At 64.3% G+C, this 56,580-nt stretch carries 51 protein-coding genes, 1 tRNA gene and 1 pseudogene (1 of these 53 only partly in view); 33 read left to right on the plus strand and 20 right to left on the minus strand.

Going from position 1 to position 56,580, the window contains the following annotated elements:
* Positions 1 to 263 precede the first annotated feature (263 nt).
* A complete protein-coding gene (gene argE, locus B6S44_RS21365) occupies positions 264 to 1,394 on the minus strand; it encodes an acetylornithine deacetylase (protein WP_129159087.1) in 1,131 nt (376 codons plus the stop codon).
* Between the two features lie 41 nt (positions 1,395 to 1,435).
* Positions 1,436 to 1,828 (minus strand): Co2+/Mg2+ efflux protein ApaG, encoded by a 393-nt coding sequence (gene apaG, locus B6S44_RS21370; RefSeq protein ID WP_129158915.1) that lies wholly within the window; start codon positions 1,826 to 1,828, stop codon positions 1,436 to 1,438.
* 229 nt (positions 1,829 to 2,057) lie between these two features.
* Here apaG and B6S44_RS21375 point away from each other — a divergent pair, with 229 nt between their 5' ends.
* From B6S44_RS21375 to B6S44_RS21405, 9 genes are all read left to right on the plus strand, one after another.
* Complete coding sequence (locus B6S44_RS21375) at positions 2,058 to 3,221, plus strand: 2'-deoxycytidine 5'-triphosphate deaminase (protein WP_282568198.1); 1,164 nt, start codon at positions 2,058 to 2,060, stop codon at positions 3,219 to 3,221.
* Between the two features lie 263 nt (positions 3,222 to 3,484).
* On the plus strand, positions 3,485 to 3,790 hold the full coding sequence (locus tag B6S44_RS21380; RefSeq protein ID WP_057189429.1) for a hypothetical protein: 306 nt from the start codon (positions 3,485 to 3,487) through the stop codon (positions 3,788 to 3,790).
* A 128-nt stretch (positions 3,791 to 3,918) separates the two neighbouring features.
* Positions 3,919 to 3,993 (plus strand) — tRNA-Gly (locus tag B6S44_RS21385).
* A gap of 479 nt (positions 3,994 to 4,472) precedes the next feature.
* On the plus strand, positions 4,473 to 4,664 hold the full coding sequence (locus B6S44_RS21390; RefSeq protein ID WP_129158916.1) for a phage head completion protein: 192 nt from the start codon (positions 4,473 to 4,475) through the stop codon (positions 4,662 to 4,664).
* 275 nt (positions 4,665 to 4,939) lie between these two features.
* The gene (locus B6S44_RS21395; protein WP_129158917.1) at positions 4,940 to 5,743 is read left to right on the plus strand and encodes a hypothetical protein; all 804 of its coding nucleotides are present in this window, start codon (positions 4,940 to 4,942) and stop codon (positions 5,741 to 5,743) included.
* 6 nt (positions 5,744 to 5,749) lie between these two features.
* Complete coding sequence (locus B6S44_RS21400) at positions 5,750 to 6,820, plus strand: M48 family metalloprotease (RefSeq protein ID WP_129158918.1); 1,071 nt, start codon at positions 5,750 to 5,752, stop codon at positions 6,818 to 6,820.
* A gap of 243 nt (positions 6,821 to 7,063) precedes the next feature.
* The gene (locus tag B6S44_RS29450; RefSeq protein WP_164985911.1) at positions 7,064 to 7,216 is read left to right on the plus strand and encodes a gp17 family tail completion protein; all 153 of its coding nucleotides are present in this window, start codon (positions 7,064 to 7,066) and stop codon (positions 7,214 to 7,216) included.
* Between the two features lie 106 nt (positions 7,217 to 7,322).
* Positions 7,323 to 7,499, plus strand: coding sequence for a hypothetical protein (locus B6S44_RS29455; protein WP_164985912.1), 177 nt, complete (start codon positions 7,323 to 7,325; stop codon positions 7,497 to 7,499).
* Between the two features lie 24 nt (positions 7,500 to 7,523).
* Positions 7,524 to 8,126, plus strand: a complete 603-nt coding sequence (locus B6S44_RS21405; protein WP_129158919.1) for an SCO family protein — start codon at positions 7,524 to 7,526, stop codon at positions 8,124 to 8,126.
* Positions 8,127 to 8,138: 12 nt separating this feature from the next.
* Here the strand turns inward: B6S44_RS21405 and B6S44_RS21410 are convergent, their stop codons facing one another.
* Positions 8,139 to 10,058 carry a glycosyltransferase gene (locus tag B6S44_RS21410; protein ID WP_164985913.1) on the minus strand — a complete coding sequence of 640 codons (1,920 nt, stop codon included), beginning with the start codon at positions 10,056 to 10,058 and terminating at the stop codon, positions 8,139 to 8,141.
* 550 nt (positions 10,059 to 10,608) lie between these two features.
* On the opposite strand from B6S44_RS21410, the gene B6S44_RS21415 reads away from it, so the two are divergent.
* From B6S44_RS21415 to B6S44_RS21435, 5 genes are all read left to right on the plus strand, one after another.
* On the plus strand, positions 10,609 to 11,598 hold the full coding sequence (locus B6S44_RS21415) for an ABC transporter substrate-binding protein (RefSeq protein WP_206735214.1): 990 nt from the start codon (positions 10,609 to 10,611) through the stop codon (positions 11,596 to 11,598).
* The gene (locus B6S44_RS21420) at positions 11,595 to 12,437 is read left to right on the plus strand and encodes an ABC transporter ATP-binding protein (RefSeq protein ID WP_129158921.1); all 843 of its coding nucleotides are present in this window, start codon (positions 11,595 to 11,597) and stop codon (positions 12,435 to 12,437) included. Before B6S44_RS21415 ends, B6S44_RS21420 begins: the two co-directional genes overlap by 4 nt.
* 3 nt (positions 12,438 to 12,440) lie before the next feature.
* A complete protein-coding gene (locus B6S44_RS21425) occupies positions 12,441 to 13,187 on the plus strand; it encodes an ABC transporter permease (protein WP_129158922.1) in 747 nt (248 codons plus the stop codon).
* 4 nt (positions 13,188 to 13,191) lie between these two features.
* A complete protein-coding gene (locus tag B6S44_RS21430) occupies positions 13,192 to 13,935 on the plus strand; it encodes an ABC transporter permease (RefSeq protein WP_206735215.1) in 744 nt (247 codons plus the stop codon).
* 96 nt (positions 13,936 to 14,031) lie between these two features.
* A complete protein-coding gene (locus B6S44_RS21435; RefSeq protein WP_129158924.1) occupies positions 14,032 to 14,298 on the plus strand; it encodes a hypothetical protein in 267 nt (88 codons plus the stop codon).
* A 304-nt stretch (positions 14,299 to 14,602) separates the two neighbouring features.
* Here B6S44_RS21435 and B6S44_RS21440 read toward each other — a convergent pair whose 3' ends face one another.
* Positions 14,603 to 15,622 carry a glycosyltransferase family 2 protein gene (locus tag B6S44_RS21440; protein WP_129158925.1) on the minus strand — a complete coding sequence of 340 codons (1,020 nt, stop codon included), beginning with the start codon at positions 15,620 to 15,622 and terminating at the stop codon, positions 14,603 to 14,605.
* 137 nt (positions 15,623 to 15,759) lie between these two features.
* Between B6S44_RS21440 and B6S44_RS21445 the strand changes: the two genes are divergently transcribed.
* Entirely contained in the window at positions 15,760 to 16,932 is a 1,173-nt protein-coding gene (locus B6S44_RS21445) for a glycosyltransferase (protein WP_129158926.1), read from the plus strand.
* An 18-nt stretch (positions 16,933 to 16,950) separates the two neighbouring features.
* On the opposite strand, the gene B6S44_RS21450 is transcribed toward B6S44_RS21445, so the two are convergent.
* The 3 genes from B6S44_RS21450 to B6S44_RS21455 all read right to left on the minus strand — a co-directional run bounded on the left by B6S44_RS21450 (position 16,951) and on the right by B6S44_RS21455 (position 19,522).
* A complete protein-coding gene (locus B6S44_RS21450) occupies positions 16,951 to 18,420 on the minus strand; it encodes a mannose-1-phosphate guanylyltransferase/mannose-6-phosphate isomerase (RefSeq protein ID WP_349236382.1) in 1,470 nt (489 codons plus the stop codon).
* Entirely contained in the window at positions 18,417 to 19,181 is a 765-nt protein-coding gene (locus B6S44_RS29935) for a hypothetical protein (protein ID WP_248309694.1), read from the minus strand. Before B6S44_RS29935 ends, B6S44_RS21450 begins: the two co-directional genes overlap by 4 nt.
* A gap of 110 nt (positions 19,182 to 19,291) precedes the next feature.
* Positions 19,292 to 19,522 (minus strand): hypothetical protein, encoded by a 231-nt coding sequence (locus B6S44_RS21455; RefSeq protein ID WP_129158928.1) that lies wholly within the window; start codon positions 19,520 to 19,522, stop codon positions 19,292 to 19,294.
* 187 nt (positions 19,523 to 19,709) lie between these two features.
* Here B6S44_RS21455 and B6S44_RS21460 point away from each other — a divergent pair, with 187 nt between their 5' ends.
* The 8 genes from B6S44_RS21460 to B6S44_RS21495 all read left to right on the plus strand — a co-directional run bounded on the left by B6S44_RS21460 (position 19,710) and on the right by B6S44_RS21495 (position 29,839).
* Positions 19,710 to 21,050, plus strand: coding sequence for a polysaccharide biosynthesis/export family protein (locus B6S44_RS21460; RefSeq protein WP_129158929.1), 1,341 nt, complete (start codon positions 19,710 to 19,712; stop codon positions 21,048 to 21,050).
* A gap of 71 nt (positions 21,051 to 21,121) precedes the next feature.
* A complete protein-coding gene (locus B6S44_RS21465) occupies positions 21,122 to 21,745 on the plus strand; it encodes a LuxR C-terminal-related transcriptional regulator (protein ID WP_129158930.1) in 624 nt (207 codons plus the stop codon).
* A gap of 295 nt (positions 21,746 to 22,040) precedes the next feature.
* Entirely contained in the window at positions 22,041 to 22,733 is a 693-nt protein-coding gene (locus B6S44_RS21470; RefSeq protein ID WP_248309695.1) for a sugar transferase, read from the plus strand.
* A gap of 74 nt (positions 22,734 to 22,807) precedes the next feature.
* Positions 22,808 to 23,965 carry a glycosyltransferase gene (locus B6S44_RS21475; RefSeq protein WP_129158931.1) on the plus strand — a complete coding sequence of 386 codons (1,158 nt, stop codon included), beginning with the start codon at positions 22,808 to 22,810 and terminating at the stop codon, positions 23,963 to 23,965.
* Between the two features lie 37 nt (positions 23,966 to 24,002).
* The gene (locus B6S44_RS21480; RefSeq protein ID WP_129158932.1) at positions 24,003 to 24,695 is read left to right on the plus strand and encodes a class I SAM-dependent methyltransferase; all 693 of its coding nucleotides are present in this window, start codon (positions 24,003 to 24,005) and stop codon (positions 24,693 to 24,695) included.
* A gap of 67 nt (positions 24,696 to 24,762) precedes the next feature.
* On the plus strand, positions 24,763 to 26,166 hold the full coding sequence (locus tag B6S44_RS21485) for a hypothetical protein (RefSeq protein WP_129158933.1): 1,404 nt from the start codon (positions 24,763 to 24,765) through the stop codon (positions 26,164 to 26,166).
* Positions 26,163 to 28,166: a glycosyltransferase gene (locus B6S44_RS21490; protein ID WP_129158934.1), complete on the plus strand. Its 2,004-nt coding sequence runs from the start codon at positions 26,163 to 26,165 to the stop codon at positions 28,164 to 28,166. The genes B6S44_RS21485 and B6S44_RS21490 overlap by 4 nt, the downstream gene beginning before the upstream one ends.
* Positions 28,163 to 29,839 (plus strand): Wzz/FepE/Etk N-terminal domain-containing protein, encoded by a 1,677-nt coding sequence (locus B6S44_RS21495; protein WP_129158935.1) that lies wholly within the window; start codon positions 28,163 to 28,165, stop codon positions 29,837 to 29,839. The genes B6S44_RS21490 and B6S44_RS21495 overlap by 4 nt, the downstream gene beginning before the upstream one ends.
* Before the next feature lie 84 nt (positions 29,840 to 29,923).
* On the opposite strand, the gene B6S44_RS21500 is transcribed toward B6S44_RS21495, so the two are convergent.
* The 3 genes from B6S44_RS21500 to B6S44_RS21510 form a co-directional block, all read right to left on the minus strand.
* Positions 29,924 to 31,066 carry an acyltransferase family protein gene (locus B6S44_RS21500; RefSeq protein WP_164985914.1) on the minus strand — a complete coding sequence of 381 codons (1,143 nt, stop codon included), beginning with the start codon at positions 31,064 to 31,066 and terminating at the stop codon, positions 29,924 to 29,926.
* The gene (locus B6S44_RS21505; protein ID WP_129158937.1) at positions 31,050 to 32,543 is read right to left on the minus strand and encodes a lipopolysaccharide biosynthesis protein; all 1,494 of its coding nucleotides are present in this window, start codon (positions 32,541 to 32,543) and stop codon (positions 31,050 to 31,052) included. The genes B6S44_RS21500 and B6S44_RS21505 overlap by 17 nt, the downstream gene beginning before the upstream one ends.
* 94 nt (positions 32,544 to 32,637) lie before the next feature.
* Positions 32,638 to 34,614 carry an HAD family hydrolase gene (locus tag B6S44_RS21510; RefSeq protein ID WP_129158938.1) on the minus strand — a complete coding sequence of 659 codons (1,977 nt, stop codon included), beginning with the start codon at positions 34,612 to 34,614 and terminating at the stop codon, positions 32,638 to 32,640.
* Between the two features lie 265 nt (positions 34,615 to 34,879).
* Between B6S44_RS21510 and B6S44_RS21515 the strand changes: the two genes are divergently transcribed.
* From B6S44_RS21515 to B6S44_RS21540, 5 genes are all read left to right on the plus strand, one after another.
* A complete protein-coding gene (locus B6S44_RS21515; RefSeq protein ID WP_129158939.1) occupies positions 34,880 to 36,229 on the plus strand; it encodes an FAD-dependent oxidoreductase in 1,350 nt (449 codons plus the stop codon).
* A gap of 76 nt (positions 36,230 to 36,305) precedes the next feature.
* On the plus strand, positions 36,306 to 37,400 hold the full coding sequence (locus B6S44_RS21520) for a glycosyltransferase family 4 protein (protein ID WP_129158940.1): 1,095 nt from the start codon (positions 36,306 to 36,308) through the stop codon (positions 37,398 to 37,400).
* Between the two features lie 51 nt (positions 37,401 to 37,451).
* A complete protein-coding gene (locus tag B6S44_RS21525) occupies positions 37,452 to 38,384 on the plus strand; it encodes a LamG domain-containing protein (RefSeq protein ID WP_129158941.1) in 933 nt (310 codons plus the stop codon).
* Positions 38,385 to 39,851: 1,467 nt separating this feature from the next.
* Positions 39,852 to 40,226, plus strand: a complete 375-nt coding sequence (locus B6S44_RS21535) for a VOC family protein (RefSeq protein ID WP_129158943.1) — start codon at positions 39,852 to 39,854, stop codon at positions 40,224 to 40,226.
* 62 nt (positions 40,227 to 40,288) lie between these two features.
* Complete coding sequence (locus B6S44_RS21540) at positions 40,289 to 41,278, plus strand: 3'-5' exonuclease (RefSeq protein WP_206735216.1); 990 nt, start codon at positions 40,289 to 40,291, stop codon at positions 41,276 to 41,278.
* Positions 41,279 to 41,542: 264 nt separating this feature from the next.
* Here B6S44_RS21540 and B6S44_RS21545 read toward each other — a convergent pair.
* From B6S44_RS21545 to B6S44_RS21580, 8 genes and pseudogenes are all read right to left on the minus strand, one after another.
* A pseudogene (locus B6S44_RS21545) lies at positions 41,543 to 42,168 on the minus strand (tyrosine-type recombinase/integrase).
* A gap of 174 nt (positions 42,169 to 42,342) precedes the next feature.
* Complete coding sequence (locus B6S44_RS21550; protein ID WP_129158944.1) at positions 42,343 to 42,849, minus strand: GNAT family N-acetyltransferase; 507 nt, start codon at positions 42,847 to 42,849, stop codon at positions 42,343 to 42,345.
* 31 nt (positions 42,850 to 42,880) lie between these two features.
* Entirely contained in the window at positions 42,881 to 44,302 is a 1,422-nt protein-coding gene (locus B6S44_RS21555; protein ID WP_129158945.1) for an ABC transporter ATP-binding protein, read from the minus strand.
* On the minus strand, positions 44,299 to 45,126 hold the full coding sequence (locus B6S44_RS21560) for an ABC transporter permease (RefSeq protein ID WP_129158946.1): 828 nt from the start codon (positions 45,124 to 45,126) through the stop codon (positions 44,299 to 44,301). Before B6S44_RS21560 ends, B6S44_RS21555 begins: the two co-directional genes overlap by 4 nt.
* Positions 45,123 to 46,058: an ABC transporter permease gene (locus tag B6S44_RS21565; RefSeq protein WP_129158947.1), complete on the minus strand. Its 936-nt coding sequence runs from the start codon at positions 46,056 to 46,058 to the stop codon at positions 45,123 to 45,125. Before B6S44_RS21565 ends, B6S44_RS21560 begins: the two co-directional genes overlap by 4 nt.
* 2 nt (positions 46,059 to 46,060) lie before the next feature.
* Positions 46,061 to 47,572, minus strand: coding sequence for an ABC transporter substrate-binding protein (locus B6S44_RS21570; RefSeq protein ID WP_248309696.1), 1,512 nt, complete (start codon positions 47,570 to 47,572; stop codon positions 46,061 to 46,063).
* Positions 47,573 to 48,140: 568 nt separating this feature from the next.
* Positions 48,141 to 48,824, minus strand: a complete 684-nt coding sequence (locus tag B6S44_RS21575) for an FMN-binding negative transcriptional regulator (protein WP_129158948.1) — start codon at positions 48,822 to 48,824, stop codon at positions 48,141 to 48,143.
* Between the two features lie 68 nt (positions 48,825 to 48,892).
* The gene (locus tag B6S44_RS21580; protein WP_129158949.1) at positions 48,893 to 50,113 is read right to left on the minus strand and encodes a bifunctional alpha/beta hydrolase/OsmC family protein; all 1,221 of its coding nucleotides are present in this window, start codon (positions 50,111 to 50,113) and stop codon (positions 48,893 to 48,895) included.
* 12 nt (positions 50,114 to 50,125) lie between these two features.
* On the opposite strand from B6S44_RS21580, the gene B6S44_RS21585 reads away from it, so the two are divergent.
* The 5 genes from B6S44_RS21585 to B6S44_RS21605 all read left to right on the plus strand — a co-directional run bounded on the left by B6S44_RS21585 (position 50,126) and on the right by B6S44_RS21605 (position 54,519).
* Complete coding sequence (locus tag B6S44_RS21585) at positions 50,126 to 50,767, plus strand: MarR family winged helix-turn-helix transcriptional regulator (RefSeq protein WP_248309697.1); 642 nt, start codon at positions 50,126 to 50,128, stop codon at positions 50,765 to 50,767.
* 228 nt (positions 50,768 to 50,995) lie between these two features.
* On the plus strand, positions 50,996 to 51,511 hold the full coding sequence (locus tag B6S44_RS21590; RefSeq protein WP_248309698.1) for a DUF417 family protein: 516 nt from the start codon (positions 50,996 to 50,998) through the stop codon (positions 51,509 to 51,511).
* Between the two features lie 212 nt (positions 51,512 to 51,723).
* On the plus strand, positions 51,724 to 52,599 hold the full coding sequence (locus B6S44_RS21595) for a LysR family transcriptional regulator (RefSeq protein WP_129158950.1): 876 nt from the start codon (positions 51,724 to 51,726) through the stop codon (positions 52,597 to 52,599).
* Between the two features lie 101 nt (positions 52,600 to 52,700).
* Entirely contained in the window at positions 52,701 to 53,384 is a 684-nt protein-coding gene (locus B6S44_RS21600) for a cytochrome P460 family protein (RefSeq protein WP_129158951.1), read from the plus strand.
* A gap of 169 nt (positions 53,385 to 53,553) precedes the next feature.
* Positions 53,554 to 54,519 (plus strand): MBL fold metallo-hydrolase, encoded by a 966-nt coding sequence (locus B6S44_RS21605; protein WP_129158952.1) that lies wholly within the window; start codon positions 53,554 to 53,556, stop codon positions 54,517 to 54,519.
* Positions 54,520 to 54,786: 267 nt separating this feature from the next.
* On the opposite strand, the gene B6S44_RS21610 is transcribed toward B6S44_RS21605, so the two are convergent.
* Both B6S44_RS21610 and B6S44_RS21615 read right to left on the minus strand, forming a co-directional pair.
* Positions 54,787 to 55,974: a reverse transcriptase family protein gene (locus B6S44_RS21610; RefSeq protein ID WP_129158953.1), complete on the minus strand. Its 1,188-nt coding sequence runs from the start codon at positions 55,972 to 55,974 to the stop codon at positions 54,787 to 54,789.
* 173 nt (positions 55,975 to 56,147) lie between these two features.
* Positions 56,148 to 56,580 carry the 3' portion of a phosphoribosyltransferase-like protein gene (locus B6S44_RS21615; protein WP_129158954.1) on the minus strand. The gene runs 788 nt beyond the window's last position, so only the last 433 of its 1,221 coding nucleotides appear in the window; its start codon lies off the right edge, out of view; it ends in the stop codon at positions 56,148 to 56,150.

The raw sequence follows: 56,580 nt of genomic DNA on the forward strand, positions 1-56,580 counted from the left end.
GGGTCGATGGATCGGCAGGCGAAGACCCTGGCTCACCCACGGGCTTGCTGTCCCTGAGGGTCGTCGGTCTTCCGCCTGCCACCGCACCCGCCAGTGTAGCAGATGAGGCAAAATCAGAGTTACAAGGTGTTCGGACTGCAAACGTTGGCTTGAACCGCCACCGCGCGGTCGGGCCTCGCGGAACTGGTCAAACGGCCTAGACCTCACCCTGCCCTCTCCTTACAGGAGAGGGTTCCCCGCGCTCTTTTCGGTGAAGGTGCGATCTACGCCCGGCACTCCTCCAGCAGCCGCCGCATGAACGCCTCACCCGCAGCGAACTGCTCCAGCGTGATGTACTCGTCCGGCTGGTGCGCCTGGTCGATCGAGCCCGGGCCGCAGACGATGGTCGGCAGTCCCGCGCGCTGGAAATGCCCGGCCTCGGTCGCGTAGGCGACGGCTATCGTGCTGTTGCGCCCAGCGAGACGCATCACCAGCGTCTCGGCCTCGGAGCCGGGATCGGGCGCGAGGCCCGGCACGTCCGAGCTCATCACCGTCTCGATCGCCGCCGATGGCGCGGTCCTGCGCATGCGCGCCAGCACCTCCTGCGACAGCGCTGTGAAGCGAGCCGGCACCGCCTCGGGGTCCGAGCCCGGCAGCGTGCGCACCTCCCAGGCGAGATCGCAGCGATCGGCCAGGATGTTGCGGGCGATGCCGCCATGGAACTTGCCGATATGGACGGTGTCGTAGGGCGGATCGAAACGACCGCTCTCGTCGAGGCGGCCTTCATGCTCATCGGCTATGGCGACGAGGCCGGCGGCGAGCCGCGTCCCGGCATGGACGGCGCTGGCGCCGAGATGCGGCTTCGAGGAGTGCGCCGCAAAGCCGGTGATCGTGGTGAAGAAGGTGCGGATGCCCTTATGCGCGTCGGCGAGTTCGAGCGAGGTCGGCTCGCCGACGATGACGGCGCGCGGTCGCGGCAGGCTCTTGCCCATCGCAGCAATGCCATCGACCACGCCGAGGCAGGTCACCTCCTCGTCATAGGAGAAGAACAGGTGGATCGGCGTCCTGAGGTCTGCCGCGAGGAAATCCGGCACCAGCGCCAGCGCCAGCGCGACGAAGCCCTTCATGTCGACCGAACCGCGACCATAGGCGCGGCCGTTCTCGACATGCAGCGTGAACGGATCGCGCGACCAGGCCTGACCCTCGACCGGCACGACATCGGTATGGCCGGAAAGGACGATGCCACCCTTGTCCTGCGGGCCGATCGTCGCGAAGAGCGCGGCCTTGTCGCCGGTCTCGTTCGGAAAACGTGCCGACGGCACGCCCCAGCCCGTGAGGTAGTCCTCGACGAAGGCGATCAGCTCGAGATTGGATTTGTGGCTCACCGTGTCGAAGGCGACGAGGCGGGCGAGCATGTCGAGCGGCTGATAGCGCTGCCCGGTCGGGGTCGTGGTGTTCAATGCAGGACCTTCTTCACATAGGGCGAGTCGAGCGGAAAGAGCGGGACCTCGACATCGAAGATCACGCCGTCCTCGCCGAGCATGGCGTAGAAGCCGCGCATGCTGCCGTCCGGAGTCATCAGCGGGCAGCCCGAGGTATAGCTGAAGCGTTCGCCCGGTTGCAGCACCGGCTGCTGGCCGATCACGCCATCGCCGCGGACCTCGTGCACTTCGCCGCGGCCGTCGGTGATGAACCAGTGGCGCGTCATCAACTGGACGGTACGCGGCGAGCGGTTCTCGATCTCGATCGTGTAGGCCCAGAAATAGCGGCTCTGGTCGGGCGTGGACTCAGCGTCCATGAACTTGGGCGATGCGGTGACGCGCACGCCATGCGTTTCGGCCTGGTACATGATCGCGGTTCCGTGCCGGCGCGACGGGGGAGGCCTTGTTATGACTCGGCGCGGCGCAGCGTCAATGCCGCCCAGCGGTTGTAGTTGCGCGCCAGTCCAGGGGGCGAGCGGGCATGTGGACAACCCGCTGCCGGACTCGCCAGCAGCGTGCCGCCGCGGCAAGAAGGACGATCAATCTCGCGGCGGACTTCGCTTTGCGCCGCATTGTACAAGGTGGTCTGATAGCGCCATGGCGACATCGCCCGACATGCTGGCCGAGATCGCGACCGCGCCGGCTTCGCTCGCCGGACCATCCGGCGTGCTGCCGCGCCAGGACATCCGCAAGCTCGTCCATCGCGGCATGGTCCGCTCGACCTCGGGCGCCTTCGCCGAGAGCCAATACCAACCGGCGAGCCTAGACCTGCGGCTCGGCCACAAGGCTTATCGTGTCCGCGCCAGCTTCCTGCCGGGGCCGAACAAGAGCGTCGCGCAGATGCTTGCCGATCTGACCCAGGACGAGGTCTCGCTCGAGGAGGGCGCGATCCTCGAGAAGAACTGCGTCTATGTCGTCGAGTTGATGGAGTCGCTGCACGAATTGCCGGCGACCATCTCCGCCTTCGCCAACCCGAAGAGCTCGACCGGCCGGCTCGATGTCTTCACCCGCCTGATCGCCGATCGCAGCGAGGCCTTCGACAGTGTCGCCGGCGGCTATTCCGGCAAGCTCTACGCCGAGATCTCGCCGTCGAGCTTCTCGATCAAGGTCCGCAAGGGCAGCCGCCTCAACCAGTTGCGTTTTCGCCGTCGCAGCTCCGGCCAGGAGGAGGCGGAGGGTTTTCGCGTCTCCGATCGCGAGCTGCGCGAGGTCCATCGCCGCACAGCGCTCGTCGATGGGCCGGCCGCGATCCGCAACGGCCTCTTGTTCAGCATCCATCTCGGCGATGCCGAGGGTGAGATCATCGGCTATCAGGCCCAGCGCTTCACCGACGTCATCGATGTCGACCGGATCGCCGCCTACGAGATCGACGATTTCTGGACGCCGATCCCGGCCAAGCGCAAGCGGCTCATCCTCGATCCCCATCAGTTCTACATCCTCGCCTCCAAGGAGCGGCTGCATATCCCGCCGGCCTTCGCCGCCGAGATGGCGCCGATCGACCCTGCCATGGGCGAGTTCCGCGTGCATTATGCCGGCTTCTTCGACCCAGGCTTCGGCGTCGGCACGGACGGCATGCCAGGCAGTCGTGGCGTACTCGAGGTCAGGAGCCACGAAGTGCCTTTCCTCCTCGAGGACGGGCAAGTGGTCGGGCGCCTCGCTTTCGAGCGCATGGCGGCCGAGCCGGACGCCCTCTACGGGGCGATCGGCACCTCGAATTATCAGGGCCAGGCGCTGAAGCTCTCCAAGCATTTCCGCAGCTAGCCCGGCTGCAAGATCCGCTCGCTCTGCGCGGTCGGCTCAAGTCTTCGTTAGCCGCAGATTCCTGTTTTGCCAGCGAATGTTACCCGAGCGGCAACCTTCGAGGCGACATGGTGGCGATTCCGTGTCAGATGGCAGCAAGCGCGGAGGACGCCGCCGGCCCCAGGGCTGCGGCGTGTTCATGCTCGTGTCACCGGCGGGGCGCAGTTGACGGCCTCCCGCTCCAAGGCTTTTCTAGCCAAACGTCTACAGGGAAAGGATTTCTCATGCGCGCCCTCATCATTGCCGGCGTTCTTGCCGCCGGCCTCGCCGGCTGCCAGTCCGTCGAGCAATCGGCGGCCGAGTCCGACCAGGTCTGCATCGATGCCGGCCATCGCCCCGGCACCCGCGCCTTCGAGCGCTGCCGCAGCGAGGTCTTCCAGAGCTTCCGTCGCTCCAACGCCCAGGCCAGCAACGCGGTCGCGGCCGGCGTCGTCGCCGGTGCCGTCGGCGGCGCGGTCATCGCGGCGTCCTCCCGGCGCAGCTACGGCTACTACGGCTACGGCGGCTGTGGCTATTACGGCTGCTGGTAAGGCGTTCCGCGTCTGAACCAAGCCGCGCCGGGCGACAGGGGCCCGGCGCGGTTTTCTGTTCCACGGTCGGAAATCTCGGGTCGGCCGGCTTGCGGCCGGCAGCCCGGCCCGGCTATACGGGCAGGAACGCGGGTGTAGTTCAGTGGTAGAACGTCAGCTTCCCAAGCTGAATGTCGTCGGTTCGATCCCGATCGCCCGCTCCAAATTTCCTTTGAAGCTCAGCTAGTTGTGGCGGCTTACCGCTAGACTCGCATTCCCTATGCCTGTTCAGTGGCTGTTCTCGCCGCTTAGCAGCGCGACTCGCGCCTTGGCGACCGCCCGACTGTTTCCAATGGCACCGCGAGAGGCGTTCGGGCCTGTCATCTCAGTCGATTCCGTACATTACATCGGGCCGGATGGTAGCGAGCAGACGGCCGCAGCCGAGGATTATGCCTTGTACGGGGACGAGGGGGCGCCGCGCGGCGGGGTTGCGTGGCCTTCGGTCGGGTCGGGCCCAGTCCGGTGCGGTGACCTATACGGCTGGGCATGAAGCCGGGCCGGCGCCTGTCACTGCCGCGATGAGACTGATGATCGGCGACCTTTTCGAGAACCGGGCAAACGTCGCACACGGTGCTCGGCCCCCGGTCAACATGAGCGTGACCGTCGAGCGCCTGCTCAGCCTCTACAAGGTTTGGCCGGTCTGATGCTAGCCGCAGGCCAGCGTAGCCATCGCGTGCGCTTCGAACGCCGCGTGCCTGGCGATGACGATGGCTACAGCAATTCGTTGCCGGAGAACTGGACGGTTCAGGTCATGGTCTGGGCCGTGTTCCGGCCGAAGTTCGGGCACGAGCAGCTTGAGGCCGGCCGGCTGGAGAGCTCGATGCAGGGACGATAACCGAGCTGCGTTCGGCTGGCATGGCGGCGATCGGGGCTGATAGCCGGGTAGTCTTCGTGCGCGGTCCATACAAGGACAAAGCCTGCCAAATCCGGTCGATCATCCGGACGCCGGACAATGCAGAGATCGAGATGCTGATCGAGGAAGGGGTAGCTCTATAACCATTTCGCCTTACTTTTCGTAATATATCACCATTTTGAAGTATCAATCTAGACTCTGATGCAACCGCAGATATAAGATTTGTAAATCGAAAGCCAAAACATCCGGTGATTGTCATGCTGATCCGCGTTTCGTTGGCATTTTTCCTCATGATTCAAGTGCATGCCGCAACGGCAAGTCCGCTCGAAGAGGAAAGTGAGCAGCTGCAAACCGAACGACTTTCATCTTCAGAGGCCCGCGAAGCTTTGAACCTTCCGGTCGTTTCTGAGCTACGAACCGCGACGGTCCTGAGTTTTTCCGATAGTGACGTTCAGTTTTGGGCCAATCGCGCCAAAGCGGCTCATTCTGCTGCGCCTGTGGAGCAAGGTGATCTCGCCAAGACATACGACATCATCATTCAGCTCGGCCACTATCCGCGCAAACAGGGGCGCACCGGAGGGCAAGGAAAGTTCGTCAACGAGCAACAAATGGCCGCGCTTGTCGGCGTCGGACTCTATCGTAAGCTTCAAGAGCTTAAATTCCAGGGCAAGACGATCTCGACATTGCTTGTTAGCGCCGATGATTATACGAAGGGTTTGAAGTCAAAGATATTCCTAAGCCTTCACACCGACGCAAGCGTTACACCTTGTTCCCTTGGGCCAAGCGTTGGATACCAGGGTGACAAGGACGAAAAGGGTATGCACGGGATAGCGTTGGCGCTCGCCATCACCCTGGGCAAGGATGCTGAGCGCTTTATGCGCGACAGCTATACGCGCGCCCTGCAGGAATATTATGCCTACCGGCGGTTCAACGTATCCCTATTCAAGGGGGTGCTGGAGATGTCAGAGCTTACCTGCCCTGACGATGAGAAGAATTTGCTCCTGAAAGCCTCGCAGCTTTCGACGAATATCGCCTACGCGGTCCAATGGGCCTTGAGGTGAAATCCAATGAAATACGCCCTACTTATCGCCGCGGGAGTATTGGCGGTCCCACAGAGCGCACCCGCCCAGACAGCCGTCAAACTGGATAATCCGTGCATCAATGTGTTCCAACCGGATGTCCCATTTCCTTTGGAATTCAAGATCGTGGCATCGCCGTTTGCGTCAGCTGAGTTGCGAGCGCAATCAGAGGAGCTGCAAAAGATTGCCCGGTCGATTCTCGACATTGTCGGGATCACCCGCGACATCAACGTGCATCATACATCCGAAGTGCCGAATGCTTGCGCTACCATCGACGCCCAGCGCCGTCGCGTCGTCTATATCAGCGCTGTCTGGCTTGATGAGTATGTCGACAAGCAGCATTGGAGCAAAATCGGGGTCATTTCACATGAAATCGGTCACCACCTAAACAATCACACGATTGAGGATGAGCTGGGCCACTGGCTTCGCGAGTACGAAGCTGACAAGTTTGCGGGGCGAGTGATCAAACTTCTCGGTGGGTCGGCGGAAGATGCCAAGAAGACTGTTGCGCGGCAGCCAGTGAATGGTTCGTCAACACATCCACCGAGATCACTTCGTATCGCTGCGATATTGGAAGGATACGGCCAGGCATCGGCTACACCAGAAATTCCGTCAGCTTTGAAAACGCGTCCTGAGGCGACTGTCCCGGTTAATCAAATCAGCGTCACGTCTGCCTCTCCCGCTAGGGACGACGCAACAATTGTCCAAAAGCAAAAATTATCTCCAACTGCGAATGCAGTTCGAGGCGATGTTATCGAATCCCAGATCGGTTACCTATTCAGCGAGAGCAAAGACGAGCGCTCGTTTGCATATAGCAATCTTCTCGCGTCTTCGCGATCTGATGTTGCGGCAGTGTCAAAGATGCTCGACTATGCCGGCAGGGAAGCCGACAATGCTCGCGGCGTGATAAATGTCCTCTCATTCCTGAAACTGGCGGATAAAGAGGTGCTGAAGTCGCTGCGGCCAAAGATTGTTGGGCTGCTCGACAACCCCAAAGTCAGCGATAACGGGCCGCAGACCCGCGACGTCATCGAGGATGTCCGTCGATTGCTGAGATGATCCAACGCCTAGCACCTCTAGGCTTGGCACAATACCCAACATGCCTCGCGTAATTTTCGCCCGCGACTTCGACTGCCCGTTCCCAGGTGGCTTCGTCGCCTACAAGCCGGGCAGCCCCAAGCTGATCCTGACCGCCTACGCGAAGCTTGCCCGCGCTGCTGGAGTTCTTGCCGATGGCGAAGGGAGCGAAGGCGCTGCAGCGCCGGTTCGACAAAAATCCCGCTGGAGATCCGGGCGGCGGCCGTGAGCGAGGTGCTGTTGCAGGCGCTCGGTCCACTTCGACCCAAGATCTTAGCCGTCGCCGGCCGCGTCTTCGACCGTGTCCCGGACGATGTCGCCTTCCCCTATATCGAGTGGCACTTCGAGCAGCGAATATCCACGCTACGCCGGCTATGAGACGGTCTCGGGTGGCCTTAATAAGATGGCGGCTGTTCATCGCATGCTTACCCCTGCGGCACGAACGCCGCTTCCGGACGAACCCAGCCGGCGCTAGATTGTCCCGATGAGCGCACCTCAACAGGTCGAGACGCAGGATGCGGCGCCAAGCCCCCGCTTCGGGCTCTGGCTGCTCGGCGGCGGCTTCGGCCTCTTGCTGCTGGCAGGCTTGTTGCTGTGGTGGCGCGAGGGCGATCGTCTGTTCACAGACGGGCTGATCGCCGCGCTCCTCGCCTGCTTCTGAGCGGCGCTTCGTCCGCATTCGAGGATGTCCCCCGTGAACCGCCGCCTGCTCCTGCCTTTGCTGGTCTTCGTGCTGGGCGCCGCCGCGCTCGCCGCCGCCGCCTTCATCACCTTCGCGCCCGGCTCCCGTCAGGGTGGGCAGAGTCTCGCTTCGAGCGTCGGCGGGCCGTTCACCCTGACCACCGCCGAGGGCAGGACGCTGACCGACAAGGATCTGCGCGGCGCGCCCTTCCTGGTCTTCTTCGGCTTCACCCATTGCCCCGACATCTGCCCGACCAAGCTGTTCGAGATTTCGGAGGTGCTGCGGGCGGCCGGAGCCAAGGGCGAAAAGCTCAAGGCGCTCTTCGTCACGGTCGATCCGGAGCGCGACACGGCCGAGACGATGAAGAGCTATCTCGGCTCCTTCGACCCGCGCATCGTCGGGCTGACCGGCGAGCGCGCCGCCATCGACGCGGCGATCAAGGCCTACCGTGCCTATTCCCGCAAGGTGCCGCTGAAAGACGGCGACTACACCATGGACCATACCGCCCTGGTCTATCTGATGGATAAGAACGGCGGCTTCGTCGGCGCTTTTAATATCGAACGCCCGCCAGCAGAGGCGGCGCAGGAATGGCTGCGCCATCTGTAGAGCCGGATCCGATCAGATCGAATCCATCGGATCGGCGAAACGGTCTCCAGGCGTGGCGGGCTGCGCCCGATTGCGATAGCGCGAGGAACGCGCGAGGCCGTGCGCCGTCTTGTGCCAGCCGAAGCGGTCGTGGACATAGTCGTAGAGCGCGAGCCAGCCTGCCAGCGAGGCGAGCAGATAGTAGATCGGCAGGGCCGGAAGCCAGCGCCATAGATCGGCCGCGCCGCGTCGCCAGGCGCCGAGCGCGGGCACGAGGAAAGCTGCACAGATTCCGCTTCCGGCCAGTCCCAGCGCGAGCGCGGAAAGCATGAGTTCCAGTGAACTGCCCGGCGAGAGCAGCGAGCCGTCGAAAACCGCTACCACCGTTGTCGCGATGAACACCGGGTAGAGGAGCGTTCCGATCAGGGTCCCCAGCACCAGCGCCAAAAAGGTCAGGGCGGCAGCAAAGCCGGCCTCGCGCAGGAGGCGGCCCGGCTGCAACAGATGGCTGATCAGAGTCTGCAGGTGGCCCTTGAGCCAGCGCCGGCGCTGCTTCAGCCAGGCGGGTAGAGCATGCGGGGCCTCTTCGAGCGTGCGGCAGGGCAGGTCGGCGATGTAGCCGCCGGCGCGGACAAGGCGAAAGCCGATATCGGCATCCTCCGTGACATTCCAGGGGTCCCAGCCGCCGATCCGTCGCAGCGCTTCGGTCCGGAAATGGTTCGAGGTGCCGCCGAGCATGATCGGCAGGCCGGATTGCAGCAGGCCGGGATTGAGCACGTCGAACAACCCGGCATATTCGAGCGCGAAGCAGCCGCTGAGCCAGCTGTCATCGGGGTTATCGATCACGAGACGGGCCTGCAGGCAGACCAACTCGGCTTCCGAGCGCAGGAAGCGGGCTGCGGCCAGGCGTAGTTGCCGCGGATCGGGAACATCCTCGGCGTCGAAAATCGTGAACAGCTGGCCGCGTGCCTCGGCGAGCGCCAGGTTGAGGGCGCGCGGCTTGGTTTGCGGAAGCCCACGCGGCACGACCACGACCTGCATGAATGGCGCAAGCTCGCGCGCCGCGAGGGTGCGGCGCAGGCTCCAGTCGACCTCCTCGACGAGGATTCGGATGTCGAGCTTGGCGGCGGGATAGTCGATGGCCGACAGTGCCTCGATCAACTGATCGAGCACGGCCTCCTCGCCGAAGATCGGGACGGCGACGGTGTAGACCGGCAATCGGCCGTCGTCGATCTGCCAGCGAGGCTCGTGCCAGAGGTCTGCGGCCGGCTTCTCGATCAGGGCCGCGAGCCGCAGGACCACGGTGGCGAAGAAGAGCGGCCCCAGCGTCAGGGCCGTGCCGATCAGTGTCGCGACCGGTGCGAGCAAGCCGATCGCGGCAAGGAAGCCGACGAGGCCGAAGGCCAGAACCTTCTGGACCCAGCTCATGCCGGTTCTGGCACTGAAGCGCTGAAGCCCCGCCTCGTCCACCCAGGCTGCCTCGCGTGCCAACGTTCCGGCATTGGCGCGCCGCAACTCGGCCGCCAGCGTTGTCGGCGTCAGAACCACGATATCCTGACGAGCATAGGGCTTCGCTGCGAGGAAGTGGCGCAACGCAGGCCCAGGTGGAGGCGCGACCGCAAATCGCACCGGGTTTTCAGGGCGAGCGATCGTCGCGGCCATACCTTCGCGCAGGATTGCCGAAACGTCGCCGCCGGACTGCAAGGGCGGTGGGCGGGATTGGAAACGCAGCCCGAGATCGGCGGCCAGCGCCCGGTAGAACAGCTCTTCGCTGACGAGACCAGATGCGATCACCTGCCGGCTTGGAGAGACGCCGATGCGCTCCGACAGCCGCGCGGCCTCCCGCAGCTGTGCGGGCGGCACGCCGTGATCAGCCAGAAACGCGATCTCAGCGGGCAGGCCGAGCGCGGGCGCCTGGCCTGTATCGGCTTGCGGCCAAGCTTGAGCCCCCATCCCCGTCCCCCAGCCGCGGCTGACGGCTCCTGCAACCGGCGGCAACTTATGGTTGCTTATCGTAACGTCCGAGTCGAGTCGGGAGCGGTCGGATCGGAACGAGGCTTGCCCCTGAAATCCGCAACGGATGGTGAGGGTAACTGGCGGCGGAAAGCGCTCGGCAATTATTTGCATACAAATGAAGTGAGGCTGCCAATCCAGAAGGCGGTGGTCGACAGTCCGCAGGTGTCGCCAATCGGCGTTGGGGCGCCTTGTACTTTATGCTTCGGCGCGGGTGGGCCAACATTTGCTCCAAGCCTTTCATTTTACGCTCAATCTGCGCCGCATGCGGCGATTTGAGCCCGGCCTCACTTCGCAGTTGCGAACGGGTTTGTGCGCGATAGTCTCGCTTCCCTGCTGCCGCCGGCAGTTTGCAAGTCGTCGATCTCAAATCGCTTGACAAGCTTCAGATCCGCTGAGATCGTTGTTTGTATACAAATGAAATTTGGACGCGAACGTCCGGCCAGCTGCAACGATAACGATCGGCGGCGTGCCTCAATGGGAGAGTGACATGACCGCTTGGCTTGGCCTGACTTCGTTCAACCGTCTTGCGGCCATGGCCGCTGCGGCCGTGCTCACTTGGCAGGCGCCAGCGCGCGCCGAGGAGATTTCCGTCACTCAATGGGGCGCGAGCCTCTATGGCGCGCCCTATGCGGTGGCAATGGAGAAGGGTCTGTTCAAGCAGGCCGGCATCGACATCACCGGCATCATCGGCTCGGGCGGCGGCGGCACCACGGTCCGCAACATTCTCGCCAGCGCGACACCTTATGGTGAGGTCGCCGTCTCCGCCGCGCTCGCCGCCAAGGCGCAGGGCCTCGACCTGATCATCGTCAACACCGGCACGCGCAGCGTCGCCGAGGCCTCGATGGTCGTCATGCCGGACTCACCGCTCAAGAGCGTCGAGGATCTCGCCGGCAAGAAGGTCGCGATCACCTCGCCGAAATCGGTCTCCGAGATGCTGCTGCTGATGGTGCTGCGCGAGAAGGGCGTCGATCAGGGCAAGGTCCAGCGTGTCGCGGCCGGCGGCTATGTGCCGGCCCTGACCATGCTCGAGCAGAACGCGGTCGTCGGCTCGGTGCTGATCGAGCCGCTCTCGATCATCCGCAAGGACAAGTACCGGACGCTCTACAAGGCCGGCGACATCCTGAAGCCGATGACCACCTCGGTCGGCATCACCACGCGCAAATTCGCGCAGGAGAATCCCGAGAAGCTCAAGGCGATCATCGCCGGCCGCCGTGCCGGGGTGCTGGCGATCTACAAGGACCCGGCCGAAACCGCCAAGGTCATCGAGAAGCTCTACAAGCTCGAGCCGGCCATCGCAAAGGAAGCGGTCGACAACATGATCCCGCCGAAGATGTGGAGCGAGGGCGAGTTCAGCGTCGCCGAGCTCAACCTCATGGTCGAGGGTCTCAAGCTGATCGGCGAGGTCAAGGCCGATGTCGACTGGTCGACTGTCCTCGACAAGTCCTATCTGCCGGCCGACCTGCAGGCGAAGCAATGAGCGCGGCATCGGGGGCCAAGATCGTGCCGCTCGCGCCCCATAACGCCATCGGTGAAGTCCATGCCAGGCTGCGTGGCGTCACCCGGGTCTTCGAACTGCCGAAGTCGACCCTGCATGCTCTCGGCCCGGTCGATCTCGACCTGGCCAAGGGCGAGTTCTTCTCGGTGGTCGGCCCGTCCGGCTGCGGCAAGTCGACCCTGCTCGACATCCTCGCCGGCCTGAGCGAGCCGCAAGCCGGAACGGCCGAGTTCGAGGGCAAGCCGATCAGGGGCGTGCCCGATGGTGTCGGCGTCGTCTTCCAGGAGGACGCGTCGTTCCCCTGGCTCAGCGTCCGCGACAATGTCGCCTTCGGGTTGCGGCGCGCCGGCATGGATCCGGCCGAGATCACCCGGCGTGTCGACTATGCCGTCGGTTTCATGGGGCTGAAGGACTTCGCCGGCTCCTACCCGGCGCAGCTCTCCGGCGGCATGCGCCAGCGCGTCTGTATCGCCCGAACGCTGGTCCTGCAGCCGCGCTTGATCCTGCTCGACGAGCCCTTCGGCGCGCTCGATCAGCAGACCCGCCTGCTGATGGGCGATGAATTGCTGCGGCTCTGGCGCGAGACCTCCGCCACCGTGCTGCTCATCACCCACGCGCTTGACGAGGCGGCGATGCTGTCGGATCGCGTCGGCGTGATGTCGACAAGGCCCGGCACCTTCATCGACTTCGTCGAGACCGGCTGGGAACGGGATCGCGACAGTCGCGTCGTCTCGACGCCGCATTTCGGCGACATCACCGCCCGGCTCTGGGAAAAGCTGCGCATCGAGGCGCTGAAGATCATGTCGGCCGGAAGGGCCTGAGTCATGTCCGAGAAATGGCTGCGCGTTGCGGTCGTCACCGCGATGATCCTGCTGGTCGAGGCGCTCTGCCGCGTCGGCATCATCCCGCGCATGGTGATGATCGCCCCGTCCGATATGGTGGTCGAGCTCGGCAAGATCCTCGCCTCCGGGCAGTTCTCGGCCGATATCCAGATCACCTTCACCAATATCGCGATCTCGACCGTGCTGTCGGTGCTGCTCGGCTTCGCCGCCGGCGTGATCATCTACTCGCTGCCGAGCCTGCGCGACGCGATCGAGCCGCTGCTGGCGAGCTACTATGCCGTCCCGACCTTCGTCTTCTACCCGATCTTCATCACGCTCTTCGGAGTTGGCTCGGCTTCGATCATCGCGATCGCCGTGCTGCTCGCCATCGTCTCGATGATCACCGCGACGCTGAACGGGCTCGACCGCATCCCGCGTGTGCTGCGCAAGACCGGCCAGATCTACCGGATGTCGCGGGTGAAGACCGCGCTGCTGATCGAGTTGCCGGCGGCGATGCCCTACCTTTTCACCGGGGTGAAGCTCTCGGTCGCCTACTCCTTCATCGGTGTCATCGCCTCGGAGTTCATCCTGTCGGGCGCCGGCGTCGGCTACGCGATCGCCTATGCCTACAACCTGTTCGAGAACGGGCACATGTACGCGCTGATGCTGCTCGTCCTCATCGTCGTCACCATCGTCAACACCCTCCTCAACATTGTCGATCGGCGCCTCCAGGCGCGCCGGCAGCGGTGATGCCATGACAGCTCTCATGCCACGGTCAGCCGGTACGCTCCTCGTCCTCCTGGCCCTCATCGTCCTCTGGCAGGGCCTGCACCTGCTGGTCGGCGCCTCCTCGCTGGCCTCCCCGGTGCAGACGGTCGCGAAGCTCGCCGCCCTGCTCGCGACCGGCGAGTTCTGGCTCAACGTCTCCGAGACGATGCGCGCCTTCGTCGCCGCCTTCGCGATCTCGCTCGCCGGTGGCATCACGCTCGGCATCGTGCTCGGTGTCCGCAAGCTCGCCGGCAATGTCGCCGAGCCGATCCTGACGACGCTCTACTCGATCCCCAAGGTCGTGCTCTACCCGCTGGTGCTGCTCTGCTTCGGCCTCGGCATCTCCGCCAAGATCGCTTTCGGCGTGATGCACGGGCTGATCCCGATCACGCTGTTCTCGATGAACGCCATCCGCCAGATGAAGCCGGTCTATCGCCGGACCTCGCAGGTGATGCGGCTCTCGCCCTCGCAGAACGCCTTCACCGTGATCATGCCGGCGATCCTGCCCGAGATCATCTCCGGCGTCCGGCTCGGCTTCTCGCTGACATTGCTCGGCGTGCTGATCGGCGAGATGTTCGCCTCGCAGCGTGGCCTCGGCTTCATGCTGACGAGCGCGATCAATATCGGCCAGATCGATACGATCATGGCGATCGCCCTGCTGCTGACCGTCTTTGCTGTCACCTGCAACACCCTGATGATGCGCTTCGACCGGCGTCTGACGCACCGCTAAAGCGCCTTCCGGCGGCTTGCGTCGGCCGTTCCAGTCATGCAGGTTGCGGCGGACTCGTCCCGCTCGCCGCGGGCTGCGCCCTGCATTGGAAAAACCATGAACTTCTATCGTTTCGGCGCCGCCGCCGTTCTCGTCGCCCTGCTGGGCGGCTGCGTCTCGCGCGAGGAGCCAGTCGGTGTCTCGGAGCCGGCCCCGGTGCGGACGCGCGTCGTGCGGACGGCACCGCCGCCGGACGGTGGCACGCTCGATCTTGGCCTGCCTCCGGCCCGCGAAGGCGGGCCAGCCTATGTCCGCTCCGGCATCAGCAGCGCGCCGCGGCAAGGCGAACTTTATGGGGCCGGTACGCTGCCGCAGGGCTTCTGAGGCAGGCCTCAGCGGACGGTTCCGGGGGGCTCGAGCGCCGTCCCTTCGTCATGGTCGGGCTCGTCCCGACCATCCACGCCTTCGCTGATCGAGCGCGGTGTCCAAGACGTGGATACTCGCCACAAGGGCGAGCATGACGAAGTTGGGAACGTGACGCGCAATCGATCGATAGAGGCGGTCCGTAAGGCAAGAAGCGGGCACACGCCCTCGCTGCCCCGAGCTGCGCCATCTCGCGACCGTTCTAGCGAACAAGGTCAGCTAGTCCGGTAGCTGGCTTATGATGTCGGTAGATGCTGACCGGAATTCATGCAAGGCCCCCGGTCAGCGCCTTCGCAAGCGCGCGGGCCGACCGCTGCTCGGGGCGGTAGCGGATTTCGATGAGATGGCGAGACATGCTGACGGGTAGAAGGGCGACGAGGATATGAAATAGCGAAAGCACGAGTTTTTTGGGCAGTGAGAAGTACTCTTGAGCGACGGACCCGATCAGCCTGGGAAGCTGAAAATAACGATTGGCCTCTCCGTTGATCGAGGCAAGGATCAGCTTCTTCTCCAGGTAGAAGAATGTTCGTTTGACATCGAGCTGGCGTGATTTCGAATCCTTGGGCATGACCATGTTCAGATGGTCGATCAGGTGTTCGAAGCGCTTCATATGCTGTTCGATCTTGTCAGTGTCGATCGTGCGCCCCACGCCCGACATGTTGCGGCTATGGACACGGTAGAGCCCGAGTTCCACCGGGAGGGATACGACCTCACCGAAGAAGGGGGCGGCGAGAATGATGATCCCGTCAACCGCATCGTCATAGTCGGCGTCGCGCAGCAATTCGCAGAGATCGCGCCTGAACACGTTCCCGGAGGTCGGCGGGCTGATATAGACGCCGGTCCTGCGGACGCGCTCCCGGAGGTCGCCGGGCTGGCGAATCAGCTCGGGTTCAGGGACCGTCGAGCCCAGGGAGGTGCTGCCGCCGTCGACGCGGCTCAGGCAGAATTGCACCTTTGCGATCGACGGTCGCAGATGTGGGACGATCGCATCGAGCGCGCCCGGAGCGAGTTCGTCGTCGGCATCGAGGAACAACACGAACGGCGCCGTCGTCTGGTCGAGACCGAAGGTGCAGGCCCGGCGCTGGCCACTATTCTCGATCCGGTAGGCGGTGACCCCCGTCCGGCTGATCGCCTCCCATGAGGCGTCCGTCGAGCCGTCATCGACGACGACGAGTTCGCAATCGCCGCGGTTCTGCGCGAGTACGCTGCGGATCGCACGCTCGACATATTCGGCGTAGTTGTAGCAGTTGACGATCACCGCGATCTTGAACGTCGAACCGGTCATGCGTCGCTCCACTGAAGCTTCGATCCCGACACCGTTCGTAGTGGCGGCATGGTGCCCGCCACCGGCGCGAAGCACCCCTTGGCGCAGACATTGCAAGAGCCGTACCGCAGAGCAGGCCAGCCGGCGGCCATGGGGCGATGGCGATCGGGAGCGCGATGTCGGGCAGGAAGACCAGGATTCTCTACATCGTGCCGCCGACGCGGTCGTTCGCCGGTATCGAGCGCGTCACCGACTCGATCTGCTCGGCATTGGCCACCAAATATGAGCAGGATCTCGAAGTCTCCGTCCTCTACACCTCGCCCTTCGAACAGATCGTCGGCCAGCCGCGGCCATACGATGTCATTCTGAGCTTCTCCAAGGGACGGTTCGACCTGCTGCGCCGGGTCCGGCGAACGATCGCCAATGGGCAATTCGACCTCGTGGTCGTGCCGCAGGTCGAGTCGACGGCGGTGTTCTGGCTCTGCTGCCTTGGCATCCGGCGCCGCTTCATCCTCTATCTCCACGGAAATCCCAGGCTCGAGCGTCGCTCGTTCAAGGCGAGCCTGCTGTTCGAGGCGATGCGGTTCCTGGTACTGCCGCGACTGGTGCGCGTCTTTGGCACTTCGCCGCGCCAGCTCGAAGCCTTCCTGGACGACTATCCGAGCAGGGTCGAACATGTCTGGGTGCCCAATCCGGTGCGCTCGTTTGACATGCCGGTGCCGGCGCCTGCCGTGGGCACTCCGGTTCGCTTCGTCACGGTCGGCCGCTTCGCTTACCAGAAGGGCTACGACATCCTGCTGCGCGCCTTCGCCGCCTTCTGCGAGAAACGCGAGGGCGCCGAGCTGATCCTCGTCGGCTATGGCGAAGAGGAGCCGACGATCCTTAGCCTGATCGACGAACTCGGCCTCGCCGATAAGGTGACGATCGAACATCATCCCGACAGCCCGGCGATCCCGCTTTCGCGCAGCGACATCTATCTCTCGGGCGCACGCTGGGAAGGCTGGTCGCTCGCCATTTGCGAGGCGCTGCGGTTCGGGCTGCCGGTGGTCGCCTTCGACTGCGAGTTCGGACCGAGCGACATCATTATCGATGAGCGGATCGGCCGTCTCGTCGCGCTGGGGGATATGGCCGGCTTCGTCGCCGCGATGGTGTACTACCACGACCATGCCGTGTCCGAGCGCCGCCACGCGCAGCATCGGGCCGACTACATCGATCGCTTCAGCCTCGACAAGGTCGTGCATGCGCATGCACGAGCCCTGCTCGCGGCCGACGGGCGCGTCGAGCCGCAGCCGCGCGGTGCGATGAACGCCGAACCCGCCGGAGCATCCTGACGAGGCCGCGATTGCCTCTCACACCCGGCGATAGATGTCCTCGTAGCGGACGATGTCGTCCTCGCCGAGATAAGAGCCGGACTGCACCTCGATGATCTCGAGCAGGATTTTGCCAGGGTTGGCCATCCGGTGGACGCAGCCTATCGGCAGATAGATCGACTCGTTCTCGTGCACGAGGATGGTCTCGTCGTCGCGCGTCACCTCCGCGATGCCGCGGACCACGACCCAATGCTCCGCACGATGGTGATGGCTTTGCAGGGACAGCTTCTGGCCTGGATCGACGACGATGCGTTTGACCTGGAAGCGCGCGCCGAGATCGAGCGTCTGATAGTAGCCCCACGGCCGATGGACCCGGCGGGAACTCACCGCAGCCGGATGCCCTTCGGCCTTGAGCCGCTCGAAGGCGCCCTTGACCTCTTCGGCGCGGTCGCGCTTCGTCACCATCACCGCATCGTTCTCGACGATGACGACGGCATCCTCGATGCCGACCAGCACGGTGAGCGGGCCGCTGCTCTGGACATAGCAGTTGCGGCTGTCGACGAATTCGACATTCTCGCCGCCGGCATTGCCGGCCTCGTCTCGCGCCGAAGCCTCCCAGACGCTCGACCAGCTGCCGACATCCGACCAACCGAAAGAGGCAGGCACGACGCTGGCAAGCTCGGTTCGCTCCATCATGGCGTAGTCGATCGACTTGCGCGGCGCGGCGCCGAAGCGCTCGGCGTCGAGACGATGGAAGCCGATATCCTCGCGCGCCTCCGCCACCGCTGCTGTCGCCGCACTCGCCATTGCCGGCTCGTGCTTGGAGAGCTCGGTCATGAAGCTGTCGGCGCGGAACAGGAACATGCCGCTGTTCCAGAGATAACCCTCGTCGAGATAGCCCGCCGCCGTCGCCGCATCAGGCTTCTCGACGAAGCTCAGCACCTTGCGGGCTCCTTCGCTGCCCGGTTCCGGCCGGATGTAGCCATAGCCCGTCGCGGGCCTGTCCGGGACGATGCCGAACGTCACGAGCCGGCCCTGGGTGGCAGCCGCCGCTGCGGTCTCGACCGCGGCGCGGAACGCCGTGAGGTCGCCGATCAAATGGTCGGAGGCGAGCACGAGCACGAGCGCTTGCGGATCGCGCTTCTGGACGAAACTTATGGCGGCGGCGATCGCCGGCCCGGAATCGCGGCGGGCCGGCTCGAGCAGGATCTCGCCGGTCATCCCGACCTGCTTCATCTGGCTCAGCACCAGGAAGCGGAAATCGTCATGGGTGACGATCACCGGGGCGCGAAACAGCGGATCCCGGATCCGGCCTAGCGTCTGCTGGAACATCGATTCCTCGCCGAGCAGCGAGATGAACTGTTTCGGAAAGGCTTCCCGCGAGGCGGGCCAGAGCCGCGATCCTGCTCCACCACAAAGCACGATGGGCACAATCGTACCGGCGATATTCACGACGGTGGAGGGTACAGCGGCGACTGCCGATGCCTGCGTAAGGGGATCAAGCTTCACGAGACCCTCACAGATTGTTTGAGCCGCTCCAGACCGGAGACGAGCAGCAGGCCGAGGCTGACCCCGACGGCCTTGACCAGGACGTCGTGCAAGGTGCCGTGGCGTGTCGGTGCCCATGCTTGGGCGAACTCAAGCGAGACGACCGCGGCAAGACCGATGGTGAAGATCGCAATCCGCTGCCGGGGATAGCCGAGTGCGAACGCAGCCGCGGCGGCCAGGAAGGCAAGACTGCGCTCGACATCTGGCATCAGCCACGCCACCGATGGCCGCTGCTCGACGCCAGACAGCGTCGCGTAGACGATGACGATCAGGAGCATCCAGGCAGAGAAGCGGGAGAGACGCCTGATCACCGCTATCCGCGCCCGCACCACGCGTAGAAACCGTGTCAACAATCCGTCCGACCCTGCCCACTGGCGCAACGCACCGCCGACGCCCGTATCCTCGATCTCGTCGCGCCAGGCGGTGAGCATCGACCTTTGCGTCCGCAATTGCTCGAGCCGGCGGAAGGCCGCCATCATCTGTGCCTCTGCCTCGACCAGGTTGGCCTCGTCGGCCGGCTCACGGTCAAAATAGATTCCGTCCTCATTGCCCATCAGCGCTGCCGCGCGGGTACGGGCCTCGTCGAGCCGGCCAGATAGGCCGGTGCATTCGCGTTCAATCCCGGCAAGGGCCTGCCCGAGTTGCCGGTACAGCGGTCCGAGCCTGTCGAGATCCGTCTGGCGGTCTCGATGCGAGCTACGAAACCGCGCCGGAAGCATCATTGCCCCGTCTCCCATCGCAATGGCGGGCGGCGGTCCGAAGCGCGATTGCGCGAACCACCCTTGCGGGGATGATCAGCAATTCATGTGCCAGAAGTCGGTCGCGCAGCCGGTCAGCGCGGCGGGCGGTGCCCGAGGATATCGAGGACGCCGCGTGGCCGTTGCTCGTCGCTCGTCGCGACCCGAGACCTGAGGGCGGTCAAAACGACAGCCAAAACAGCGACGATCGCGCTGGCGACAACAGCGGTGGCGATCAACGCCACCAGCAAGCCGTGGGACCACATCAGCCAGAGGGTCAGTGCACCGCTGGCGAAGGCAGCCAGGAAAAAGACGATCAGCATCACTCGTGCTTTCGCGGCTCGCTATCGGCCAGTGACTATAGCTTCGCTCGGCGGCCCGAGAAAGGCTTCAGGGGCACAGGGATATCCACGAGCCTGAGCCCTCATGGTTAAGGGCGCGCTAACGGCCCCGCGCCGAACTGGCAACGGATTTGCTTGGGAGCTGTCGGAGTAGTCTGCAGCGGAGTGTTTCGTGAGGCATCTCACCCTCCCCCCCGGTCTTTTGCTGAAGTGCGCCCGAGCCTTTGGCCGAGCGCTCGCGCTGCTGGTCGCGGCGTTGCCCCTGATTCTCGCCGCCGGTGGCGGCCTGCAGGTCAGCGCGAGCGAGTCCGAATACCGTGTCGCCGCGCAGGATCGGCTGAAGATCAAGGTGTCGGAATGGCGGCCGAACTCACGCGAGCTTTTCGAATGGTCGGCGCTCAGCGGCGAGTTCGCCGTCAGTTCGACCGGCATGCTCTCGCTGCCTGTCGTGGGTACTTTCTCGGTTGACGGAAAGGCGCCGGCCGAGATCGCAGCGCTGATATCAGAACGGCTGAAGGGCACCGCCGGGCTTGTGAATGCGCCGGCGGCAGCCGTCGAGATCGCGCAGTACCGGCCGATCTACGTCGTGGGGACCGTCGAGAAGCCCGGTGAATACGCCTTCCGGCCGACGATGACTGCGCTGCAGGCGGTTGCCATCGCCGGCGGGTTTCAGCGCATCGAGCTCGCGCTTGGCCGCTTCGAGCGCGAGACGATCGTCGCCGAAGGCGAAATCAATGTGCAGCAGACACAATTGCTCGCCCTGCAAGTGCGTCGCGACAGGCTTTTGGCGGAGGCCCGCAAGGCCGAAGCGATCACCTTCTCGGATGACATGCGCCGGAGTTTGAACGACGGCGCCGCTCAGGCGACGCGCGAGGAAAGTGCGTTGTTCGCCTCGCGTCGCAAGGCCGCCCGGTCACAGGGCGATCTCCTGCAGCAATCGCGTTCCCTGCTTGAAGAGGAGTTGCGCACGCTCGGCGCCAAGGCCGTGACGCAGCAGCGTCAGCAGGATCTTGTTCGGCGCGAACTCAACAATATCAACAGCCTGATCAGCAAGGGGCTGGCAGTGAGTCCGCGCCAGCTCGCCGTCGAACAGAATCTCGCGCAATCCGAGAGTCAGGCACTTGACCTGATGCTTGCGACGGCCCGGGCAAAACAGGAGATCAGCCGGATCGACCGGACGCTGTCCGATCTCGAGAACCAACGGGAGATCGATATCGGGCGCGAACTGCGCGAGACGCAACTGTTGCTCAAGCAGACGGATGACAGGATCATCGCGCTGCGCGCGCTCATCCACGAATCGACCGCGCTCGCGCCGAGGTTGCAGAGCCAGCAGGAAAAGCAGCTCGCGCGCATGCGCTTCAGCGTCCAGCGACGCCAGGGTGGCACGGTCAGCGAAATCGCGATCGAGGAGACGTCGCCGATCCTGCCCGGAGATATCGTGAGGGTGGAGCGAGCCTCGCTGCAATCGATCATCTCGTCGCTGCCGCCGACCACTATGGGTGCGCAGAACTAGCACATCTCGGACATCTACGGCCGATCTGCGATCGGCTGAGCCCAGGCTCCCGTCCATATGGAGGTTGCCCTATGCTGTCATTCGAGCAGCCCGCTCGTATTTTTCTCGCGGACGAACATCCGATCTTCTTGGCGGGGCTGCGATTTTGCCTGGCTGAGCAACCTCATATCGACGTGATTGGGGAGGCTCATTCGTCTGCCCGTCTCGCACAAGTCATCGAGACGGCCGCTCCCGATGTCGCGGTCGTGAGCGAGAGTTTCAACGGCGTCTCAGTAGCCGAGGGCCTTTTGAATGATCTTCCATCGCAACGGGTGGTCGTCGTGGCGGAAGAACTCGATATTACCCGGGCCCATCAGTTGCTGGCCTTGGGTGCACGCGGCTATGTCCTGAAACAGTCGCCCGGCTCCGTGCTGTGTAAGGCGATCGTAACAGTTCTGCGCGGCGGCCATTTTCTTGATGCCGCGGATGCCGTGCAGACTCCAGCGGCGGGGCGGCGCGGATCGGCCCTGACCGATAGGGAGCAAGAAATTCTGCGCTTGATCGCCTTGGGCTTCAGTATTCGCGAGGCGGCCGAGCGCATCGGCATTACCACCAAATCGGCGGAAACCTACAAGGCGCGCGCCAGTAATAAGCTGAGCCTCGATAGTCGCCAACAGATCGTGCAGTACGCCATCACCCAAGGGTGGTTTCAATAGTGCGATTAAATAATTTAGCTTTCCCCTGATCGATCAAGACATTCTCGTCGAAACTCCATCTGCGTCATCGCGACGCAGCCACGGGCCTGTTCGCCTTGATGGCTCGCTCGCCGAGATGCCATGGAAAGGGGCGGAATCCCACAGAATTTGTCAGGGAAATTACCGACAACGCCCAACTAGGAGCCAGTTCCAAAGTGTTCTGAACAAATATGCTGCAACGCACAAAAGCCTATTGTCATGTATTCGAGTCGCGTTAATAATCTATTAAGATGCGGTTTAGGCGCAGGGTGCTGCAATGAGCCGATTTCCGGACTCTCAGAATTTACCGGCGGCCTTCTCTCTACCCATGCGTGCATGGCAGGGTGAGTACAAATCGACTCGGCTTGCAGTAAAGCGAGCGTTCGACTTTACGGCAGGTGTAGCCCTGCTCTTCCTGCTGGCCCCTCTCATGCTACTGGTCGCCGGCTTGATCAGGGCAGGCGACGGCGGTCCCGCGTTTTTCCGGCAGGCGAGGATTGGCCGCAGCGGCAAGAGTTTCCGCTGCTGGAAGTTTCGCACCATGGCCAGCAACGCCGACGAAGCTCTTCAGCGTCTGCTCGCTTCCGATCCGGCCGCAGCGCAGGAGTGGGCTGAAAGCCAGAAGCTGACCCGCGATCCGCGGATCACGCCCATCGGTGCGTTCCTGCGGCGCTCGAGCCTGGACGAGCTGCCCCAGCTCTTCAACATCGTCGCCGGCGATATGAGCTTCGTCGGGCCGCGCCCGATCGTGGCGGCCGAGCGCGAGCGCTATGGCGAGGCCTTCACCCATTGCTTTTCGGTCCCGCCGGGGCTCACCGGCCTCTGGCAGATCAGCGGCCGCAGCGACTGCTCCTATGCCACCCGCATCTCGCTCGACAGCCAATACGCCTCGGAATGGCATCTTCTGCTCGACGCCAAAATCCTCGCGAAAACGGTGCCTGCGGTCCTGATGCAGAAGGGCAGCCGGTAGAGCCTGTCCAAGACCACGAGCCTGTCGGGCATTTCATGCCCGAACCACATGAATTCCATGGAGGTCTTCGGGCCATGAAAGTCGCGATCGTTCATTATTGGCTTGTCGGGATGCGCGGCGGCGAGAAGGTGATCGAGGCGCTGTGCCGGATGTATCCGGACGCCGACGTCTTCACTCATGTCTACGTGCCCGACGCAGTCTCGGACGAGATCCGGCGCCACAAGGTGACGACGAGCTTCATCGGTCGGCTGCCGCGCGCGGCGAAGTTCTACCAGCGCTATTTGCCGCTGATGCCGCTGGCGCTCGAACAGCTCGACCTGCGCGGCTACGACCTGATCATCTCGAGCGAGTCCGGACCGGCCAAGGGCATTGTGCCGCCGCCTGGCGCCATGCACATCTGCTACTGCCATTCGCCGATGCGTTACATCTGGAACATGTTCCACGAATACAGGGAGCGTTCCGGGCCGATCACACGTTTGGCCATGCCGGCGCTGGCGCATTACATCCGCAACTGGGACAGCGTCTCGGCCAATCGCGTCGATCACTTCGTCGCCAACTCCGAGACGGTCGCCGCCCGGCTGCACCGCTACTATCGCCGTGCCTCGACCGTGATCCATCCTCCGGTCGACGTCGATGCGTTCGAGGTGCTGCCGAACGGCTTCGTCGAGGATTATTGCCTGATGGTCGGCGAGCTTGTCGGCTACAAGCGGCCTGAGCTCGCCGTCGAAGCCTTCAATCGCACCGGCCGGCACTTGGTGGTGATCGGTGGCGGCGAGATGCTGGCCGAACTGCGCCGCATCGCGAAGCCGAACGTGACCGTGCTCGGGCCGCAGCCTTTCAGCGTGCTGCGCTACCATTATTCGCGCTGCCGGGCCCTGGTCTTCCCCGGCGAGGAGGACTTCGGAATCGTGCCGGTCGAAGCCATGGCGAGCGGGCGGCCGGTGATCGCCTTCCGCCGCGGTGGTGCAACCGAGACGGTGATCGACGGCATGAGCGGCGTCTTTTTCGATGAGCAGAGCGTCGATGCGCTCATCGCCGCCGAGGAGCGAGCGCGGGCGATCACCTGGCAGCCGCGCGAGATTGCGGCCTATGCCCGCAACTTCTCGACGGCTGTCTTCGAGAAGCAGATGCGGCTCCACATCAACCAGCTGCTCAAGCCGCTGGCCGGGACGATCTCGATGGCCATGCCGGTGGCGCAGCCACGCCCGGCCCTGGTCCACAGCGTGGTGTGATCGACGTTGCCCCTTTACGAGATCCGGGAAGAATCTGATGCAGACGATCTACCAGAGTGAAGTCTACGCCGATCTGAATCCCAACTGGCACGAAGAGGATTCGCCGTGGAAGGCGCGGCAGATCGAGGCGATCCTGCGCAAGAACGCGATCAGCTTCGACAAGGCCTGCGAGGTCGGCTGCGGCACCGGCGAGATTCTGTTCAACCTGGCGAAAGCCTTCCCGGCGGCGCGCTTCCACGGCTACGAGATTTCGCCGCACGCCTATCAGCGCGCCAAGTACAAGGAGACCGACAAGGTCACCTTCTCTCTCGGAGATTTCACGGCAGAGGGCGCGTCGGATTACGACCTGCTCGTGATCGCCGACGTGATCGAGCATGTCGAGGACTACATCGCCTTCATCAAGGCGCTGCGCGGCAAAGGCCGCTACAAGGTCTTCCACATCCCGCTCGATCTCTCCGTCCAGTCGCTGCTGCGCGCCTGGCCGATCACCAAGCTGCGCGAGAACGTCGGTCACCTGCACTACTTCTTCAAGGAGACCGCGCTCGCGACCCTGGCGGATTGCGGCTACAGGGTCATCGACCACGCCTATACGGCGAGCCGGCTGGAGCTGCCGAACCAGACGCTGAGCAGCCGATTGATGCGCTTGCCGCGCCGGTTCTGCTTCTCGCTCAACCCCGATCTGACGGTGCGCGTGCTCGGCGGCTATTCGCTGCTGGTACTGGCCGAATGACCATGGCGGGCGGGCACGACCGGAGCAGGAGTGGGCGGTCGCTATTGCAGAGACAGGCGCGAGCGCCATGAGCATCGAGCCCATCGGAGTGCTGACCCTTTTCATCGGACTGATCTGCCTGATGCGAGGCACGGGCGCGCTCGTCCACGGGCTGGCGATCATGGCAGTCCTCGGGGCGGCCGCAGCCATGCTCATCGGCGCCGCCAACATCCAGCCCGGGCATGTGATGCTGGTGTTCCTTGCCTTCGGCGCCCTCAGCCACCGCCGCGAGGCCGCTGCCGCCATCCGTGCGCTGCATCCGAACGAACCCGGCTTCTGGTTCACCTGTCTCGTCGCCTATGGCGTCGCCAGCGCCTTCCTGATGCCGCGTGTGTTCGCCGGCGTGACCGAGATCGTTCCGCTGGGCACGACAGCCTTCGACGACACGGGCTCGACCGTGCCGCTGGCGCCGGTCTCCAGCAATGTCACGCAGAGCCTCTATCTCTCCACCACCCTGCTTTGCCTGGTCACGCTGACCGCCGTCGCCGCGACTCGCGAGGGCTTCGCGGCCGTCTTCAACGCGCTTCTCGCCTGCTGCGTCGCCAACACCGCCTTCGCCATGCTCGACGTCGCGACCTACGCCACAGGAACGCAAGACCTCCTCGGCTTCATCCGCAATGCCCGCTACACGCTGCACACCGACTCCGAGATCGCCGGCATGAAGCGGATCGTCGGCTCGTATACCGAGGCGTCGGTCTTCGCGCGCTCGACGCTGGGCGTCCTCGGCTTCACCGGAACCCTGTGGCTCTGCGGCGTGCGCCCGCGGCTCACCGGCACGATCGCCGCACTGTCATTCGTCCTGATCGTCCTGTCGACCTCCTCGACCGGACTTGCCGGCGCGCCGGTGATGCTGCTCCTGCTCTATGGCTTCGCCTTCGTCCGGCTCGTCCAGGGCCATGCCAGGCGCCAAGCGGCGATGTTCGCGCTCGGTGCGCCGGTCATCGGGCTGGCGGTCGTGCTGCTGCTCCTGCTCGATCCGGACGCAACGGCGAAAGTCTACAGCTATGTCGATCTCGTCGTGCTCAACAAGGCGAGTTCCGATTCAGGCGTTGAGCGCAGCTCCTGGAATGTCGTCTCGTTCAAGAACTTTCTCGACAGCTGGGGGCTCGGCGTCGGGCTCGGTACCGCCCGCGCCTCGAGCTTTGCCGTCGCGCTGCTCGCGAGCGTCGGGATTCCGGGTGCGCTCTTCTACGCGGTCTTCGTCGTCGAATGCTTCCTGCGTCCGCGTGGCCAGCCGGCGAGCCTGGAGGCCGACATCGCGGTTGCCGCGCGCAATGGCTACGCCGGCCTGCTCATCGGCGACCTCCTCGTCGGCCCGATCATCGATCAGGGCTTCTTCTTCTGCATGCTGGCCGCGGTGGCTGCGGCGATCAGACCACGAGCCTCTGACGTCCCCAGGCCTGTCCCCTTGGTCGCCGGAGCAAGGCTATGACAGAGAGCTTCGCGGTGAACGGCCGCTTCCTGTCGCAGGACATGACCGGCGTCCAGCGCTATGCGCGCAACGTCGTCGCGGCGCTCGATGCGAACCTCTCGGCGGCCGGCCAGAGAGCCACCTTGATCGCGCCACGGGGCGCCGACGCCATGGCGCTGCCGGCGATCGACACGATCCGCAGCGGGCGGTTGAGCGGGCATGGCTGGGAGCAGATCGAGCTGCCGCGGCTCTGGCCTGGGCGGCTCCTCAATCTCTGCAACACGGCACCGGTGATGAAGGGCGACCAGATCGTCTGCATCCACGACGCCAACGTCTTCACCGCGCCGGAGAGCTATGGCCGCGGCTTTCGCACCGCCTACCGAACGTTGCAGCCGCTGCTGGCGCGCCGCAGCGCCCGGATCGCCACCGTCTCGCAGGCCTCGGCCCGGCAATTGGCACGGCATCTGCCGCTTCGCGCCGCCGATATCGCCGTGCTCCCGAACGGCCATGAGCATGCGTTCGCCTGGGACCCGGCCAAGGCGGAGCGGGCTCCGGGGCTGCTGGCGGCGCGAGCCGATGCAGAGCGGCCCTTCATCCTCGCTTTGGGCTCGCAGGCGCGCCACAAGAACCTCGCCCTTCTGGTCGAGATCGCGCCGCATTTGGCAGATCTCGGCCTCGACGTCGTCATCGCCGGGGGCGGCAGCGGCATCTTCGCGGTGGAGCAGCTTGCGCACGCAAGCAATGTCAGGCTGCTGGGGCGGGTCAGCGACGACGATCTCGCCTTCCTGCTCGAACGCGCGCTCTGTCTCGCGTTTCCGTCCTGGACCGAAGGGTTCGGCCTGCCGATCCTCGAGGCGATGGCGCGGGGCTGCCCGGTCGTCTCGTCCGATCGCGCCAGCATGCCGGAGGTCTGCGGCGGTGCCGCGTTGCTCGCCTCGCCTGCGGACCCGGCAGCGTGGATAGAACACATCAGAGCGTTGGCGGGATCGGCCATGCTGCGGCAGGAATTGAGTGGGCGTGGCCGCGGGCGCCTGCCACTGTTCTCCTGGCGCAGCACCGCCGAGGGCTATCTGGACCTCGCGCAGTCGCCGAAAGCACAGCGCGCCGCGCCGGCGGCGCCCGTAATCCCAGCCCCGCGCATCGCGGCTGTCGTCGCCACCCGTGGCCGGCCGGAGGTGGTGACGCAGACGGTTCTGCACCTCCTGAAGTACCAGAGCCTGAAGCCCGACAGCGTCATCGTCTCCTGCATCGATCCGGCCGATGCCGGCGGCCTGCAGGGTCGCAACGATGTCGTGGTGCTGACCGGACCTGCCGGGCTTGCAGCCCAGCGCAACACGGCGCTCGCGCATCTGCCGCCCGGGACCGAGATCGTCGCCTTCTTCGACGACGACTTCGTCGCCCATGAGGATTGGCTGGCCACGGCTGCCCGGACCTTCCGCGATGAGGCGAGCATCGTCGCCTTCACCGGCCGGGTCCTGGCCGACGGGGTGGGTGGTCCCGGCATCGAGCTTGCAGAGGCGATGAGGCTGGTCGCGGCGCCCCCGGCGAGCGACTGGTCCTGGATCGAGCCCTACAGCCCCTACGGGTGCAACATGGCCTTTCGCCTCACCAGCATCGGTGACCTTCGCTTCGACGAGCGACTGGTACTCTATGGCTGGCTCGAGGACCGTGATTTCGCCGCGGCGCTGGCACAGCGCGGCGGGCGCCTGGTCAAGTCCGCCGACGCGATCGGCGTCCATATGGGCGTCAAGGGCGGTCGCATGGCCGGCGAGCGCTTCGGCTACTCGCAGATCGTCAATCCGCTCTACATGCTGCGCAAGGGCACGATGACGCTCGGCCAGGTCGCCGACCATCTCTTCCGGAACATGTCGAGCAATCTCGGACGCTCGCTGCGCCCCGAGCCGTTCATCGATCGTCGCGGCCGCCTCAGGGGCAACCTGCTCGGGATTGCCGACATCCTGCGCGGCCGCATGCAGCCCGAGCGCGCCGCTGCCTTGCAGCCGAGGGGGAAATTCAGATGATGCTGGGAAAGCCGGGCGCGTCCGGCGCGCCATTCCGGATCCTGCCCCTGCCGGATACTCACCCGCCACAGATCAGTGACGGCCCGGTCGCCCTGCTTCGCACGATCGGGGCCGCTGGCCTGCGCCATAAGGGCAGGCTGGCGATCTGGGTCGCGCTCTGTCTTGCGGCGGCGGCCGCCTATGTTCGGACGACGCCGCCGACCTACACGGCGGCTGCGACCGTGCTGCTTGAGCCGCGGCGGCAGGTTCCGAGTGCGGCGCGCGAGATCGCCGCACCGAGCTCGCTCGACCTGAACGCTGCCGACAGCGAATTGCAGGTGATCCGCTCAGAGCGCCTGCTGAGCACGGTCTTCGACGCGCTGGCGTTGAGGGACCATCCGGAGCTGGGTCCGCAGCCCCCGGGTCCGCTGCAGATGCTGACCAGCCGCGTCCGCGCCGCGCTCCGCAATGTCTGGGCCGTATCGACCGGCGCGGCAGCTCAGCCGGGCGCCGAAGCCTCGCTTCGCGTCGATCCGCGGCGCAACGCCTTCGAAAACTTCGCGCGGCGCTTCTCGGCGCGGCGCGTCGGCCAGTCCTATGTGCTCGAGATCGCTTACTCCTCGGCCGATCCGGAATTGCCGGCGCGCGTCGCCAATGCCGCCGCCTCCGCCTATCTGCTGCAATCGGTCGCCTTCAAGGCCGATGCCGCGCGCAGCGGAGCCGAATTCCTGCAAGGCAGGCTGGATGCGCTCGCCACCCAGGTTCAGGCGGCCAACGCGGCCGTCCGCAGCGGCGCGCTGCCGGCGCAGCCGATCCCGGATGCCGATGCGCGGATCATCGGCGCAGCTCAGGCGCCACTCGGCCCGTCCGCTCCGCGCGGCAGTCTGATCATGGCGTTCGCCGGCGTTTTCGGGCTGCTCGGCGGCGTGTTCGTCGCGGCGCTCGTCTCGGTCTTCGATCGCCGCGTCCGCCGTCCCGGGGATCTCGTGCGCGAAACCGGCCTATCCTGTCTCGCCGTCATCCCCGAGATCGCTGGCCGGCATCGGCAGGCGCGCGCCTCGGTCTCGGATAGTGCGATGCTGGTGACGCGCGAGCACGCCGGCTCCTTCGCCGCGGCCATTCGTGATCTTGGAGTAGCGATCGAGATCGCCTGGGCCGCAAGCCGTTCAGAGGGCAGTCCAGTCGTGGCGATCGGCTCCTGGCGGGCCGGCGCCGGCGCCTCGCTGCTGACGATGAACCTCGCGCAGTTGCTCAATCATCGTGGCCGCCAGGTGAGCGTCTTCAGTGCCGATGCGTCCCCGACGCGCGGCGAGGACGGTGGTCCCGTCGGACCATCGCTGACCGACGTGATCGCCTCCGGCAGCACGGTGCAGGCGGCCTTTGCCAATGTCGACGGGGTCCGTTTGCTTCCGATCCACTCGGCGATGCCGCAGCTCAATCGCTTCGTCGATTTCCGCGATCCGCGCGCAGGGCTGATCATCACGCAGGCAAGGCAGCGCGGCGAGGTGCTGATCGACTTGCCGCCGCTCGGCGAATCCTCCGATGCGGTTGCGCTCGCCACCCATGCCGACATCGTCGTCCTCGTCGCCGCCGAGGGCGCGACGACCTATGACGAATTGAATGATGCGCTCGGTGTCCTTCAGCGCGCCGGCATCACCGTCATCGGCGCCGTTATCAACCGCGGCAGGTCGTGATGCGGCTGCAGGTGGCCGCAGCACGTTACCGCCGTTCTTCGGCCCGGTGCGAAACCGGCCTCTAGCCGCGAGGCGACGCCCCTCTCAGCCGACGGTGCCACGGACCTCGCGGCGCCCGCTCCTGAATTCCCTCAACCGTCCGCGCAATTGACCGAGCAGGCCGAGAAACGGTCGCTCGAGCCAGCGCTCTGCGGCATGGGCAATGGCGAACATCAGAAGGAAGCTCCCTGCCAGCAGGCCGGCAAGCGCGAGGACATGTTGGCTTGTGCGCAGATAGGCTTCCGCCACGATCGTATAAATGAACGGAACATGGATCAGGTAGAGCGGGAACGAGATCGCGCCGAGATATCGCCCGATCCGGCCCGAGAGAGCCGCGACCAGCGAGCGCGAGCGAAGGCAGCCGTAGACGATGAGCATCGCGGCGATCGGATAGAGCAGCCCGCCCTTCCTCTCGGGCTTCAAGGCCTCCGGCAGCCAGTCCAGGCCGAGCAGGCGTGCCGCATCGCCGCTCTGCGAGCCGATCACGAGACCGAGCAGCATGGCGAAGATTGGCAGGGCCGACGGTAATCGTCCTGAAGCCCAGGCCTCGCGCAGGATGATGCCGAGCGGAAAGCAGACATAGTCGTAGCGTCGCAGCGCGATGAAGATCACGGCGCTGCCGAGCGCGATCGCGAGCCGGAACCGTGGCTTTGCAAAAGCGCAGGCCACAAAGCACAGGATCGAGCCCAGCAGTTCGGGCCGCATCGTCCACAGGACATTGTTGAAGAACGAGCCGCCGCTCAGGAAGATCCCAGCCATGCCGTTGTAGATTGCCGCGGCCGGACCGGGGAGCGATTCCTGATAAGTCCAACCGAGCCAGCGGCTGCCGGTGAACGCGGCGAGTTGCGTTGCGGAGGTCGGGAAAACGCTCAGCAGGAACCAGGCCGCGAGCGTGCTGGCCGTCGCCGGGATCGCGAGCCGCAGATAGCGGATGGTGACGTCGATCATGATCGGGTCGGATCTGCGCAGCGTCGCGTTGGTCACGACGAAGCCGCTCAGGACGAAGAACACCGAGACCGCGAAGGTGCCGTTCCAGGCAACGGCAAGGGGCGTATAGGCGAGCCAGTGCGCGCCAGGCTGCTGTTCCGGCACCAGCCACGGTGTCAGAGCCGACATCAGATGGAAGATCACGACCGCGACTGCCGCAACCCCGCGCAACCCGTCTAGATGGTCAAGCCTCTGGGTCACGGGCTTCTCCAGGCTTGTCGGCACCGATCCGTGAGCGCCACCAACGGTCGGAGAGCTCCAGGCGCCCGGCGCCGATCGCGAGCCACATGCCGCAGGCGAGCAGGGTCAGCCCGTAGAGCAGTGCGCCGAGGGCCGCGACCAGTGCGAGTTCGGCTGGGGCCGGCAGATGCCAGGGGGTGAGGATGCCGCGCAGGCCGAGCACGCCGGTCGTCATGACGGCCGCTGCAACAGCGATCTTCCAGAGATTGAGGAGCTGCTCGGCGATACCGATGGAGAGCAGGCTGCGGAGCCAGCGCAGATAGAAAACCGCCATGATCGCAGCCGCGACCAGCCGAGCGGCCGCCATGCCGACGGCGCCCCATTGCAGAAAGCCGATGACGACGGCAGGCGAGCGAATGGCGAGGTCGTAGAGATTGAGCCGGAAGATCACCTCAGGCCGGCCGAGCGCCAGGCTCAGCGAATACAGCGTCTGGAAATAGGGCGTCGCCATTACCGAGAGCGACAGCAGGCTCAGCAGCCAATCGGCGCCATGCCATTTCGGGCCGAGCAGGACCTCGACGATCAAATCCGATGTCAGAGCGATTCCCAGACTGCAAGGCACCGAAGCGAGCATGCTGAAGCGTGCCGCCTTGAGGAAGGCGAGCCGCAGGCGTTGATCTTCCGCCTTGATCCGGGCGAACGCGGCCATGATCGGTTGCAGCGCCGGCCCGATCAGACTCTGGGTCGGCATGACCGACAGGTCGGCCGCGACCGCATAGCGGCCGAGCGTCTCCTTGGCACCGCCGAGCCCGAGCAGGATGCGATCGAATTGCCAGTTCACCGCTGAGACGAGCTGGGCGCAGGTGAACCAACCGACGAAACTGGCAAAATCCGTCAATCGGGACAGCGACAAAGCCGGCCGATAGGGTGCGAGCAGATAGGAGATTGCGCAGCTGAACACGGGTGCGGCGACGAAATTGACGACCAGGGCCCAATAGCCGCCGCCGAGCAAAAGCGTTGCGATGGCAAGACAGAAGGCTGCGAGCTTGCCGCCGGTCTCAAGGAGGAAATTGCGCAGGAAACCGAGCTCGCGGATGAACATGACGAGGCCGGGGCTGGCGAGACCGCGTGCGATCGGTGCGAAGGCGAGCGCGAGAATGACCGGGACGAGCTGCGGATCACCGTTGAGCCACGCGAACGGCCAGGCGACGGCGAGCAGCACCGCGGAAATTGCGAGGCCGCGCAGGGCGCCGAGCGTGAAGCCGGTGTCGAGATGCGCCTTGTCGACATGAGGCAGGCGGACCAGCGCCTGCGTCACCGGAACCTCGAGCACCATGTCGACGATCGCGACGCAGGACATGGCGAGCGCCGTCAGGCCGAAATCCGCCGGCGTCAGCATCCGCGCCATGATCAAAAGCGTGAAGAAGTCGATGAACCGGCCGAGGAAGCGTGACGCGACCAGCCAGCCAGCGCCCTGGAAGGCCTTCATCGCCAGCATGGCGATCCGTCCTCGAAGCTGCGCGGCATGCGCTGGCGCAGGTCTCGGCCTGCGGCGACCGTTCTGAAAGTCGCCTGGATCACACGGCCTCCCATCAGCGGTGGAAGCCGATGGAGAGCCCGCGCACTGCATGAAAGGCCTCGACCGCCGTCAGCAGCGGCAGGCGCGAGCGCGGAAAGGCTCGCACGATCGCGCCTTCGCGCCAAAGCTGAGTGCGGATCGATGTCAGACGGGACAGTGCGCCGCCCGGCGGCGCGACGCCATCCCCGACAGTGCCGGCCCGGCCGAAATCAACGGAGCGCTCGCCGATAGCCAGCGCCGCGAGGTCGGCCTCGACCGGTCGGGTGACGGCCCGCCTGAGCCGCGGCCAGGCGCGGGCTGCATCGGCCATGATCGCCGTTCCGCCGCCGACGTCGTCGATATAGGCGAGGGCGCCGGACAGAAGAGGGTTGCCGGCAGCAGGATCGACGGCCCCGAAGGCAATGTCACCGGAGTTGCAGATGATCGCGCCGTCCGCGCCTTCGGCAAAGGATCGTACCGAAGGAATCGCCGGCTCGAACAGGCTCTCGATCAATTGCCAATAGCGCAGCACCGTCGAGCGGACGGCGAGGGGGCTGTAGCGGTTGCGCTCGACGGCAAGCCCGACGACGCGCGAGAAATGCTCCTCGCTGAGGCCCTTGTAGTTGCAGCGCGCGAGCTGGATGGTCTCGAAGCTCAAATCCGGCACGCCGGCTGCGAGCAGGCGCTGGGTACTGCCGTAAAGCCCCGTGTCGCACAGGATGATCCGCTTTGCGCCGCAGCTGGCTGCGGAAAGATGGCGTTGGAAGAGTGTGTTCTGCCTATCGATGTCGGCGGTGACGGCTGTACCGGCCGGCCTGTCGAGCATGGCGAAGAAGCGCTCTGGCGCGAAGGGTTCGTTCCATGACTCGAACAGCTCATAGCGACCGCCACCCAACGCGGTGGCGACGTCGGCAAAACTGCTGCCGCGGAATTCGCGCCCGAGTTCGTCGATCGCCGCCGGGCTGCGGGCCATTACGGCCGCTCTGGCTGCAACCAGGCGCGAAACCATCAGGTTCTCGCGCGGCATTGCGAGCGGCAGGTTCAGCCGCTCGGCGACCCGCTCGAACGCGGCCCGGATGCCCAGCCCCCCACGCGCGCAAAACAGCAGGGCTGCGTCGCCGCGCTTGCGGGCCTCGTCGGCGTAGAGCCAGATCGCCTGGCAGAATTCGGCCACGATCGGGCCGAGCACCTCACGCCCGAACGCATGGGGATCGCGAGCATATCCCGCTGGAGTGCCCGCATGGGCCCGTCGCCTTCGGATGATGCGGCCGAGCTCGCTCGCCCCGCCATGAAGGCGCGACAGATGGCGCTTCAGCTTCGGGCGCGGGAGGTGGAGCGTGCGCAGGCCAAGTGAGGACGGTACGGCGTGGTCGGCGAGCTGATCGTCGCCGACATGCAAGGTCCGGCCGGCATCGACCCCTTCTGCGGCAAGGACCGCATGGAAGAGCTCGCCGCGCCGCTTGGTCAGGCCGAGATCGGCGCTGGAATAAATCCGATGGAGGAGCTCTGGACCATGGAGATGGCTGACCAACGCGTCGAGGACCGAAGTCGGCAGCCCGATGTCGCTGATCGCGATGATGCGCCGGCCTTCTCCGTGACAGCGGCGCAGCAGTGCCGCGAGTTGCAGGTTCGGCCGTAGCGATGCCTTTTCAACATCGAGCTCGATCGCGAGCCGCGTCTCGCACAGCGCTTCCATTCGCGCCTTGGGCAAGCCGAGAATGGCGAGCTGGCGCGCGATGACGTCGCGCAGCATGACCTCGCCGTCCTGCTCCGCCATGTCGAGTGCGCGATAGGCCAGCCGCTGCGCCTCAAGACGGGCTTCGACCAGCCAGCTCTCCGACACCGGCAGGCCCTGTTCGGCCAGTCTGCGAGCGAACATGCGCTCGCCGCCGATGATACGAGCACGCTCCGAGCGAAGCGTGCGCAACAGCAGGGTGTCGAACAGGTCGGTCGAGACCAGCTGGATGCCCTCCAACAGCTCCGCCTCGTTCGGATGTGGCCAGCCCGGCATCATACGCTCCGTGCTCAGACGCAATGGTTGACACCGCCGTGACGAACCGACGGCTGCATGCGAAAACGCATGCCTTACGCAGATGAAGCAGGGACCGTGCCAGTTCAGGATGGTTGCTTCCGCACATCGCAAGCGCGATTGCTCATTCGAATCGCATTCGCCGCACGATTGAGCAGGAAAAGGCGCGGTGTGCCGGCGAGTTTTGCTTTCGGCTGATCTTGAGCGGGACTAGCCTCCTTTCACGTCCGATCAATGAGGCTCGGCAATGGAAGAGGTGATCCAGCAGATCGACGATGCCGACAGCACGGCCGCCGACCGCTGCGACGTCATCGTCCTGGGCGCGGGCGTCTCCGGCCTGGTCTCGGCCTCAGTGCTGGCCCAGCAGGGCTGCAATCGGATCGTTGTCGTCGACGAGTATCCGCATATCGGCGGCAACCACATCGACTGGTCGTCGGGCGACTACACCTTCGACGTCGGTAGCCTGATTTTCCAGGATGACTCGCCGCTGCTGCAGCATTTCCCGGAGCTGCTGCCGCTTTACGTGCCGATCCGGCCGCGTTGGGCAAGGCTGAATCCGCAACGGCTCATCACCGCATATCCGATCTCGGTAAAGGACGATATCCTGCGCGCCGGGCCGCTCGAGGTTGCTCGCATCCTGGCATCGGCGGCCTATGCCCGCCTTTTCAAGCGGCGGATGCGCAACGCCCGCGAGTTTGCCCGTCATTGGATTGGGGCCAGGCTGCTGCACCGCTCGGGTCTCGACGCCTACATGACCCGATTCTACGGCATTGCGTCCGATCAGATTGGCATCGAACTGGCGCGCAAGCGCATGCAATGGATCAGCGAGCACGCTTCGCTGCGCGCCATGCTCGGTCGCCTGCGCCGGACGAAGCCGTCGGCGCCGACCAATTGCCAGCTGGCGCGCCCGCGCGAAGGCTTCGCGGCGCTCTACGCCGCTGCGGCAGCGACGCTGTCCGCGCGTGGCGCCAGCTTCCTGATGGGGGCAAAGCTCGACCGGATCGAGAAACTCGACAATCGTTTCGTCCTCTTTCGCGAAGGCAAGGCGATCGTCGCCGATCGCGTCGTTTCGACCATCCCGATCCCGCAACTGCAGGCACTCTGCAACCTGCCGGTCTCGCAGGAGCTCGAGACGATCACGCTGCTGGCGCTCTATTTCAGCTTCGACGGCGCGCGCGGCTTCGATGAGGAAATCATCTACAATTTCTCCTATGACGGAGCCTGGAAGCGCCTGACGATGTATTCCGACTTCTACGGTCGCGCGCAGGGGCGCGAGTATTTCGGCGTCGAGGTGATCGCCAACCATATCGGCAAGTCGGTCGCCCAGGCCGAGGCGGATTTCCGCAGGCATGTCGCGGCTAACGGACTCTTCCGCGGCGATCTCAGGCTCGAAGGCAGCCAAATCCTCGACAACGCCTATCCGATCTATCGCAATGGCGCTGACGAGAGCGCCGCCGAGGCGGTCAAGGCCCTGAAGGCCTTCGGGATCGAATCCCTGGGCCGCCAGGGCGGTTTCAATTACCAGCCGACGGCGCGCGTCTCGACGATAGAGGCCGAAGCGGCGCTGCGGGGCGCTCCTTCGGTCCCGGCACGGTAAATGCAGGGCCTTCGCGCCCAGCGACGTGGAGGCGCGAGCGCAGGCGAGTTGGCGGTCCGAGCATCGTGATGGGCCCATGCGTATCCTCCATTTGCTGAATCACACGACGCAGTCGAACGGCCATGTCCATGCGGCGGTCGACCTTGCCTGCGAGCAGAGCCGGCTCGGCCATATCGTCGCTGTGGCCAGCGGCGGTGGCGATTTCGATGCGCTGCTCGCCCGCAATGGCGTCAAGATTTTCATGATCGACCATCGGCGCAAGGCGGCGACGCTGTTGCGGTCCGCCTGGGCGCTGCGGCGACTGGTCGGCACGTTCAGCGCCGACATCGTCCATGCCCATATGATGACGAGCGCCGTGCTTGCCTGGCCGATCTGCAAGCTCGCCGGTATCCCGCTGGTCGCGACGGTTCACAATGAATTCGAGAAGAGCGCGGTTCTCATGGGGCTCGGGACCCGTGTCATCGCGGTCAGCGCCGCGGTCGGCACATCGATGCGCCGGCGCGGCATTCCGGCCGCCAAGCTGCGCGTCATTCTCAACGGCACCATCGGTTCGGCCCGCCTGGCAAATCGCGCGACCACGCCGATCGCGCTCGCCTCACCGAGCTTCCTCTTCGTCGGCGGGCTACACCCGCGCAAGGGATTGGCCGATCTTTTCGCCGCCTTCGATCTGGTCCATCGTCGGCATCCGCAGGCGCGCCTGCACATCGTCGGCGATGGACCCTTCGCACAGATCTACCGCGACATGGTCGCCAATTTGTCCTGCCGCGAGGCCGTGCGCTTCGAAGGCAGCAAGGCTGATCCCTTTCCCTGGATGCGCGGCGCCGATGTTTTCGTGTTGCCGTCTCATGCCGATCCCGCGCCGCTCGTCCTGCCGGAAGCAAGGGAGGCGGGCTGCGCCATCGTAGCGACGCATGTCGATGGCATTCCCGAATTACTGGAGGGCGGGGAGGCGGGGGTGCTGGTGCCGGCCCGCGATCCCGATGCGCTTGCCGCCGCCCTGTCCGAGCTGATCGCAACCCCTGATGCGATCAGTCAGTGGCGCGAGCGAAGCCAGTACCGGATCGACCATCTGAGGATCGCCCGCGTCGCCCGCGAGACGCTCGACCTCTATGATGAGGCGATCCTGCAATTCGGCCGGAGGGCCGGCTCGGCGCTGCCCCGCACGAATTGAAGACGCTGGAGCTGCTTGCGGCAGTCCTGCCAGCCACACGGGAGATGAGCCATGCCGACCATGCCATCCCGCCGAACGCTCCTGCGCGCAGCCGCGGCCCTCGCGACAGCGGCAGGCGCCCGGTCCACATCGGCCGACGCACAGCAGGACGCGCCGGATCCGACGCTCGACCGCACGCTCATCTTCGATGAATCCTTCGCCAGCCTCGATCCGGCGATCTGGCAGGCCGGCCCCAAGGCGACCACCCATGAGCCTGGCTTCTATGGTCGCTCGGCCTTCAGCCGGCGCGGCGGCGAGGAAGGCTTCGACCCCTATGCGATCGTCGCCGATCCGCTGGCCTCCGGAGGTCACGCCCTCGCGATTTCGGCCCGCTATCTCGGGCGGCCGATGAACGTGCCGGCCTATTACGGCAACGCGCTGCCGGAGTTCCAGTGGATCTCCGGCAATCTCCAGACGGCACGCAGGGACGGCACCATCCTGAGAGGCTGGCGCAACGGCTATTTCGAAGCGCGGATGCGGTTCCCGGCGCATCCGCTGAGCTTCCCTGCCTTCTGGCTGATGAACGGGCGCAGCATCCTTTTCCCTGCAACCAGCGTCGAGATCGACATCGTCGAGCACAAGGGCTGGGAACACCGCCTCTACGGCGCCTATTTGCACGAATGGGGTCAGCCGGGCGAGCGGCACGAGGGGGTCGGCGTGCCCACGGAGGTCGATCTCACCAGCGGCTATTTCCGCTATGGCGGGCTGATCGACGGTGATCGTTGCGTGCTCTATTTCGAGCGCAAGCCGATCCGCGACCCGAGGACCGGCCGCGCACTCGACTGGCGGATCGGTCGTGCGAGCGAGCTCGATTCACAGGGCGACGTTTTCTGGCCCCTGATCACGCTCGCCTTGCGGTCGGACGTCCCATTTCCGCGGCCACTCAGACCGGAGGACCGAGAGGCGCAGTTGAGGGTCGACTACGTCCGTGTCTACGGCAGCTAGAGCATTTCCGCGTTTCTCCGAATCGCAGAAATGCTCCAGGTCCTTGTTTTATCGCATTTTCTTCACGCGAACCGGTACCCACTTCGCTGGAAAATGCTCTAGCCGCAGGGCTTGGTGATCCGGCGCGCTCCGATGAAGCTTGCCAAATCGATCGACAGCGGTGTGCGGAAACATAAATCTCTGACTCTCTCTGCGGAGATTTCCTCGAAATATCAATGGGTCTCGGCTTTGCGCACTCGGTGATCTCTGACTCGCCTAAGCCAGATACCAGACTCGATCTTCGGCGCTTCGCAAAAGCCTGACTCATCGAAAAATGCTCCAAAGTTTTGCTCTGCGGAGGTCTTCCAGCGCTGCCAGTCGGCGTCGGGAGCGGCCGATCGCCCACGTCCTGGCTCGCACGGCGTCAAAAAAAGCTCGTCCCCATTGAGCCGACTTTCATGAAAGTCTGACCTCGAATGTCCCACGCGTCGGAGAACGGTGGCTCGCAGTAATCAAGTGACGTTAAAAGCGGCCTCTTCGGCACAATCCAAACAGCGCTTGCCTCCGCGAGCTCATAGCCTCGCTCAAGTCGACGCGCCTGTTGGCTCGTCGCCTCGATGCATCGCCGTTGCACTGCTGGGGCTGCCGAAAGCGCCGTTAAGACCGCGTGTTCGGAACCGAACGATCACAGGATGGCTCAAACCTCAAACCGCGGATCACGCCAAAACGCGCCTCGTGGATCTCAATTAACGAAGAATTTCGACTCACAATTGGACTTCTACTCACAACTTAGACTCAATAGATTTGCTAAACGAGAATACGAGACTCAGCGCAGAGATCGAGCCTGTCGGTCCAAGGCCGGTAAATCGCGACTGTCCGTCTCCATCAGGCTTGATGATGATCTGAACAGCCGAGTGCAGGATTTCGGCGCACCGCTCGGCCGAACGCTCCATCGGATCAAGCGACAGACGACGCTCAGCATGTCGGGTGAGATCGGAGGGCCCGATAGCGCGCACCAGGCCCCCTTCAAGGCACTTCGCTCCAATCGGTCGGGCTGCAGCCAATGGCCCACCAAAGCAAAAGGTGGCTGTCGAGCTGGAGGACAGGGAATGAAGTTTCTTGTGCCGAATACGATCGGTGATGTTGCTGGGGCCACGATGCACCGACTGGATTCCGAGATCAGAAGAATAGGCCTACGGCCTGACGGGAGGGGCGCCTTGCGAGAGAGATGGCCTCTCGTAGCTCAGCTGACGGACAACCTTACCTCTCGGGCCGCATTTTCTCAGAAGTCAGACTCCTAGCTGTCCTCAGCCGCAAAATTCAGACTCACTCAGCTGGCCTCCGGCGATGGAAATTCGGCTAGGGTCTACGAAGGTGTGCGCGAGGATCCAGTGTCGAACCTGTATTCCTCCGGATCGAGCCACGCCTGGGCGATCAACTCCGAGCACGACTGATATCGTCCGGCAAAGGCCATTTCTGGAGAGAAGCATGTTCACTCACGTCATGATAGGCAGTAACAACCTGGAGCGGGCTCGCGATTTCTACGATGCCACATTCGCCGCGTTGGGAGGCGAGCCCGGCGAGATGGATGCGCGAGGCCGGCTGATCTATGCCCACGAGGGCGGCCGGCTAATGATCACGAAGCCGATCGACGGCAATCCGGCGACCGCGGCCAATGGTGGGACCGTCGGTATCGCCGCTGCGAGCCGTGACCATGTCCTCGCCTGGCACAAGGCCGGCACCACGCATGGCGGGACGGCGATCGAGACCCCACCCAGCGAGCGCCCGAACGGAGCCTTCGTTGCCTATCTTCGCGATCCCGACGGAAACAAGCTCACCGCGCGCTCCCAGCCGACGAAGTAGACGTTGCCTCTTAGCGAAGATGTAATTGCGCGCCGGCCGCGTAAGGAACAGACAGCTACGACATGAAGACGAGTTCTGCTCAAATCGATCTATTTGACGACGCGCCGGGTCACCGGGAGGCGCCCAGGCCGGCACCGAGGAAGCGCCCGGCCGCGGCACCTGCAATGGCCGGTTGGAACGATGAGGAAGCAGCTCAACGGCTGGAGCAAAGCGGTCGCTTCCGTATCCTCCGGAAACTGGAGCCGCGCCCAATCATCCCGCGCGCCCAAAGCGTGTTTCCAAACCTCGCGGTTCTTGTCGACACCGAGACGACTGGTCTGCACCACGCCAAAGACGAGATCATCGAAATTGGCGCGGTTGCATTCACCTACGATGATGAGGGCGTGATCGGCGATGTCGTGGGCGTCTACAGCAGCCTTCGTCAGCCGTCGGAACCGATCCCAGCGGAAATCACGCGACTGACTGGGATCACCGATGAGATGGTTGCTGGGCTCGAAATCGACATCGCAGCGCTTAATGCGCTGGTTGAGCCTGCAGATCTAGTTGTCGCCCATAACGCCGCATTCGACCGGCCGTTTTGCGAGAAGCTCTTCCCGACCTTCGCGTCGAAGCCCTGGGCATGCTCCGTTAAGGAGATCCTATGGACGGATCTTGGCTTCGAGGGAAACAAACTCGGTTACCTCGTTGGTCAATCCGGTTTGTTTCATGAGGGGCATCGAGCGACGGACGACTGTCACGCGCTTTTGGAGGTTCTGGCGAGACCGGCAGGAGATGATGGCGCTCGGCCATTCTCTGCACTTCTGCGATCCAGCCAGCAGTGTCGGGTTCGGATTTATGCGGAGAACGCGCCCTTCGACATGAAGGACCATCTCAAAAGCAGAGGCTATCGCTGGTCCGACGGCAGCGACGGTCGACCCAGAGCATGGTGGATCGAGATCGATGAAGAACTCCGAGAGGACGAGTTCCGCTATCTGCGTACCGAGATCTATTGCTGGGAAGACGCCGAGCCGCTGACATTGCGGCTCACGGCGCTCGATCGATATCGCGCGTAGCCGTCTGCTACGTGAACTACTGGCGTGGGGGGCGCACTCCGGAGCTAACATCAATGGCCAACCCAGGGTGGCGGCGCAGCGAGATGCCTCCTCGGCAATTTTAAAGCTTACGCGGAGGAACGACGGCCGGATCGCGCCTTCCTGACATTCGGGCTTTGCCATTAAGCGGACATTCCAGCGCACCCGAGGTCATCCGGCTCCGTGGCGGAGATCACGGGATTTTCGGTCTGCAACGGCGCGGCGGGAGCTGCCGCGCCGTCTCGATCAGATATCGGTCTGTTCAGACAAGATTAGAGCGTCATCGACCTCAATTCCGAGGTAGCGGACTGTGCTCTCCAGTTTCGAGTGGCCGAGCAGCAGCTGGCAGGCGCGCAGGTTTCCAGTGCGCTTGTAGATCAACGCGACCTTGGTCCGCCTCAGGCTGTGCGTGCCGTATTGAGCGGGATCAAGACCGATGAGCGAAACCCAATCATCAAGCAGGCGTCATATTGACGGGTTGTGACGTGGTCTCCTGTATGGCTGCGGCTGGGAAACAGCCAGTCGGCATCCATGGACGGCCGGCGACGGAACCAGGCGGTCAACGCTTCGCGCGTTGGATCAGTCAGTTCGAAGGGCACGGGTCGGCCCGTCTTCTGCTGGACGATCGAGGTCCGCAATCTCACCGTGCCGCCAAGCACGACATCGCTGATGCGAAGGCGAACAAGGTCGCAGCCGCGAAGCTTGCGGTCGATCGCCGGGTTGAACATGGCGAGATCGCGGACGCGATGATCGTGCTGAAGCCGGGTTCGGATTGCCCAGATGTGACGTGGCTTCAGCGGAGGCTTTGGACCAATCAAGCGTCCCGTAATCCAGGCGGGACGCTGAGCGACTTTGGGCTGCTCAATAAGCATAGTGCATCCTCCTCAGGAGGCCGCATCCAACCGCAGCATACCACCGTCGATGAGGTTTCTGCGCGTCCAAGCGCCGGCTGATCGCGCAAACCGCACATGCTGACCTTGGTGCGTCAGCAGCACCTGACCATTGGAGTTCCCCAGTATATCGCGGGGCTGTCGTAGTTGGCCTGCTCACCCGATAACCTTTTGGAACCAGGTCGAGCTGATCCAGACGTCTCCCTTGCGGGCATACTCCCGGAAGGTACCGACCTCCTCGAAGCCGCATTTGAGGTGAAGGGCATTGGATGCTGCATTGGGTTGCGCGACGCCGGCAACCGCCAGATGTACCTCTTCCGTTCGGAGGAGCTCGAAGAGCGCGGCATAGAGCCGTGCGCCCAGGCCGGCTCCGCGGCGGTCCGGCTGCAGGTAGATACTGGTTTCGACCGTCGCATCGAAGGCGGGCGTCGGCCGATACCGGCTGCTATAGGCGCAGCCGAGAATCCCCGCCGCGTCCTCGGCGACGAGGAGGCGATAGGGCCCGGCGCCGTAGCCGTCGAACCAGGATTTGCGCCCCTCGACCGTCTGCAGCTCCGTTGTGAACATCGCATGCGTATGCGCGATGTAATGATTGGCGAGCGCGACCAGGGCCGGCAGATCGGTCTCCCGCGCGGCTCTGATCGAGATGTCGTTTCTGACCATGGCGATCGCCCAGTCCTGCCTCGGCTCGTCATCAGGGATTTTCGGGTGAGCCGAGCGTCAGGATGCGCCGCGCGACCATTTCTGCAAGTGCGGTCTCGTGCGTCACCATCAGAAGGCTCAGCCCGCGCTCGCGGACGGCTTCGATCAGGATCGCGAAGACGTCCTTCTGACTGACGGGATCGAGACGCGAGGTCGCTTCGTCGGCGAAGAGGAAGACCGGGTCGAGCAGCAGCGCGCGCAGGATCGCGAAGCGCTGCAACTCGCCACCCGACACCTCGTTGGGGCGACGATCGAGCAGCTCCCGTCCGAGCCCGAAGCGCGCCATGCTGGCCTCGGCCCTCGCCCAGTCGAGCCCATGCAGCTTCAACAGGTCGCCGAGGCTTTGCCGCACGGTCTGGTGCGGCGCGAAGGCGGCCGGCGGGTCCTGATAGAGCTTCTGGAAACGGGTCGGCGCCAGGCCGGCGGCGCGTTCCACCGCTCCGTGGTCGGGCGCGACGAGGCCGAGCAGGATGTTGCCGACCGTCGTCTTGCCGCAGCCGCTGGGGCCGACGATCGCGACGATTTCGCCACGCCTGACGGATACGTCCAACCCCTCGAAGAGGGCCCGCTCGCCGAAACGCTTGGCGAGCCCGCGGGCCGAGACCACGGCCTCGCCAGCCGCGGGCAGCGGGAAGCTCGGCCATTTCGCCGGGTCCGCCGCGATCAGGGCACGGGCGTAGTCGTGGCGCGGCGCTTCGAGAACCTGTTCCGCGGGCCCGAACTCGACGAGCGCGCCATCATGCATGACCCCCACCATGCCGCCGAGCGCGCCCGCGACCGCAATGTCATGCGTGATGGTGAGCAGCAGGCGGCCCTGCTCGACCTCCTGGCGCAGCCGCGTGACCACGCCGTCGCGCAGCGCCGCATCGAGCCCCTTGGTCGGTTCGTCGGCGATCAGGAGAGAGGCGCCCGCGGCATGGGTGACCGCGATGGCGGCGCGCTGGCACATGCCGCCCGAGAGCTCGTGCGGATAGGCCTGGGCGCGATCGCCCAGCCCGACTTCGGCGAGGTCCGAACGCATCCTCGTCGTGGTGTCCGCCGACCCAAGGCCGTGCAGGTATTGGTGGACCTCGCCGACCTGCCCAGCGATCCGCATGGTCGGATCGAGCGCGAGCCAGGGCTCCTGCGGCAGGATGGCGATCGTCCGGCCCCAGCGGGCCCGAATCTGCGCCGGGCTGCCGGCAAGGAGATCCTCCCCGTCCAGCGTGATGGCGCCCCGAGCCGAGAGGCCGGTCGGAAGGCTTCCCATGATGGCATGAGCCACGAGGGATTTGCCGGAGCCGCTGGCGCCCAGCAGCGTGACCGGCCGGCCCTGCGCCAGCGTGAAGGCGACGTCGCGCACGATGGTCGTCTCGCCCGCCGAAATCGCGAGATCGGAAACCGTCAGGGATTGGAACCGCACGGGAGCGTTCATCGCACATCGCTCCGCGTCGCGAGCTGGAGTCCCAGCACCAGCAGGAAGATCAATACCCCCGGCATCAGCACATGCAGCGGCGCCTCTGCGTAATAGGGCAGAAGCTCGACGACCATCGCGCCGAGCTCCGGCGTCGGCGGGCGCAGGCCCACGCTGATCGCGCTCAGGGTCGAGATCGCGATGATCGCGGTCGACATGGCGAAGGCCGACAGGGTGATCAGGATCGGCGCGATCTCGGGCAGGACCAGACTGCGCAGGATGTAGCCTGTGCCGAAGCCCAGAAGCTGGGTCGCCTCGACATGCGGCTGCCTCAGGACGCCGGCTGCCGTGACGCGCGTGACGCGATAGAACTCGATCCAGAGGGTTAGCGCGAGGCCGAGATAGAGCGGCCCGAACGTGCCGGGGGCGAAGGCGAGGAGGATCAGGACCAGGAGCAGTCCCGGCAGGGCGAGCAGAACGGTCGACGCCAGGTCGAGGATGCGCTCCAGCCAGCCGCCGCGCCAGGCGGCGAGAAGACCGAGCAGGATGCCGGGCAGGGCGGCGGTCGCCACCGTCAGCAGCGCCATGCCGAAGGAGAGCTGGGCCCCGTAGGCAAGGCGGACCAGCATGCTCCGCCCGTAATGATCGGCGCCCAGCCAATAGTCGGCCCCCGACGGAGCGAGGCTGGCCGCAAGATCCTGTTCGGTCGGGTCGACCGAGACGAGCAGCGGCCCCAGCAGGGCGAACGCGGCCAGCACGCCGAGCAGCGCAATCCCGGCCCTGCGCGAAGGCGTCAGCCAGGCGCGCTGCGTGATGGGAACGAGGGTGGCGTCGGCGATGCTCATGTGCGTTTGGGCCTTGGGTCGAGCCAGTGGCAGGCGAGGTCGACCAGCATTGCGATGACCACGAAGAGCAGGCCCATGGCGAGCGCCGTGCCCTGCACCATCGGCACGTCGCGCGCGATCACCGCATGGACCAGCGCATGGCCGATGCCGGGGATGCCGAACAGCGTCTCCACGACGACGACACCCTCGATGAGATAGATCGCCTGCAAGGCGAGATAGGAGATGACGGGGATGGCCGCATTGCGCAGCACGTGCCGGCGCACGACCACGGGCTCCGGCAAGCCTTTCAGCCGCGCGAAGGCGAGATACGGCGTGCGCGCCACGGCTGCCACGGCGTCGCGCGCGACGCGGCTCGACACGGCCGCGAGCCCGAGTGCCAATGTCAGGGCCGGCAGAGCCAGATCGCGCCAGGTGCCGTAGCCCGCCGGCGGAAACAGACCAAGCAGCATTGCGAAGACGAGGATCAACAGCAGCCCAAGCACGAAGGGTGGCAGCGAACGCAGGACGATCGCGCCCGCGAGGGAGCCGTTGTCGACCCAGCCGCCGCGCCGCAACCCGGCCAGGAGGCCGATCGGCGGGCCGAGCAGCAGGGACAGCACGAGCGCCGACCCGGAGAGCCAGAGCGTGGCGCCGAGCTGAATCCGCAATTCCCTGGCGATGGACAGGCCGGTCACAACGGAGTGGCCGAGATCGAGCCGCGCCAACTGACCGAGCGATGCGCCGATCTGGACGAAAAGCGGCTGATCCAGGCCGAGTTCGCGACGAACGACCTCGGCTGCCTCCGTGATATTGGCGTCCGGTCCGTAGCGACCGGCGGCGATCCGCATCGCCGGATCGCCGGGCAGGGCGCGCACGAGCACGAAGCAGAGGATGCCGACGACGAGCACCACCAGCCCGGCCTGGAGCAGCCGGGCGAGAACGAGACGCTTCATCCTCACTGCGCCCAGCGGATAGAAGCGAGCCCGTAATTCACCTCGAGGGGGTCGATCCGCAGGCCAGTGACGCGCTTGCTGGCGACGATGGCGAGCTCCGACCAGGTCACAGGAATGCTCGGCAGTTCGCTCTGGAGGATCGCGATCGCCCGCTTCTGCATCGGCGCGCGCGCGGCGGGGTTGCTGGTCTGCGCCATGGTCTCGACGAGGGCATTGAGCTCGTCATTGGCCCATCCGGTCGCGCCCCAATCGCTGCCGCCGGATTTGTAATCGTCGCGCAACGTGCCAATGGCATCGGGCACGAGGGAATAGAGCCGGGAGACTAGGCCCATCTCCAGGGTGCCGTCCTTATGGCGGGCGGGGATCTCGGAGCTGTTGCCGACCGAGACCTTGGCGTCGATGCCGACCTGCTTCAATTGCGCCTGAATCGCCGTGGCGATCGGCGGCAGCTCCGGCCAGCTCGCATAGGTCAGCAGCGTGAAGGAGAAGGGCTTGCCATCCTTCTGGAGGATGCCGTCCGCGCCAGGCGTCCAGCCGGCCTCGGCGAGCAAAGCCTTCGCGGCCGCAAGGTCGCGTTTCAGCGGCGGCAGTTCAGCGTTGTTCCAGCCCGCCAGCGCCTTGGGGAAGAGCTGTGTCGCAGCGAGATCGGCGTTTCGGAGGATGACCCGCGTGATGCCTTCGCGGTCGAGTGCCGCGCTGATCGCGCGTCTCACCCGCACATCCGTGAACAGAGGTGACGCGGCGTTGACCTTGAGCAGCCTCGTACGGGGGATCGTGGCGACGCGGACGTCGAGGTTCGGATTGCGCTTCAGCCGTTCGACCGACACGGGCAGCATCGAGAAGACGAGATCGGCCTCGCCGCTTTCGGCCATGAGAGCCCGGGTCTCGCCCTGGCCGACCGCCTGATAGCTCACCTCGTCGATACCAGGCTTTGCGCCCGTCCATTCCGTAGCGGCTTCGAGCTGCATGTTGAGCGGCGGTGTCAGGCTCTTCACGCGATAAGGGCCCGAGCCCACTTTCCGCTCGACCTTCCCCGAGGATCCGATCGAGGACGGGGCGAGAATGATGGTGGTGAAGTTGACGAGATAGGCCGGCAGCGCAGCGAAAGGCTTCGACAGGCGAACGACCACGTCCTGTCCGTCAGGTTCAACGCTCGCGACCGGCGCCTGGCTGAACACGCCGGCGCCGCCATGGACCTTGCGCAAGGTCTCGGACACGATCGCCGCGGTGACAGGGCGCCCGTCGTGAAACCGCGCCGCTTCGCGGAGACGGAAGCGCCAGGTCAGTCCGTCCTCGGCGGCGGACCAGGACGTCGCCAGACCCGGCGTCAGCTTGCCATCTGCATCGACGGAGACGAGCGTCTCTGCCACCTGCATCCGGCTGAAGATGTAGCCGGACTGCGCTGGATCGATCCCGGCGATCTCCCAGGGGCCGACGACCTTCAGCGGCTTGGCCGTGGCGAGGCCTGTCATCGACAGCACCGCGACGGCAATCGCAACCCATTTGTTCGACACAATAAGCTCCGTGAAACGTTATAATGTTGCGATTACCGGTGTCGCGTCGACTATGCAAGGCTTAGCGGGCACATCATGCCAGTGCTGCTCTTTGCAGGCTGTCTGTGCGTAGCGGCGCCTCTGGCGGCCGCAGCGGTTGCATTGACCGCTCTCGGAGCAGGCTTGAGACGACCAGGTTTTGAGTGGCGCTTCAGGACACGAACGGCAACTGGCACTCTTTGAAAGTCCGGCAAATGCCCTAGCTTGAGCTTTGCCGCGAGGCGGCGGCCTATCGTAGACTCTGCCTCAGCCACCAAACACCCTGGCAAATCCCATGGGGCGGAGCGACCATGACAGGTCCTCTCAGCGAAACGTGGCATCGGCTGACCAGCGCAAAAGCCGACTTTGGAATTCCGTCTGGAACCGGACGCAACACCTCAGGAGCTGGGTTGACGATGTAGCTGACAATCACCGATGCGACCGCAAACCCGGCCCATCTACGTCCGGAATTCTCAAACCCATGGTAGGGCCGCATGATGCAGCGAAGGAGCAGGCTTGCGTCGCCATCGGATCTCTGTGCTGTACCCCATCAGGCGGTTCGCAGCGCACGAAGCTGGGCCCTCAGCGAGGCGGGAGTGCCATCATAGCCGGCAACGAGCCGAGCGATCACGTGGTCGTCCTGCAGGGCGCGGCTTCTCAGTCCTTCGACCACGCCAGGCCTATCGTCCGGCACGTCGCCATGGCTCAGTTTCGCGATCAGATCGAACTCGTCGATTTCCAAACGGTAGCCTTGAATCGCGCGTCGCCAGCCTTCCCAAAGCTGCGGCGCGAGCTCCTCCAGGCGCCACCCGTCTTGCGGCTCATGTGCCAGGACCAGATCAGCGATCTGCGCCTGCAGCGCCTCGTCGGGCATGAACTCCAGGCGGCCGCGCATAACGAGGCTCACATAATTGTAGGTCGGGGCGGTCCGGCTGCGATCGCGGTTCGCCCCCTGGAAGCTGGCGTTAAACCAACTCGGCGAGATGGCGGCACCCGGCCCCTGCACCAATATGGTCACGGGCGTGCCGGGTGTCATCAAGGGGGCGATCGGATTGACCCGCGCCAGATGAAATTCCAACGCTCCCGCCGCGGCGCGGCCGTCACGAAACGTGAGTGGTGCCTGCGCCACCATCGGTCCTCGGTCGCCGTTCACCATGAAGGTGGCGAAAGGGAACGTTTCCACCATGTCGTGCACGAGGGACGGGTCGGCGTGCTTGTACTCCGCATAATGCATCTTACTGACTCCTTGGTTGGCTGAAAGATCGCAGAGCGCTGCCCAAAAAATGAGTTAGCGGACGGTCGCTATGTGGCGCCCGACGTGACCGCCTCGGTGGTCACCATGTCGACGTGTCGGACGAGGGTGCGGTGAACGGGGCAACGGTCGGCGACCTTCAGGAGTAAGGCGCGCTGTTCGTCCGACAACGTTCCGTGAAACGCGATACGCCTCGTGATGCGTTCCATCCGCCCCTCACCGGCCGCGCAGTCGTCGTGATGGATGCGGTCATGGCTGAGGCCGATTGAGACGCCTTCAAGGGGAATGCCTTCCCGTCCGGCGAATAATCGCAACGTCATGGACGTGCATGCGCCAAGAGACGCCAACAGCAGGTCATATGGCGTTGGGCCGGCGTTGACGCCTCCGGCGCCGACGGGTTCATCCGACGCGAACTGGTGCGGACCTGCTGTAATTTCCTGCAGGAACTTGCCCTCCGTCGACCGAACCTTCACGGTTCCCTCGACCTGCGGATCGGCGTCCGGCTCGTCTCTTCGATCGATGTACCGGTCAGCCCAAGCCGTGATCATACCGGCCACCTGGTCTGCATAGCTCCTGTCAGCCAGGAAATGATCGGCGCCATCGAGAGCGATGAACGACTTGGGATGCCGGGCGGCGTCGAAGATATCGCGCGCATGATCGATGCCGACGACATCATCGGTCGGCGAATGCAGCACCAGGAGAGCGCGCTTCAGGTCGGCCAGGCGCTTAAGCTGATCCTGGCCCCGAGAGGCGGCGATGAAGTCGCGTCCGATCACGACCGAGCGACCGCCGATCGTCACTTTCGCCTCGCCGCTGCGCTCGATCTCATCGAGCCCAGGTCCGAAATGTCGCAGCGCATGGGCCGGATCGAACGGCGCGCCGATCGTCACGACCGCCCTTGCACCGAAAATGCAGCCGGCCGCCGCGATGACGGCGGCGCCGCCCAGCGAGTGCCCGATGAGGAGGGCGGGACTCGAACGCCGCTCGGACATGTATCGCGCGGCCGCCTTCAGGTCGTCGATGTTCGCGGCGAAATGACTGTCGGCGAATTTGCCCCCGCTCGCACCGAGGCCGGTGAAGTCGAAGCGCAACGTGCCGATGCCGCGGAGCGCGAGCGCCTCGCTGATCCGCCGAGCGGCATGGCTCTGCGAGGAGCAACTGAAGCAGTGCGCGAAAAGAGCGTAGGCCCTGGGCGTCCTGGCAGGAAGGTCGAGGACGCCCGCTAAGCCGATTCCGCCAGAGCTGCGGAAGGACACTTTTTCAGTTCGCATGTCGTCTTTCCCGTGTTGTGGGTCGTTCGCGAAGAAGGCTCGCGCGACTCGATCGACGCCTCCAAAACTCTATGCTTGATGCATGTAAATGAACCGGTAGTTGAAGTCTATGCGCCCCGCACATATTATCGAGGGATGGACGCGATTCGGGACAGAAACGTATTCGGCGCGCTCGCCTTGATGGTCAGCGACGATATCGTTCGGGCGGCATCATCGTTCGCTCCAGAAGCTGGACCGGCCGCGGCGGCACTGGCGCTTCTCGATCACGAGCCCGGCCTTTCGATCCGCACACTTGCCGCTGGGGTCGGGCTGTCACATGCCGGCACCGTACGTCTGGTCGACAGGCTGGTTTCCGATGGTTTGGTCGAACGTCGAGGTCACGCAACCGACGGACGCACGAGGGCGCTTCACCTGACCATGGCAGGCCAGCGGGCTAGCGCGGCCTTGCTGGGAGCGCGCGACAATGCCCTCGCGCGCGGGCTTGCGGTATTGAGCCCGGAAGAATTGGTGACGCTGAGCGAGCTGTCCGGTCGCGTGCTGAGAGCATGCTTGCGCGACGTGGAACACGCCTATCACATCTGCCGGCTGTGTTCGTATGGAAGCTGCACCAACTGCCCGGTCGAGGACGAGCTACGCGAGCGCGGATCGATCTGAAGCGCCGGCCCAGCTCGCGAGTTGCAGCTCGGCGCTTTCGCTGAAGCGATATCGATGACTTAGGGCCATCGACTGACCCGACCGCATGACAACGTGCGATGCGGGCAGTCCACTGCAGCGCCATCCCATCCCCAGTCAGAACGCTTACGGCGAAACTAAATATGCATGGCGCATAGACATTGGCCTTCCAATTATGTATGCTTAGCGCACACAAATTGGAGATCGACCATGAAAAACATGACTCGCAACCCCGCTTCCGCGCAGTCGACGACGCCCCTCGCCGTTGCGTATTCCGGCCATGCCGTCGCGATCGGGCGGGGCGTCGCGCTCGCCGGCGTCGTGATCCCCTTGGTGATGATCGGGATCCTGAAGTTCACGCAGTACGAGATCGACGCCCTCAAGCCGCTGATCGGTGCCACGCCTTGGCTTGCCTGGCTTTACGTGGTCTTCGGCTTCGCCGGCACCGCCTACCTGTTGGGTGTCGTGGAACTCATCACCGCCGCCCTCTTCATCGCCTCGCCCTGGTCGGCCAGAGCCGGTATCGCAGCTGGTGCGTTGGGTTCGCTCGCCTTTGCCACGACGAGCTCGACACTGCTTGCATTCCCGATCTGGGAGCCTACGGCAGGCGGTTTTCCCTTCCTGAACTTCGTCGGCACCTTCCTCATTAAGGATATCGCCCTCCTCGGCGTCAGCCTTGTCGTGCTGGGCGAAGGCTTGGCACGCAACGGCATCGGGACGCGCTGAACGCGCCCCATCGATACGTTCAAACGACGTCACGCAGTGCGAGGCGTCGTTCGTCCCGAGATCACCGAATAACGGGCCGGCCGACCGATCAATGAAAGTTTTCTCGCACACTGAAAATGACGCGCACGGCATCTGTGGCGACCTTCGATACCGAAGGGCTGCCACCGATCGCTCGGTATCGGGCCCGCGCTATGCCGTGAAGGTGGATCGAGATGGATCTCAATCAGATAGGCTACTTCGTCAACTTGGCCGAGACGCTGAACTTCACCGCTGCCGCGCGGCTCAGCGGCGTGTCGCAGCCCAGTCTGACGCGGGCAATTCAGCGCCTGGAGGAGGAGTTCGGCGGGCCTCTCATCTATCGTGATGGCAAGCATAGTCGCCTGACGGCGCTCGGTCATGACGTCTACGCCGAGTTTCGCAGCGTGCGGGTCGCGCTGAGCAACGTACGGGAGCATGCCGAGATCGCGACATCGGGTCGACGGCGCGTCCTAGACATCGCCGTCGCAGCGACGGTCGGTCCCGGCACCTTCGCCGCATTCTTCCATAGCGCCATTGGCCGACTTCCTTCCGTGGTCATCCAGGTGCATGCGCTTCGACACGGCGAAGGCTCGGACGATGTGCTCTCGGGCAAGTACCACGCCTGCATCTTGCCGAGGGAGCCGCGAGCCGACCGAAAGCTCGATGTCCTTGCCTTGTTCCGGGAGCGTCTGCTGCTGGCCTGCTGCAAGGACCATCCGCTTGCCGGGCGCGACGTCGTGAGCCTGGATGACGTGGCGGCCTATCCGTACGTGGATCGGCTTGCCTGCGAAGTCCGCCGCCAGGTCGCTGGACACTTCGTAACCCGCGCCAACGTCATGCGTCCGCGTTTTCGCGCCGAGCGCGAGGATTGGGTACAGGCGATGGTCGCCAGGACGTTGGCAGTCTGCATCCTGCCGGAGCGGTCCGTCGTGATGCCGGGATTGGTCACCCGTCCGGTGGACGGCCTGTCCATCGAACGCGAGTTGGTTCTGGTCACCGTCTCCGGTTCGGGCACCCCAGTCGAGATTCGCGAGATCGCGCAAATGGCGTCGCGGTACGACTGGACCTGACCGACGCAATTCGTCTCCGTTGCAGCGTATCAAAACTATACGCCCAGTGCATTGGAAGCGTTTCGCAGTGAATGTCATCATGAAGTGAGAAGGAGAATTCCATGAAACGCACCGCGATCATCGCAGGCATTCTCGGCCTGGGCTTATTGGCGGCAAGCTGGACGAACAGCGAAAGCCAGGCCCCGAGCTCGGACGCCAAGATCGCGCTGCCTTCGGCCAAGCTTGTTTTTAACGAGAACGGAGAAGCTGCCCTTCCGCGCGGCTACCGCACGTGGGTGCACACCTACACGGCGTGGGAACCGATCACCGAGTCGCTGCTCGATGAAAAAACGACCCAAACACCGGAGTTTCACAACGTATATGTCGAGCCGAACGCCTACAGAAACTACATGCTGACCGGCAAGTGGCCGGAAGGTACTCTCATCGTGAAGGAGTTCAGCTTCACGAGCACCGACAAGGCCAACTGCGACGGGCCGCCTGCCTATCTGTGCAATGCCTGGTTCGGCAAGGTCATCTTCCAGCACGGCTACACCGGTATCGCCCTCATGCTCAAGGACACGAAGCGTTATCCGGCGGAAGCTGGTGGTTGGGCGTACTTCTCCTATGGGCACCAGCAGCCGCCCTACAAGGCGTCGTCGGCTCCCCATGACCGGGCGCGGTGCGCGCAGTGCCACATCGATCGCGCGGGTCCTGCGCTGGATTACGTGCTTTCGACGAACCAGCCCGGCTTTAGCCGGCAGGGCGACGACGCTGCGAACAACCTCGCGGCGGCATTCCCGGACTGATAAATCCAGGCAGACAGGAAGACCCTACTTGGCGCGCCTGCCTCGCCGACCAGCCAGTTCGTGAGGAATCGTGCTCGTAGGCACAATTGGCCAAGAACGGCTGTGAGCGCTCAGCAGCGACTTTGCTAGGCGTGTCTGTAACTAAACTCAGTCCGAAGGACACAGCAATATGGATCGCCGCGACTTCCTAACAATGTCGGCCGCCAGCCTCTTCACGACGACAACTTCGAGTGCCGTTCATGCGGCGGCGACCCCTGTGCGGACCCAGGCGCCGGGATTTTACCGGCTGGACCTCGGCGGCACTGAAATTACGGCTCTCTCCGATGGCTCAATTCCCGTTCCGCTGGATAGTCTGTACTCTAACACCACGCCCGCTCGCGTCCGCACCGTGCTCGATCATGCCTTTATCGGCTCGCCGGCAGATCTTTCCGTTAACGCGTACCTGGTCAACACTGGCGATCGGCTTGTTCTGATCGATGCCGGCACAGGCCGGTTTCTCGGCCCGGAACTGGGTCTCCTGCCGGCCGCGCTTCAATCCGCCGGGTATTCCCCCGATCAGGTCGACGACGTGATCCTCACGCATGTTCACGCGGATCATTCAGGCGGGCTGATCCTCGACGGCCGGCCACTCTTTGGAAACGCCACAGTCCACGTCAACAACCGCGAGATCGGCTATTGGCTCGACCGGGGGCAACGCACCAAGGCCGCCGACCGGGACAAACACCACTTCGTGGAAGCGGAAGCGTGTCTGGGCCCTTACGCGGCAGCGCAACGTCTCCGCGGGTTCTCCGACAATGCCGATCCATTGCCTGGCTTCGGCTCGATCTGGCTGCCTGGCCATACGCCGGGGCACAGCGCCATCGTGGTCGAGAGGGGGACCAGAAAGCTTGTATTATGGGGGGACGTCACGCATGGCGACGTCGTCCAGTTCGGCGAGCCTAGCGTCACGATCGAGTTCGACGTTGATCCGCAGCAGGCGGCACTAAGCAGGGCTAAAGCGTTCGCGGATGCCGCCGAGCATCGCTACTGGGTCGCAGGTGCGCACATCGCCTTTCCCGGAATTGGGCATGTTCGGCGCGAGAAGGATATGTTCGGCTGGGTGGCAAAGAATTTTAGCCGACGCGGCTTACTGTAGCGGCCGTCCACGAGGCTGCTAGATACCATACCTCGGGCGCGCCCTCCTTTCGCGTCCGCGTCACGTCAGCGCCACAAGTGCCAGACGCTGGTCCGGACGAGATGCGCCAGAAGCGGAACTTGGGCCATTGCCCGGAAGCGGACGTTCCGGAAGGAACCAGATGCCGAATTGGTCACCGCCGAAAGACAGAATTGTCGGATCGGGTTGAATGAGGCTGGGTGACTTTGGTGCCGTCTCGTCTAAAAACCAATTTGTCCGCGGCCTCGGCTAATCGCCTGCCTGCCGGACGGTCGCATAATAGTCTCTGCGCGTGATTGGCGGCCATTGGATGAGTTTAAATTCTTTCAACAGCCTAGCCCCGTAGGTAGGTTCGACGGTGCGCGCCCAGAAAATCAGGCCCAGCACGTGATGGTAAATTGAGGTGACAGAGGTCTTTCGAGCTAGGGCATGATGTGCAGGACCAAATTTGGGGTGTCTCAGGTAGTGAATGTGCAGCCGAAGTTCGTCCTTGAATTCCTTCATCAGCCGCGGATGAGCGCTATCCACGAGCATCCCGAGGACCACTTTTCGGTCACCCGGTCCGCGGATGACGGTCTTGCGCAGATTGGGGCGAAATCCAGCTTGGTTTAGAATTTCGAGGATCTTGTTTCTTACCAGCCGTACAGAAGAACCAAGGCGCTTGTCGGCGCAGGAAAACACGATGTCATCTGCATATCTGGTAAAGCGCATGGCAGATTCCTTCGCCAGATCGGAGAGACCTTGGTCGACATCTCGCATCACCAGATTTGAAAGCATCGGGCTCGTCGGAGCTCCTTGCGGCAGAACACCAACGTATGGTGTCTGGTAGTACTCAACCGCTGGACTGACGTAGCGAGCAGAGGGGTCTTTGGCTTGCCTCGGCCGCTCCGCCGTCATCGTGCAAAGGCGGGCGAGTTCCAATGAAAGGATACTTGCATATCCAAGCGACCGGAAAACCCGGTAAACGGCGTGCTCATTAATCGCGTGGAAGAAATCCTGAATATCTACCTTAATCAGCCAAACAGCCTCGGTATGGCGCCGCGCCGCGAAGACCGGATTGGAGTGTGGATGGTAAGCATAGCTCCCACTGTGCGGTGGGACGTGCTTCAAGATGTGCCGAACGATCCAACTCTGGCATTGCGCGAGCTTGGGCGCAGGGATGCTGATCATTCGGACTTTGCGCCGACCTGGCACGCGCTTCCGCATATAGAAGTGCGAGTACAAGTATGGGCCGCCTTTGCGCGCCACCACCCTTCGCAAGAAACCGTAATTCAAACCCGTCGCAACGCTCAGGTGATTGAGCGTAAGCAGTGGGAAAAGATTGATGTTGCGAGACCAAATTTGGCTGATCGCTCGGCTGGCGTTCTCAAGCACCAGCGGATCGATTGCTAGTCCTTGCCCGGCCGCAACGTAGTGTTGAGGGCTCGTAATGCGCATCTACTTCGGCCCACATAGGTGGGGGAGACAGCGAGCAAGGCCCAAGACACCGCCTGGTTTTGCTTGCTGCCTCGCGCAGCGCGAAGGCTCAGCTCCTTTTGACGAATGCCGGAAATCCCGCATCCCGGGTTGTGAAACCCGGCACCGCTTGCGCGGTGCATTGCTAGACGACACTACGGAGCCCTCAACTGGGTTGGAAAATAGAGCTCATCGTCTTGGCGGGCAAGTATTAGCGCCCCGTGCTTTGCTGCTTTCCACCGCAATTCGCGCCGTCCCAGTTTGGTCAGTCGACGGGTCGGAGATAACCATCCGGCAATTGACGCCACTTCCACAATTTCGGTGACTCTGGCGATTGGGAGGCGCGTTCGCGCGGAGAGGCCTTCTATGGACTGCAAACCGCTTCTCACGGCGTGCAGAACAAGCATGGTGTGCGTCCACACGCTGCCCGATTGCTTGTGCAAAATCTCGCGGGCATTCCTAACACCAAGCAATTCTGTCGATTGCTTTACAACATGGTCCGAAGTGTCCGCGACTTGATCCAGCTCCGACATTAGCGTGCTCCGGCCTTGAAAAAGCGGCCGCCAGCCGTTCAGCGAGCTATGAAAT

Source organism: Allobosea sp. Tri-44, from assembly GCF_004123845.1.
In the GTDB taxonomy this organism is placed as follows: Bacteria; Pseudomonadota; Alphaproteobacteria; order Rhizobiales; family Beijerinckiaceae; genus Allobosea.

Excerpts from the sequence above, each read along its gene's own strand:
- B6S44_RS21540 (WP_206735216.1), top strand. The coding sequence starts at position 40,289 with ATGAAGACGAGTTCTGCTCAAATCGATCTATTTGACGACGCGCCGGGT.
- B6S44_RS21590 (WP_248309698.1), top strand. The coding sequence starts at position 50,996 with ATGAAAAACATGACTCGCAACCCCGCTTCCGCGCAGTCGACGACGCCC.
- B6S44_RS21595 (WP_129158950.1), top strand. The coding sequence starts at position 51,724 with ATGGATCTCAATCAGATAGGCTACTTCGTCAACTTGGCCGAGACGCTG.
- B6S44_RS21525 (WP_129158941.1), top strand. The coding sequence starts at position 37,452 with ATGCCGACCATGCCATCCCGCCGAACGCTCCTGCGCGCAGCCGCGGCC.
- B6S44_RS21470 (WP_248309695.1), top strand. The coding sequence starts at position 22,041 with ATGAGCCGATTTCCGGACTCTCAGAATTTACCGGCGGCCTTCTCTCTA.
- B6S44_RS21410 (WP_164985913.1), bottom strand. The coding sequence starts at position 10,058 with ATGGGGGCTCAAGCTTGGCCGCAAGCCGATACAGGCCAGGCGCCCGCG.
- B6S44_RS21405 (WP_129158919.1), top strand. The coding sequence starts at position 7,524 with ATGTCCCCCGTGAACCGCCGCCTGCTCCTGCCTTTGCTGGTCTTCGTG.
- B6S44_RS21495 (WP_129158935.1), top strand. The coding sequence starts at position 28,163 with ATGATGCTGGGAAAGCCGGGCGCGTCCGGCGCGCCATTCCGGATCCTG.
- B6S44_RS21550 (WP_129158944.1), bottom strand. The coding sequence starts at position 42,849 with ATGGTCAGAAACGACATCTCGATCAGAGCCGCGCGGGAGACCGATCTG.
- B6S44_RS21425 (WP_129158922.1), top strand. The coding sequence starts at position 12,441 with ATGTCCGAGAAATGGCTGCGCGTTGCGGTCGTCACCGCGATGATCCTG.
- B6S44_RS21555 (WP_129158945.1), bottom strand. The coding sequence starts at position 44,302 with ATGAACGCTCCCGTGCGGTTCCAATCCCTGACGGTTTCCGATCTCGCG.
- apaG (WP_129158915.1), bottom strand. The coding sequence starts at position 1,828 with ATGTACCAGGCCGAAACGCATGGCGTGCGCGTCACCGCATCGCCCAAG.
- B6S44_RS29935 (WP_248309694.1), bottom strand. The coding sequence starts at position 19,181 with ATGATGCTTCCGGCGCGGTTTCGTAGCTCGCATCGAGACCGCCAGACG.
- B6S44_RS21440 (WP_129158925.1), bottom strand. The coding sequence starts at position 15,622 with ATGACCGGTTCGACGTTCAAGATCGCGGTGATCGTCAACTGCTACAAC.
- B6S44_RS21465 (WP_129158930.1), top strand. The coding sequence starts at position 21,122 with ATGCTGTCATTCGAGCAGCCCGCTCGTATTTTTCTCGCGGACGAACAT.
- B6S44_RS21490 (WP_129158934.1), top strand. The coding sequence starts at position 26,163 with ATGACAGAGAGCTTCGCGGTGAACGGCCGCTTCCTGTCGCAGGACATG.
- B6S44_RS21560 (WP_129158946.1), bottom strand. The coding sequence starts at position 45,126 with ATGAGCATCGCCGACGCCACCCTCGTTCCCATCACGCAGCGCGCCTGG.
- B6S44_RS21375 (WP_282568198.1), top strand. The coding sequence starts at position 2,058 with ATGGCGACATCGCCCGACATGCTGGCCGAGATCGCGACCGCGCCGGCT.
- B6S44_RS21420 (WP_129158921.1), top strand. The coding sequence starts at position 11,595 with ATGAGCGCGGCATCGGGGGCCAAGATCGTGCCGCTCGCGCCCCATAAC.
- B6S44_RS21395 (WP_129158917.1), top strand. The coding sequence starts at position 4,940 with ATGCTGATCCGCGTTTCGTTGGCATTTTTCCTCATGATTCAAGTGCAT.
- B6S44_RS29455 (WP_164985912.1), top strand. The coding sequence starts at position 7,323 with ATGAGCGCACCTCAACAGGTCGAGACGCAGGATGCGGCGCCAAGCCCC.
- B6S44_RS21415 (WP_206735214.1), top strand. The coding sequence starts at position 10,609 with ATGACCGCTTGGCTTGGCCTGACTTCGTTCAACCGTCTTGCGGCCATG.
- B6S44_RS21600 (WP_129158951.1), top strand. The coding sequence starts at position 52,701 with ATGAAACGCACCGCGATCATCGCAGGCATTCTCGGCCTGGGCTTATTG.
- B6S44_RS21435 (WP_129158924.1), top strand. The coding sequence starts at position 14,032 with ATGAACTTCTATCGTTTCGGCGCCGCCGCCGTTCTCGTCGCCCTGCTG.
- B6S44_RS21400 (WP_129158918.1), top strand. The coding sequence starts at position 5,750 with ATGAAATACGCCCTACTTATCGCCGCGGGAGTATTGGCGGTCCCACAG.
- B6S44_RS21605 (WP_129158952.1), top strand. The coding sequence starts at position 53,554 with ATGGATCGCCGCGACTTCCTAACAATGTCGGCCGCCAGCCTCTTCACG.
- B6S44_RS21580 (WP_129158949.1), bottom strand. The coding sequence starts at position 50,113 with ATGCGAACTGAAAAAGTGTCCTTCCGCAGCTCTGGCGGAATCGGCTTA.
- B6S44_RS21565 (WP_129158947.1), bottom strand. The coding sequence starts at position 46,058 with ATGAAGCGTCTCGTTCTCGCCCGGCTGCTCCAGGCCGGGCTGGTGGTG.
- argE (WP_129159087.1), bottom strand. The coding sequence starts at position 1,394 with ATGCTCGCCCGCCTCGTCGCCTTCGACACGGTGAGCCACAAATCCAAT.
- B6S44_RS21515 (WP_129158939.1), top strand. The coding sequence starts at position 34,880 with ATGGAAGAGGTGATCCAGCAGATCGACGATGCCGACAGCACGGCCGCC.
- B6S44_RS21430 (WP_206735215.1), top strand. The coding sequence starts at position 13,192 with ATGACAGCTCTCATGCCACGGTCAGCCGGTACGCTCCTCGTCCTCCTG.
- B6S44_RS21475 (WP_129158931.1), top strand. The coding sequence starts at position 22,808 with ATGAAAGTCGCGATCGTTCATTATTGGCTTGTCGGGATGCGCGGCGGC.
- B6S44_RS21380 (WP_057189429.1), top strand. The coding sequence starts at position 3,485 with ATGCGCGCCCTCATCATTGCCGGCGTTCTTGCCGCCGGCCTCGCCGGC.
- B6S44_RS21610 (WP_129158953.1), bottom strand. The coding sequence starts at position 55,974 with ATGCGCATTACGAGCCCTCAACACTACGTTGCGGCCGGGCAAGGACTA.
- B6S44_RS21445 (WP_129158926.1), top strand. The coding sequence starts at position 15,760 with ATGGCGATCGGGAGCGCGATGTCGGGCAGGAAGACCAGGATTCTCTAC.
- B6S44_RS21520 (WP_129158940.1), top strand. The coding sequence starts at position 36,306 with ATGCGTATCCTCCATTTGCTGAATCACACGACGCAGTCGAACGGCCAT.
- B6S44_RS21510 (WP_129158938.1), bottom strand. The coding sequence starts at position 34,614 with ATGCCGGGCTGGCCACATCCGAACGAGGCGGAGCTGTTGGAGGGCATC.
- B6S44_RS21485 (WP_129158933.1), top strand. The coding sequence starts at position 24,763 with ATGAGCATCGAGCCCATCGGAGTGCTGACCCTTTTCATCGGACTGATC.
- B6S44_RS21575 (WP_129158948.1), bottom strand. The coding sequence starts at position 48,824 with ATGCATTATGCGGAGTACAAGCACGCCGACCCGTCCCTCGTGCACGAC.
- B6S44_RS21505 (WP_129158937.1), bottom strand. The coding sequence starts at position 32,543 with ATGCTGGCGATGAAGGCCTTCCAGGGCGCTGGCTGGCTGGTCGCGTCA.
- B6S44_RS21535 (WP_129158943.1), top strand. The coding sequence starts at position 39,852 with ATGTTCACTCACGTCATGATAGGCAGTAACAACCTGGAGCGGGCTCGC.
- B6S44_RS21390 (WP_129158916.1), top strand. The coding sequence starts at position 4,473 with ATGCTAGCCGCAGGCCAGCGTAGCCATCGCGTGCGCTTCGAACGCCGC.
- B6S44_RS21480 (WP_129158932.1), top strand. The coding sequence starts at position 24,003 with ATGCAGACGATCTACCAGAGTGAAGTCTACGCCGATCTGAATCCCAAC.